59 protein-coding genes and 3 pseudogenes (1 of these 62 cut by a window edge) are annotated in these 53,917 nt (G+C 71.7%); 38 read left to right on the top strand and 24 right to left on the bottom strand.

The annotated features are described in order from the left end of the window. The 3 genes in view from ABZ453_RS38395 to ABZ453_RS38385 are tightly spaced (at most 53 nt apart) and all read left to right on the top strand, a layout consistent with a single transcriptional unit that may run on beyond the window. Positions 1 to 324: the 3' portion of an SRPBCC domain-containing protein gene (locus ABZ453_RS38395; protein WP_359022643.1), read on the top strand. The gene continues 141 nt to the left of window position 1, outside the view; only the last 324 of its 465 coding nucleotides appear in the window; its start codon lies beyond the left edge, outside the window; the stop codon is at positions 322 to 324. Further along, on the top strand, positions 321 to 662 hold the full coding sequence (locus ABZ453_RS38390) for a metalloregulator ArsR/SmtB family transcription factor (RefSeq protein WP_359022641.1): 342 nt from the start codon (positions 321 to 323) through the stop codon (positions 660 to 662). Before ABZ453_RS38395 ends, ABZ453_RS38390 begins: the two co-directional genes overlap by 4 nt. Before the next feature lie 53 nt (positions 663 to 715). Further along, positions 716 to 1,156: an SRPBCC domain-containing protein gene (locus ABZ453_RS38385; protein ID WP_359022639.1), complete on the top strand. Its 441-nt coding sequence runs from the start codon at positions 716 to 718 to the stop codon at positions 1,154 to 1,156. A gap of 55 nt (positions 1,157 to 1,211) precedes the next feature. Here ABZ453_RS38385 and ABZ453_RS38380 read toward each other — a convergent pair whose 3' ends face one another. Then, the gene (locus ABZ453_RS38380) at positions 1,212 to 1,406 is read right to left on the bottom strand and encodes a hypothetical protein (RefSeq protein WP_359022637.1); all 195 of its coding nucleotides are present in this window, start codon (positions 1,404 to 1,406) and stop codon (positions 1,212 to 1,214) included. A 254-nt stretch (positions 1,407 to 1,660) separates the two neighbouring features. Between ABZ453_RS38380 and ABZ453_RS38375 the strand changes: the two genes are divergently transcribed. The 3 genes from ABZ453_RS38375 to ABZ453_RS38365 all read left to right on the top strand — a co-directional run bounded on the left by ABZ453_RS38375 (position 1,661) and on the right by ABZ453_RS38365 (position 3,609). Further along, positions 1,661 to 2,656 carry a LacI family DNA-binding transcriptional regulator gene (locus ABZ453_RS38375; RefSeq protein WP_359022696.1) on the top strand — a complete coding sequence of 332 codons (996 nt, stop codon included), beginning with the start codon at positions 1,661 to 1,663 and terminating at the stop codon, positions 2,654 to 2,656. A 67-nt stretch (positions 2,657 to 2,723) separates the two neighbouring features. Then, the gene (locus ABZ453_RS38370) at positions 2,724 to 3,347 is read left to right on the top strand and encodes a DUF6629 family protein (protein WP_359022635.1); all 624 of its coding nucleotides are present in this window, start codon (positions 2,724 to 2,726) and stop codon (positions 3,345 to 3,347) included. A gap of 85 nt (positions 3,348 to 3,432) precedes the next feature. After that, the gene (locus ABZ453_RS38365) at positions 3,433 to 3,609 is read left to right on the top strand and encodes a hypothetical protein (protein WP_359022633.1); all 177 of its coding nucleotides are present in this window, start codon (positions 3,433 to 3,435) and stop codon (positions 3,607 to 3,609) included. A gap of 55 nt (positions 3,610 to 3,664) precedes the next feature. Here the strand turns inward: ABZ453_RS38365 and ABZ453_RS38360 are convergent, their stop codons facing one another. Genes ABZ453_RS38360 through ribA form a run of 3 tightly spaced genes read right to left on the bottom strand, consistent with a single transcriptional unit; the run spans position 3,665 to position 5,561 of the window. Beyond that, positions 3,665 to 4,612, bottom strand: a complete 948-nt coding sequence (locus ABZ453_RS38360; RefSeq protein ID WP_359022631.1) for an NADP-dependent oxidoreductase — start codon at positions 4,610 to 4,612, stop codon at positions 3,665 to 3,667. Continuing rightward, positions 4,609 to 4,896, bottom strand: a complete 288-nt coding sequence (locus ABZ453_RS38355) for a DUF2218 domain-containing protein (protein WP_359022629.1) — start codon at positions 4,894 to 4,896, stop codon at positions 4,609 to 4,611. The genes ABZ453_RS38360 and ABZ453_RS38355 overlap by 4 nt, the downstream gene beginning before the upstream one ends. A gap of 23 nt (positions 4,897 to 4,919) precedes the next feature. Next, positions 4,920 to 5,561, bottom strand: a complete 642-nt coding sequence (gene ribA, locus ABZ453_RS38350; RefSeq protein ID WP_359022627.1) for a GTP cyclohydrolase II — start codon at positions 5,559 to 5,561, stop codon at positions 4,920 to 4,922. 174 nt (positions 5,562 to 5,735) lie between these two features. Between ribA and ABZ453_RS38345 the strand changes: the two genes are divergently transcribed. Further along, the gene (locus tag ABZ453_RS38345; RefSeq protein WP_359022625.1) at positions 5,736 to 6,191 is read left to right on the top strand and encodes a DUF4442 domain-containing protein; all 456 of its coding nucleotides are present in this window, start codon (positions 5,736 to 5,738) and stop codon (positions 6,189 to 6,191) included. Between the two features lie 52 nt (positions 6,192 to 6,243). Continuing rightward, entirely contained in the window at positions 6,244 to 7,503 is a 1,260-nt protein-coding gene (locus ABZ453_RS38340) for a PP2C family protein-serine/threonine phosphatase (RefSeq protein ID WP_359022624.1), read from the top strand. 15 nt (positions 7,504 to 7,518) lie between these two features. On the opposite strand, the gene ABZ453_RS38335 is transcribed toward ABZ453_RS38340, so the two are convergent. Then, positions 7,519 to 8,307 (bottom strand): SGNH/GDSL hydrolase family protein, encoded by a 789-nt coding sequence (locus ABZ453_RS38335; protein WP_359022622.1) that lies wholly within the window; start codon positions 8,305 to 8,307, stop codon positions 7,519 to 7,521. A gap of 88 nt (positions 8,308 to 8,395) precedes the next feature. Between ABZ453_RS38335 and ABZ453_RS38330 the strand changes: the two genes are divergently transcribed. The 6 genes from ABZ453_RS38330 (at position 8,396) to ABZ453_RS38305 (ending at position 15,150) form a co-directional block, all read left to right on the top strand. Then, complete coding sequence (locus tag ABZ453_RS38330; RefSeq protein ID WP_359022620.1) at positions 8,396 to 9,106, top strand: ThuA domain-containing protein; 711 nt, start codon at positions 8,396 to 8,398, stop codon at positions 9,104 to 9,106. Next, positions 9,076 to 10,197 carry a Gfo/Idh/MocA family oxidoreductase gene (locus ABZ453_RS38325; RefSeq protein ID WP_359022618.1) on the top strand — a complete coding sequence of 374 codons (1,122 nt, stop codon included), beginning with the start codon at positions 9,076 to 9,078 and terminating at the stop codon, positions 10,195 to 10,197. The genes ABZ453_RS38330 and ABZ453_RS38325 overlap by 31 nt, the downstream gene beginning before the upstream one ends. A 74-nt stretch (positions 10,198 to 10,271) precedes the next feature. Further along, on the top strand, positions 10,272 to 11,033 hold the full coding sequence (locus tag ABZ453_RS38320) for a sulfite exporter TauE/SafE family protein (RefSeq protein WP_359022616.1): 762 nt from the start codon (positions 10,272 to 10,274) through the stop codon (positions 11,031 to 11,033). Between the two features lie 145 nt (positions 11,034 to 11,178). Further along, positions 11,179 to 12,516, top strand: coding sequence for a gluconate:H+ symporter (locus ABZ453_RS38315; protein WP_359022614.1), 1,338 nt, complete (start codon positions 11,179 to 11,181; stop codon positions 12,514 to 12,516). 41 nt (positions 12,517 to 12,557) lie between these two features. Then, positions 12,558 to 13,886 (top strand): enolase C-terminal domain-like protein, encoded by a 1,329-nt coding sequence (locus ABZ453_RS38310; RefSeq protein WP_359022612.1) that lies wholly within the window; start codon positions 12,558 to 12,560, stop codon positions 13,884 to 13,886. Positions 13,887 to 14,043: 157 nt separating this feature from the next. Continuing rightward, positions 14,044 to 15,150: an FAD-dependent oxidoreductase gene (locus ABZ453_RS38305; RefSeq protein ID WP_359022610.1), complete on the top strand. Its 1,107-nt coding sequence runs from the start codon at positions 14,044 to 14,046 to the stop codon at positions 15,148 to 15,150. A 9-nt stretch (positions 15,151 to 15,159) separates the two neighbouring features. Here ABZ453_RS38305 and ABZ453_RS38300 read toward each other — a convergent pair whose 3' ends face one another. The 4 genes and pseudogenes from ABZ453_RS38300 to ABZ453_RS38285 all read right to left on the bottom strand — a co-directional run bounded on the left by ABZ453_RS38300 (position 15,160) and on the right by ABZ453_RS38285 (position 19,886). Continuing rightward, the gene (locus tag ABZ453_RS38300) at positions 15,160 to 15,576 is read right to left on the bottom strand and encodes a VOC family protein (RefSeq protein ID WP_359022608.1); all 417 of its coding nucleotides are present in this window, start codon (positions 15,574 to 15,576) and stop codon (positions 15,160 to 15,162) included. Positions 15,577 to 15,796: 220 nt separating this feature from the next. Beyond that, entirely contained in the window at positions 15,797 to 16,648 is an 852-nt protein-coding gene (locus ABZ453_RS38295; protein ID WP_359022694.1) for a helix-turn-helix domain-containing protein, read from the bottom strand. A gap of 126 nt (positions 16,649 to 16,774) precedes the next feature. Further along, positions 16,775 to 16,942, bottom strand: a pseudogene (locus tag ABZ453_RS38290) (alpha/beta fold hydrolase); the annotation flags it as partial. A 37-nt stretch (positions 16,943 to 16,979) separates the two neighbouring features. Then, entirely contained in the window at positions 16,980 to 19,886 is a 2,907-nt protein-coding gene (locus tag ABZ453_RS38285) for a SpoIIE family protein phosphatase (RefSeq protein ID WP_359022606.1), read from the bottom strand. A gap of 170 nt (positions 19,887 to 20,056) precedes the next feature. Between ABZ453_RS38285 and rutA the strand changes: the two genes are divergently transcribed. Next, positions 20,057 to 21,142 carry a pyrimidine utilization protein A gene (gene rutA / locus ABZ453_RS38280; protein ID WP_359022604.1) on the top strand — a complete coding sequence of 362 codons (1,086 nt, stop codon included), beginning with the start codon at positions 20,057 to 20,059 and terminating at the stop codon, positions 21,140 to 21,142. A gap of 1 nt (position 21,143) precedes the next feature. Here rutA and ABZ453_RS38275 read toward each other — a convergent pair whose 3' ends face one another. Both ABZ453_RS38275 and ABZ453_RS38270 read right to left on the bottom strand, forming a co-directional pair. Next, positions 21,144 to 22,517 carry a Tat pathway signal sequence domain protein gene (locus tag ABZ453_RS38275; RefSeq protein ID WP_359022602.1) on the bottom strand — a complete coding sequence of 458 codons (1,374 nt, stop codon included), beginning with the start codon at positions 22,515 to 22,517 and terminating at the stop codon, positions 21,144 to 21,146. Positions 22,518 to 22,639: 122 nt separating this feature from the next. Beyond that, a complete protein-coding gene (locus ABZ453_RS38270) occupies positions 22,640 to 23,236 on the bottom strand; it encodes a TetR/AcrR family transcriptional regulator (RefSeq protein ID WP_359022600.1) in 597 nt (198 codons plus the stop codon). 110 nt (positions 23,237 to 23,346) lie between these two features. Here ABZ453_RS38270 and ABZ453_RS38265 point away from each other — a divergent pair, with 110 nt between their 5' ends. From ABZ453_RS38265 to ABZ453_RS38250, 4 genes are all read left to right on the top strand, one after another. Beyond that, positions 23,347 to 24,240, top strand: coding sequence for an NAD(P)-dependent oxidoreductase (locus tag ABZ453_RS38265; RefSeq protein ID WP_359022598.1), 894 nt, complete (start codon positions 23,347 to 23,349; stop codon positions 24,238 to 24,240). A gap of 58 nt (positions 24,241 to 24,298) precedes the next feature. After that, positions 24,299 to 25,093, top strand: coding sequence for an SGNH/GDSL hydrolase family protein (locus ABZ453_RS38260; RefSeq protein WP_359022692.1), 795 nt, complete (start codon positions 24,299 to 24,301; stop codon positions 25,091 to 25,093). A gap of 155 nt (positions 25,094 to 25,248) precedes the next feature. After that, positions 25,249 to 25,812, top strand: coding sequence for a PadR family transcriptional regulator (locus ABZ453_RS38255; protein ID WP_359022596.1), 564 nt, complete (start codon positions 25,249 to 25,251; stop codon positions 25,810 to 25,812). A 129-nt stretch (positions 25,813 to 25,941) separates the two neighbouring features. Then, entirely contained in the window at positions 25,942 to 26,643 is a 702-nt protein-coding gene (locus ABZ453_RS38250; protein ID WP_359022594.1) for an SDR family oxidoreductase, read from the top strand. A 6-nt stretch (positions 26,644 to 26,649) separates the two neighbouring features. On the opposite strand, the gene ABZ453_RS38245 is transcribed toward ABZ453_RS38250, so the two are convergent. Beyond that, on the bottom strand, positions 26,650 to 27,054 hold the full coding sequence (locus ABZ453_RS38245; protein ID WP_359022592.1) for an ATP-binding protein: 405 nt from the start codon (positions 27,052 to 27,054) through the stop codon (positions 26,650 to 26,652). 398 nt (positions 27,055 to 27,452) lie between these two features. On the opposite strand from ABZ453_RS38245, the gene ABZ453_RS38240 reads away from it, so the two are divergent. Further along, on the top strand, positions 27,453 to 28,781 hold the full coding sequence (locus tag ABZ453_RS38240) for an acyltransferase (protein WP_359022590.1): 1,329 nt from the start codon (positions 27,453 to 27,455) through the stop codon (positions 28,779 to 28,781). A gap of 23 nt (positions 28,782 to 28,804) precedes the next feature. After that, positions 28,805 to 29,308, top strand: a complete 504-nt coding sequence (locus ABZ453_RS38235; protein ID WP_359022588.1) for a MarR family winged helix-turn-helix transcriptional regulator — start codon at positions 28,805 to 28,807, stop codon at positions 29,306 to 29,308. Between the two features lie 10 nt (positions 29,309 to 29,318). Here ABZ453_RS38235 and ABZ453_RS38230 read toward each other — a convergent pair. After that, a pseudogene (locus tag ABZ453_RS38230) lies at positions 29,319 to 29,683 on the bottom strand (hypothetical protein); the annotation flags it as partial. A 141-nt stretch (positions 29,684 to 29,824) separates the two neighbouring features. Here ABZ453_RS38230 and ABZ453_RS38225 point away from each other — a divergent pair. Next, a complete protein-coding gene (locus tag ABZ453_RS38225) occupies positions 29,825 to 30,250 on the top strand; it encodes a CBS domain-containing protein (RefSeq protein ID WP_359022586.1) in 426 nt (141 codons plus the stop codon). Between the two features lie 75 nt (positions 30,251 to 30,325). Next, positions 30,326 to 31,090, top strand: coding sequence for a hypothetical protein (locus tag ABZ453_RS38220; protein WP_359022584.1), 765 nt, complete (start codon positions 30,326 to 30,328; stop codon positions 31,088 to 31,090). A 19-nt stretch (positions 31,091 to 31,109) separates the two neighbouring features. On the opposite strand, the gene ABZ453_RS38215 is transcribed toward ABZ453_RS38220, so the two are convergent. Beyond that, entirely contained in the window at positions 31,110 to 31,412 is a 303-nt protein-coding gene (locus tag ABZ453_RS38215; RefSeq protein WP_356765727.1) for a hypothetical protein, read from the bottom strand. 160 nt (positions 31,413 to 31,572) lie between these two features. Between ABZ453_RS38215 and ABZ453_RS38210 the strand changes: the two genes are divergently transcribed. Then, on the top strand, positions 31,573 to 32,223 hold the full coding sequence (locus tag ABZ453_RS38210) for a phosphoribosyltransferase family protein (protein ID WP_359022581.1): 651 nt from the start codon (positions 31,573 to 31,575) through the stop codon (positions 32,221 to 32,223). Between the two features lie 39 nt (positions 32,224 to 32,262). On the opposite strand, the gene ABZ453_RS38205 is transcribed toward ABZ453_RS38210, so the two are convergent. After that, positions 32,263 to 32,613 (bottom strand): helix-turn-helix domain-containing protein, encoded by a 351-nt coding sequence (locus ABZ453_RS38205; protein ID WP_359022579.1) that lies wholly within the window; start codon positions 32,611 to 32,613, stop codon positions 32,263 to 32,265. A 132-nt stretch (positions 32,614 to 32,745) separates the two neighbouring features. Between ABZ453_RS38205 and ABZ453_RS38200 the strand changes: the two genes are divergently transcribed. From ABZ453_RS38200 to ABZ453_RS38170, 7 genes are all read left to right on the top strand, one after another. After that, positions 32,746 to 33,483 carry an ANTAR domain-containing protein gene (locus ABZ453_RS38200; protein ID WP_359022577.1) on the top strand — a complete coding sequence of 246 codons (738 nt, stop codon included), beginning with the start codon at positions 32,746 to 32,748 and terminating at the stop codon, positions 33,481 to 33,483. A gap of 61 nt (positions 33,484 to 33,544) precedes the next feature. Then, positions 33,545 to 34,420, top strand: coding sequence for a fructosamine kinase family protein (locus ABZ453_RS38195; RefSeq protein ID WP_359022575.1), 876 nt, complete (start codon positions 33,545 to 33,547; stop codon positions 34,418 to 34,420). 207 nt (positions 34,421 to 34,627) lie between these two features. Beyond that, entirely contained in the window at positions 34,628 to 35,695 is a 1,068-nt protein-coding gene (locus ABZ453_RS38190; RefSeq protein WP_359022573.1) for a LacI family DNA-binding transcriptional regulator, read from the top strand. 162 nt (positions 35,696 to 35,857) lie between these two features. Continuing rightward, positions 35,858 to 37,909, top strand: a complete 2,052-nt coding sequence (locus ABZ453_RS38185; protein WP_359022571.1) for a beta-galactosidase — start codon at positions 35,858 to 35,860, stop codon at positions 37,907 to 37,909. Positions 37,910 to 37,992: 83 nt separating this feature from the next. Then, positions 37,993 to 38,622: a DUF3887 domain-containing protein gene (locus tag ABZ453_RS38180; RefSeq protein WP_359022569.1), complete on the top strand. Its 630-nt coding sequence runs from the start codon at positions 37,993 to 37,995 to the stop codon at positions 38,620 to 38,622. Between the two features lie 12 nt (positions 38,623 to 38,634). Beyond that, positions 38,635 to 38,850 carry a PLD nuclease N-terminal domain-containing protein gene (locus ABZ453_RS38175; RefSeq protein WP_359022567.1) on the top strand — a complete coding sequence of 72 codons (216 nt, stop codon included), beginning with the start codon at positions 38,635 to 38,637 and terminating at the stop codon, positions 38,848 to 38,850. A gap of 153 nt (positions 38,851 to 39,003) precedes the next feature. After that, entirely contained in the window at positions 39,004 to 39,420 is a 417-nt protein-coding gene (locus tag ABZ453_RS38170; RefSeq protein ID WP_359022565.1) for a hypothetical protein, read from the top strand. On the opposite strand, the gene ABZ453_RS38165 is transcribed toward ABZ453_RS38170, so the two are convergent. The 5 genes from ABZ453_RS38165 to ABZ453_RS38145 all read right to left on the bottom strand — a co-directional run bounded on the left by ABZ453_RS38165 (position 39,407) and on the right by ABZ453_RS38145 (position 46,213). Continuing rightward, complete coding sequence (locus ABZ453_RS38165; protein WP_359022563.1) at positions 39,407 to 41,155, bottom strand: RICIN domain-containing protein; 1,749 nt, start codon at positions 41,153 to 41,155, stop codon at positions 39,407 to 39,409. The genes ABZ453_RS38170 and ABZ453_RS38165 overlap by 14 nt on opposite strands. Positions 41,156 to 41,205: 50 nt before the next feature. Next, a complete protein-coding gene (locus tag ABZ453_RS38160) occupies positions 41,206 to 42,027 on the bottom strand; it encodes a carbohydrate ABC transporter permease (protein ID WP_359022561.1) in 822 nt (273 codons plus the stop codon). Further along, positions 42,024 to 42,911: a sugar ABC transporter permease gene (locus ABZ453_RS38155; protein ID WP_359022559.1), complete on the bottom strand. Its 888-nt coding sequence runs from the start codon at positions 42,909 to 42,911 to the stop codon at positions 42,024 to 42,026. Before ABZ453_RS38155 ends, ABZ453_RS38160 begins: the two co-directional genes overlap by 4 nt. A 111-nt stretch (positions 42,912 to 43,022) precedes the next feature. Continuing rightward, a complete protein-coding gene (locus ABZ453_RS38150) occupies positions 43,023 to 44,267 on the bottom strand; it encodes an extracellular solute-binding protein (protein WP_359022557.1) in 1,245 nt (414 codons plus the stop codon). 29 nt (positions 44,268 to 44,296) lie between these two features. Then, a complete protein-coding gene (locus ABZ453_RS38145; protein ID WP_359022555.1) occupies positions 44,297 to 46,213 on the bottom strand; it encodes a beta-L-arabinofuranosidase domain-containing protein in 1,917 nt (638 codons plus the stop codon). A gap of 219 nt (positions 46,214 to 46,432) precedes the next feature. On the opposite strand from ABZ453_RS38145, the gene ABZ453_RS38140 reads away from it, so the two are divergent. Then, positions 46,433 to 47,455 carry a LacI family DNA-binding transcriptional regulator gene (locus ABZ453_RS38140; protein ID WP_359022553.1) on the top strand — a complete coding sequence of 341 codons (1,023 nt, stop codon included), beginning with the start codon at positions 46,433 to 46,435 and terminating at the stop codon, positions 47,453 to 47,455. A gap of 210 nt (positions 47,456 to 47,665) precedes the next feature. Beyond that, on the top strand, positions 47,666 to 49,120 hold the full coding sequence (gene argG / locus ABZ453_RS38135; protein WP_133049085.1) for an argininosuccinate synthase: 1,455 nt from the start codon (positions 47,666 to 47,668) through the stop codon (positions 49,118 to 49,120). A gap of 58 nt (positions 49,121 to 49,178) precedes the next feature. Here the strand turns inward: argG and ABZ453_RS38130 are convergent, their stop codons facing one another. Both ABZ453_RS38130 and ABZ453_RS38125 read right to left on the bottom strand, forming a co-directional pair. Further along, positions 49,179 to 49,598: an SDR family NAD(P)-dependent oxidoreductase gene (locus tag ABZ453_RS38130; RefSeq protein WP_359022550.1), complete on the bottom strand. Its 420-nt coding sequence runs from the start codon at positions 49,596 to 49,598 to the stop codon at positions 49,179 to 49,181. A 379-nt stretch (positions 49,599 to 49,977) separates the two neighbouring features. After that, a complete protein-coding gene (locus tag ABZ453_RS38125) occupies positions 49,978 to 50,661 on the bottom strand; it encodes a TetR/AcrR family transcriptional regulator (protein ID WP_359022548.1) in 684 nt (227 codons plus the stop codon). Between the two features lie 126 nt (positions 50,662 to 50,787). On the opposite strand from ABZ453_RS38125, the gene ABZ453_RS38120 reads away from it, so the two are divergent. From ABZ453_RS38120 to ABZ453_RS38105, 4 genes and pseudogenes are all read left to right on the top strand, one after another. Then, the gene (locus ABZ453_RS38120; RefSeq protein ID WP_359022546.1) at positions 50,788 to 50,919 is read left to right on the top strand and encodes a hypothetical protein; all 132 of its coding nucleotides are present in this window, start codon (positions 50,788 to 50,790) and stop codon (positions 50,917 to 50,919) included. 265 nt (positions 50,920 to 51,184) lie between these two features. Then, on the top strand, positions 51,185 to 51,370 hold the full coding sequence (locus ABZ453_RS38115; RefSeq protein ID WP_359022544.1) for a hypothetical protein: 186 nt from the start codon (positions 51,185 to 51,187) through the stop codon (positions 51,368 to 51,370). After that, positions 51,346 to 51,429, top strand: a pseudogene (locus tag ABZ453_RS38110) (hypothetical protein); the annotation flags it as partial. The gene ABZ453_RS38115 and the pseudogene ABZ453_RS38110, both read left to right, overlap by 25 nt. Before the next feature lie 187 nt (positions 51,430 to 51,616). After that, entirely contained in the window at positions 51,617 to 51,880 is a 264-nt protein-coding gene (locus ABZ453_RS38105) for a hypothetical protein (RefSeq protein WP_359022698.1), read from the top strand. Here ABZ453_RS38105 and ABZ453_RS38100 read toward each other — a convergent pair. Then, positions 51,877 to 52,722 carry a helix-turn-helix transcriptional regulator gene (locus ABZ453_RS38100; protein WP_359022542.1) on the bottom strand — a complete coding sequence of 282 codons (846 nt, stop codon included), beginning with the start codon at positions 52,720 to 52,722 and terminating at the stop codon, positions 51,877 to 51,879. The two genes, ABZ453_RS38105 and ABZ453_RS38100, sit on opposite strands and share 4 nt — an antisense overlap. Positions 52,723 to 52,825: 103 nt before the next feature. On the opposite strand from ABZ453_RS38100, the gene ABZ453_RS38095 reads away from it, so the two are divergent. Continuing rightward, positions 52,826 to 53,533 carry an SDR family NAD(P)-dependent oxidoreductase gene (locus ABZ453_RS38095; protein ID WP_359022540.1) on the top strand — a complete coding sequence of 236 codons (708 nt, stop codon included), beginning with the start codon at positions 52,826 to 52,828 and terminating at the stop codon, positions 53,531 to 53,533. Between the two features lies 1 nt (position 53,534). Here the strand turns inward: ABZ453_RS38095 and ABZ453_RS38090 are convergent, their stop codons facing one another. After that, positions 53,535 to 53,696 (bottom strand): hypothetical protein, encoded by a 162-nt coding sequence (locus ABZ453_RS38090; protein ID WP_359022538.1) that lies wholly within the window; start codon positions 53,694 to 53,696, stop codon positions 53,535 to 53,537. Positions 53,697 to 53,917: the final 221 nt, after the last annotated feature.

Here is a 53,917-nt window from a genome sequence, read left to right as displayed (position 1 = left end):
GTCGTCGTGTTCGGCGACAGAACGACCCCGGAGGCGAACGTCGTACCGCTCACCGTGCTGGAGGCCGACCCGCCCCGGCGCTTCTCCTTCAGGTGGGCGTACGAGGAGGGCGAGGTCGCGTCGGTCGACAACTCGCTGCTGGTCACCTTCGACCTGGTCCCCTCCGGCACGGGCACCATGTTGCGGTTCTGCGAGGGCGGCTTCCGGGAGAACGGCTGGGAGGCCGCGGTGCTCGAAGAGCGCTACCGGCAGAACGCCGCCGGCTGGGACCACTTCCTGCCGCGGCTCGTCACCTACCTCGACCGGCTGGTGTCGACGCCGTGAGCGCCGCCATCGACGACGAGCTCTGGTCGGCGGTGGGCGACCCCGTACGCCGGCGGATGCTCGATCTGCTGCTGGCCGACGGCAGCGGTACGGCGACCACGCTCAGCGAGCGACTGCCGGTCACCCGGCAGGCCGTGGCCAAGCACCTCGTCGTGCTCGGCCGGGTCGGACTGGTCCATGTCACCCCGTCCGGACGTGAGCGTCTCTACCGGGTCGACGAGGCCCAGCTCGCCCGGGCCGTCGCCCAGTTGTCAGCGGTCGGCGCCGCCTGGGACGCCCGGCTCCAACGCATCAAGCGGATCGCTGAGGCGATCCAGCGCCGTAACCAGGAGCGCTGACCGCGCGCGAGCGCGGCGGGCGCCCGAGAAACATCGGAGAAGGAGATATCGACATGGTGGACATCCTGCACAGGATCGGCGTCACCTCGTCTCCCGACGAGGTCTACGCGGCCCTGACCACGGTCGACGGGCTGGCGAACTGGTGGACCCAGGACACCGACGGCGACCCCGAGACCGGGGGAGTGGTCCGGTTCCGCTTCGAGCCCGGCGGGTTCGACATCAAGGTGTTGGAAGCCCGGCCCCGCGAGCTGGTGCGCTGGGAGGTGGTCGACGGTCCCGAGGAATGGATCGGCACCCACATCCGCTTCGGCCTGAAGCAGGAGGACGGCTTCACGATCGTCCTCTTCCGGCACGAAGGCTGGCGGGAGCCGGTGGAGTTCATGTACCACTGCAGCACCAAGTGGGCGACCTTCCTGATGAGCCTCAAGAAGCTCGTCGAGACCGGAAAGGGCGACCCGGCACCTCGGGACGTCAGGATCAGCAACTGGCACTAGGTGTATCGACCTCACCGTCCTGACAGGTGATGAATCCTCGGTCGACGCGGGCGTCTCACAGGCCGAGGTCCGCTGCCAGGCAGGAGAAGGACATCCAGGCGCCCTCGGGGCTGTAGGCCTCCCGCGCCGGATCGTGCGGTGTGGCCGCCTTCTCCTCGGTCATGTCCTCGTAGCGGATACGCTCGGGCAATGTGCCGAACCGTGCGTGGCGCGCGGCCGCAGCGCCGTCCGGGGTGCTCTGGATCTCCACGGTCAACCTCCGCTGTTCGCTTGGCGGATCGAGTTCTGCGGTCCGTCGTGGGACTCAGACTTGCACGAGGTGCGTCACCGGTCAAGATGGTGACGCACCTTCGTTGCGCGGGTAGCGGTCCGACGCTTCACTCGCGCGCTCTATTGGTGCGCGCTAGCCGGGTACGATGTCCCCAGCCCCAAGGTCATGCCAATAAGGTGGGCGGCGTCGGAGGGTGGTCACAGGTGGATGCATCGGGCAAGCAGCGGCCCACGATGGCGGACGTCGCCGAGAAGGCCGGCGTCTCGCGGGCGCTCGTCTCGATCGTGTTCCGCAACCAGCCGGGCGCGAGCGAGGAGACCCGGGAGCGGGTGCTGCGGGTCGCCGACGAGATCGGCTACCGGCCCGACAGCGCGGCCAGGCTGCTGGCGCGTGGCCGGAGCCGCACGCTCGGCGTCATGTTCACCGTCCAGCAGACCTTCCACACCAACCTGATCGAGGGCATCTACCCCGAGGCCGAACGTCTCGGCTACGAGGTCCTGCTCTCCGGCGCCACCCGGGGCCGCAGCGAGGAGAAGGCCGTCGAGGCGCTGCTCAGTCACCGCTGCGAGGCGGTGATCCTGCTCGGCTCCTTCGCCGAGCCCGCCTTCCTGGACGAGTTGGGCCGCCGCACGGTCGCCGTCTCCGTCAGCCGCCGGGTCCCGCACGCCCATGTGGACTTCGTCCACTCCGCCGAGGGCAAGGGCGTCCGGCAGGCCATGGACCATCTGGTCGAACTGGGCCACCGTCGGATCCTGCACATCGACGGCGGCCGGGGACCGGGGTCGGCCGAGCGGCGGCGGGCCTACCGGGCGGCGATGCGTCGGCACGGGCTGGAGGAGGAGGCGCGGGTCCTGCCCGGCGACCACACAGAGGAGTCCGGCATCGAGACCGGACGTCTGCTGCTTGAGGAGCGCGACCGGGGCCTGCCCCTGCCCACCGCCGTCCTCGCGGGCAACGACCGGTGTGCGATGGGCCTGTTGATGCCCCTGACCCGGGCCGGTGTCGAGGTCCCCCGGGACATGTCCGTCGTGGGGTACGACGACAGCCACCTCTCGCATCTGATGCCGATCGGCCTGACGACCGTACGGCAGGACGCGGTGCTGATGGCCGAACACGCGGTGCGGTTCGCGGTGGAGCGGCTGGAGGAACCCGAACTTGATCCCCGGGAAGCCGTGTTGGACCCGAAGCTGGTGGTACGCGGGACCAGCGGGCCGCCGCCGGCGGACTGAGCACCGGTACGCACACAGGTGTCCCGCCGCCGTGGCGGCGCGGCGCGGTCGAGGTCAGGGTGGAGCCATGTGCTGGAGCGCGACGGCCGATCTCGTCGCCGGCGCCGGGATCGCCGGCGTCGGCGCCGTCTGCGTGGCGCGGGTACGTCGGGTGCGTGAACTGCCGCTGGCCGCACTGCCGTTGCTGCTCGGCGGCCATCAGCTGGTCGAGGCGTGGGTCTGGCATGTCGGCGGCGGTACCGGTCCGGCCACCGTCGCCTGGGCGGTGATCGCCTTTCCGCTGTTGGCGGTGTGGGTGCCGTTCGCGGTGCTGTGCGCGGTTCCGCGACAGGCCAGGGTACGGCTCGCCGTTCCCGTGGCGAGCGGGGTCGCGACCGCCGCCGCGCTGTCGTACGCCATCACCACCCGCCCCGTCCGCGCCGAGATCCGGGGCCACACCGTCGGCTACGTGCTCGGGCTGACGCACGGGGGTGTGCTCGTGGCGGGGTATCTGCTGGCCACCGTGGGCGCGCTGCTGCTGGCCACCGACCGATGGGTGCGCGGACTCGGTCTGCTGGCCGGGGTGGGGGCGCTGGTGTGCTGGGCGCTGTGGCGACTGGAGTTCGTCTCGACGTGGTGCGCGTTCGCGGCCCTGTGCTCGGTGGTCGTCTGCGGCTGGGTCGTGCGCCGGGAGCCCGCGTATTCCCGCTGACGGTGGTGGTGTTGCTCCCGGGACCGGTGATCCTGCGTGCGGGAGGGACCTGGTTGCGTCGGCTCCCGCGACGCAGGGTGGGACCATGAACATCAGTGGAACGTCACGGATCCGCAGCCGGGTGACACCGCTGCGCCGCCTGAGCGGAGACGTCTACGTCCCGCGCGGGACCTCGACTCCTGTGCCGCAGCGGCGGCACAGGCGGGATGCCGTCGAGGGGGAGTGCGAGGGCCGCGAGTACGTGGAGCCGGGCCGCGGATGACGGTGCGGCTCAGAGCGGGATGACCGTACGGCTCACAGCGGGATCACCGTACGGCTCAAAGCAGGATGACCGTCTTGCCGCGGGCGTGGCCGGAGCGGGCGCGGGCCACCGCGGCGGGGGCGTCGGCCAGGGAGATCTCCCTGTCGACGGTGACGCGGAGCTTTCCGGCGGCCGCGAGGTCGGCGAGGGCCGCGAGTTCGGCCTGGCTCGGGCTGCTGGAGAGGTTGACGCCGTGGATCTCACGGGCGGCCAGGGCCTCGGGGTCGGTGGCGTGGTTGGTGCTGATCAGCCGGCCGCCGGGCTTGAGCAGGGCGGCGAAGGCGTCGATGTCTCCGCCGGGGTGGGTGATCAGGTCCAGGACCGCGTCGATGCCGTCCGGGTGCGCGGCCAGCACCTGCTCGGCTACGGGTGTCGCGGTGAAGTCGAGCGTCTCGTGGGCGCCGAGGTCGCGGAGGTGACCGGCGATGTCGGGGGCGGCGGTGGCCAGCACCCGTGCGCCCTCGTGGACGGCGAACTGGATCGCCGACTGACCGACGCCGCCGGAGGCGCCGTTGACGAGGATGATCTGCCCCGTGTCCAGCCGGGCCGCCTCGATGGCCTGGTAGGCGGTGGCACTTGCGGTCGGCAGGGCCGCGGCGACACCGAACGGCAGGTCCTCGGGTATGCGGGCGAGTCTGCCGTCTTCCGGGACCAGGACGTACTCCGCGTACGAGCCGTGTCCCCGGGCCACGTTCATGAACTGGCCGTAGACGGTGTCGCCGAGGCGGAAGCGGTTGACGCCCTCACCGATGCGCTCGACCACTCCGGCGCCGTCGGAGCCCAGGACGAGGGGGAAGCGGTGCTCGACCGCGTCCCTGAGGGCGCCGTCGGCCACTTTCCAGTCGAAGGGGTTCAGCGCGGCCGCGTGGAGGCGTACCAGCAGCTCTCCCGGGCCCGGTTGCGGCGCGGGCAGGTCGGTGAGGCGCGGCTCGGCGCCGAAGCCGTCGATCGTGACCGCCTTCATGACTGCTCCCAGACGACCGTCAACTCGTTGCGGCGGCCGAAGCGTTCGAGGTGGCTGGCCACGACGTCCTGGATGGTGGTGAGCGTGGAGGCGTCGGGCGCGGTCACCCGGATCAGCAGGTGGTCCTCCGCGGGCTCCAGCAGGACGTCGGTCTGCTGGAAGGTGAGGCGGTGGCGCCCTTCGGGCAGCTCCTCGGTGGGGATCTTCCGGCCGAAGTGCGAGGCGAGTTGCTTGGCGTAGCGCGGGGCGGCGTCGGTGGTGGCGCGGCCGTGGGAGGTGGGCATGGTGCGACTCCGGGGTGAGGGCGTCAGCCGGCGAGGCCGGCGACCAGGGGCAGGTCGAGGGTGTGGTGGGTGCGGTGGACCTTGGCGTGGAGGTAGCGCAGGTTGCTGGGGGTGGTGTGGACGCCGGTGGGCCGCACGAGGCGGACGTCGACGCCGAGGGCCCGCAACTGGCCCGCCTTGTCGGGGTTGTTGGTGAGCAGGTCGAATCCGGTGATGCCGAGCGCGCCGAGCATCTGGGCGGCGGCGGTGTAGTCGCGTCCGTCCTCGGGCAGGCCCAGGGCGGTGTTGGCCTCGTAGGTGTCCAGGCCCGCGTCCTGAAGGGCGTAGGCGTCGAGCTTGTTGTAGAGGCCGATGCCGCGGCCTTCCTGACGCAGGTAGAGCAGGACGCCGCCGGTTTCGGCGATGCGCTCCACGGCCTCGCGCAACTGGGGTCCGCAGTCGCAGCGGGCGGAGCCGAAGACGTCCCCGGTCAGGCACTCCGAGTGCATCCGTATCAGCGGAGCCGGGGCCGCGGAGGGATCACCGAGGACCAGCGCCACGTGTTCCCTGCCGTCGACGAGCCCGTGGAAGGTGACGGTCTCGGCGGTGACTTCGTAGCCGTCGGGGAAGCGCAGCGGGATGGTGACACGGGTGCGGACGGAGGCGGCGGGGGCGTGGGCGGTCATGGCATCTCCCGAGGGCGATGGCTTGTTCAAATTTGGATGGGATAGCTAGACCATAGCCGCTGTGCTTCAAATTTTGAACATCTGTCGTGGTGTGGCGTCGATCACGTGATGCGGTGACGGGGCTGTTGTCCTCGTGGATACCTTCCGGCCAGTGGCCCGTGCGAGGCTGCGGCCATGGACAGGACCGTGCCGGCCCGCACACTGCTGGAGCCGATACCCGCACATCGCACCGCCGGTATCGAGGTCGTCCGTGCCGCCGACGCCGCGGCCGAGGTGGCGGTGCGGACGCCTCCTGAGCTGGCCAACGTCATCGGCTCACTGCACTCGAGCGGACTCGTCGCGCTGATCGACGCGACCGGCCTGGCGGCGATCATCGCGGCCGCCGGCGACGACGGTGGGATGGAAGGCGTCGTGCCGCTCGGCAGATCCGCCTCCGTGGAGTTCCTCGCCCCGGCGCGCGGACGGCTCCTGGCCTCCTGTCGTCTGACGGACGCGGCCCGCGACGCCCCGCGCCCGCTGTGGACGCGTGAGGCGGACCGGGTCCGGCTCTCCACCGACGTCGAGGTCGCCGACGCGTCGGGGGCGCCGGTGTGCCGGGGGAGCTTCGAATGGAGCGTGCGGCGGCGGTGATGGTGGTGCCGAGTACGGTGCGGGTGGCGCCGCTGTTTGTCACGATTTGAAGGTGTTCGGAGTCGTGCGGCTGATCCGGTCGCTCCGCGCTGCCACGCCGGTGGACGCGTCCCCGGCGGCGGACTCGTGCGGCTCCGTCGGCGAGGCGTTGGAAACGTTGCGGGCCACAGTGGCCGGGATCGGCACGACCCTCGACGAGGAGACGACCTGCGCCGAGCTGACCCGGGCGGTCGCCGACCGCTTCGGCTGCTCGGCCGCGGTCGTCCGGGTCGAGGGCGCGACCGTCTCGGGGTACGGGGCGATCGCCGGCGACGCGGACGCCTTGCCGGACGTCCGGTGGGCCACGGCGATCGCGCGGGGCACGGTGGACTCGTGGGCCGAAGCACAGGCCGGGTTGCCGGGGGATTCCACGGCACCGGGGCGGTCACGTCCCGCGCTGTGCGTGCCCGTGGCCACCGGCGCGTTGCGCTACGGCATCCTCGTCTGCGCCCGGGGGCACGCCCCCTTCACCCCGACCGAGGCCCGTCTGCTCGCCCTTCTCGCGGAGCGGGCCGCCTCCCATCTCCGGCACGCCCGGGACCACGCCGGTGTCAGCCGGACCGCCGGGGACCTGCAGCGCGCCCTGCGCGCCGAACCGGGACGCCCGCACCCCAACCTCGACGTGGCCACCCGCTATCTGCCCGCCGGCCGGCGCGCCCTGGTCGGCGGTGACTGGTGCGAGACGGTACGGCTGAACTTCGGGCGCACGCTGCTGGTGGTCGGCGACGTCATGGGGCACGGCGTGGAGGCCGCCGTCGACATGGCCGCCTACCGTTCCGACCTGCGCTCCCTGGCCGCGGCCGATCTGCCGCCGCAGCGCATCCTGCGCCAGCTCGACGACATCGCCGCAGCCGCACCGGACCGCAGACCCGCCACCTGTCTGATCGCCCGGGTCGACCCGGCCCGGGGCAGGGTGACGCTGGCCGGTGCCGGGCATCTGCCGCCCACGGTGATCGGCGGCCGAGGCGGGACGGCCGCTCTGCCGGTGCCGGTCGGACCGCCGCTCGGCACCGGGCTCGGGGGCTACGAACCCACCACCTACGCCCTGGACGAGACGCAGACGCTGCTGATGTTCACCGACGGGCTCGTCGAGCGGCGGGGCGAGGACATCGACGTGTCCCTGGAACGGCTCGCCCGGATCCGGTTCCGGCCCGGCGCCGGCGTGGAGGACATCCTGAACACCGTCCTCGCCGGCATGGGCGCGCGGCACGCCGAGGACGACGTGGCGGTCCTGGCGGCCCGGCCCCGGCGCGACGGAACCGGGTCCCGCTGAAGCCGGCCGGGCGGTTCAGCCCGCGTGCCGGGGGAGCACCGGGCTCGGTACGGGACGCTTGGCCACGAAACCGTCGCCGGGTACATGGCCGCGCAGGCGCCGCCATGCCCAGGGGCCGACATGGTCCAACGCCCAGCGGACATCGGCTCCCAGGGCGCGGAACACCGACACGGGGGTCAGGGCCGGAAGCGGCTCAGCCCAGTTCTCGTGGCCCGGCAGACCCAGGGTGTGGGCCATGCCGGCGGCGATCCGGGCGTGCCCGACCGGGCTCGCGTGCAGGCGGTCGTCGCTCCACAGACGGGGGTCGGCGGTGAAGGGGTGCGGGAAGACGTCCAGGACCGATACGCCGTACCGTCCCGCGATGTCGCGCACCCGGGCGTTGAGACCGATGATGCGCGGTCGCACCCGGCGCGCGACCGGGGAGACCGTGCCGAGGTCGGGGAAGGTCATCGTGACGACGTGGGCACCCGACGCGGTCAGCCGGGCGAAGGTCTCCTCGATGTTCGCGGCGACCGCCTCGGGGTCGTAGCGCCGCCGTACGACGTCGTTCATGCCCGCCGTCACCGTCACCAGGTCGGGCCGCAGCGCCAGCGCCGGGGACAGCTGGTCGGCCCTGATCTGGGTGCTGGTCTTTCCACGCACGGCCAGATTGGCGTAGGTCAGACCCGGCTGCGTCCGCGCGAGGGTCTCGGCCAGCCGGTCGGCCCAGCCCCGGGGCCCGCCCGTCGGGGCGGGATCACCGACGCCCTCGGTCAGGCTGTCGCCGATCGCGACGTAGCGGGTGAACGGGTGTGGGACGGTCATGCCGCCCGAGTCTATCTTCGGTTCATCCGTGGTTCAGGCTGGGCAGGCCCCATTGCGTCGAAGCCAACAACCGGAGAGGGAGCGGCACGTGGCGCAGAAGAGGGCCCTGGTGGTGCGCGGAGGATGGGAGGGGCACCAGCCGGTCAAGGCGACCGAGCTGTTCATCCCCTTCCTCGAGGACAACGACTATGCCGTGCGCGTCGAGGAGTCGACCGAAGTGTACGGCGACGCCGAGGAGTTGGGGGCCACCGATCTCATCGTGCAATGCGTGACCATGGCGGAGATCACACACGAGCAGGCGGCCGGACTCGGCGCGGCGGTCGCCGCGGGAACCGGCCTCACCGGATGGCACGGCGGGATAGCCGACTCCTTCCGCGCCTCCTCCGACTATCTCCACCTGGTCGGCGGCCAGTTCGCGACCCACCCCGGCAAGGAGCCCTGTCTTCGGCGCGGGAAGGCCGACGACAACTTCCTGCCGCACACCATGCACTTCACGGAGCTCGGCCGCGAACACCCCGTGACCGCGGGGCTGGAGGACTTCGAGCTGGAGACCGAGCAGTACTGGGTGCTCCACGACGACCTCATCGACGTCCTCGCCACCACCACCCATCCGGTACGGCCCTGGCAGCCCTGGCACCGTCCGGTGACCTCGCCGGCGATCTGGACCCGGCGGTGGGGCGAGGGACGCATCGTCGTCACCACGCCGGGACACAGTCTCGACGTACTGGAGCACGCCGCCGTCCGTACCGTCATCGAGAGGGGCATGCTGTGGGCGACGCGCACCGCATCGGCATCGTAGGGCTCGGCGTCATATCGCGGGCGTATCTCGACACGCTCGCTGAGCACCCCGACGTGCGGATCGCCGCGGTCGCCGACCTCGACGCCGCCCGCGCGGCCGAGGTCGCCCAACAGCTGCCGGGCACCGAGGCGTTGAGCGTCGAGGACCTGCTTGCCACCTCCGACCTCCACACCGTCCTCAACCTCACCACCCCGGCCGCGCACGCCGGAATCGCCCTCGACGCGATCGGCCGCGGCAAGCACGTCTACACCGAGAAGCCGCTGGCCAGTGCCTTCGACGACGGCAAAGCGGTCCTCGACGCCGCCGCGGCGGCGGGAGTCGGTGTGGCCTGCGCGCCGGACACCGTCCTGGGCACCGGTACCCAGACGGCCCGCGCGGCCGTCGACGCCGGGCTGATCGGGCGGCCGTTCGCGGCGTCGGCGGTCATGGTCACCCCGGGCCACGAACGCTGGCACCCCAACCCCGACTTCTACTACGCGCCGGGCGGCGGCCCGCTGCTGGACATGGGGCCGTACTACATCTCGGCGCTCGTCCAACTCCTGGGCCCGGTGCGGACGGTGACCGGCGCTTCCAGCCGGCTGCGCGGTGAGCGGGTCATCGGCTCCGGGCCGCGTCAGGGGGAGCGGATCCCGGTCGAGGTGGACAGCCATGTCTCCGGCGTCCTGGAACACACCAGCGGCGCCCTCTCCACCCTCACCACGAGCTTCGACGGTGTCACCACGACCGCCGCCCCGATCGAGGTCCAGGGTGAGAGGGGGACCCTGGCCGTCCCCGATCCCAACCAGTTCGACGGTGAGGTACGGCTCTTCGAGCTGGGCCGCACCGACTGGCGCACCCTCGCTCCGTCGGCGGGTTACGCCGACGCTGCCCGCGGCATCGGCCTGCTCGACTTCCTCAGGGCCGACGACCGGCGCCCGCCCCGCGCCGGCGGGGACGTCGCCCTGCACGTCCTGGAGACGATGACCGCGCTGCTGCGCTCCGCTGCCGAGGGCAGGCGCATCACGCTGACGACCTCCGTGGAGCGACCCGGGCCCGTCCCGCTGACCCCGGCGTGGATGTGGAAGGGACACCAAGGGCGTCTCCCTATGTAGACACCGTCTTACATACGGGACGTCCGCCGGGCAAGATGGGGCCTCCGTGCTCACCGACTGGAGAGGGAGGCCCCGTGTCGGCCGGCTCCGTGTTCCTGCTCGCCGTGGCCGGCGTCGCCTCCGGGCTCGCCGGATCGATCGCGGGACTGGCCTCGCTCTTCAGCTATCCCGCGCTGCTGGCCGCCGGTCTGCCGCCAGTGGCCGCCAATGTCACCAACACGGTCGCACTGTTCACCAACACCCTGGGAACCGCGGCCGGTTCACGCGAGGAACTGCGCGGGCAGCGCCGCCGTCTGGCCCGGCTCGGGCTCCTCTCCGCGGTCGGCGGCTCGGTCGGCGCGGCACTGCTGCTGGGCACGCCGTCGTCGACCTTCGAGCACGTCGTGCCGTGGCTGATCGCCCTGGGCTCGGCCCTGATTCTGGTCCGTGAACCACTGCGCCGGCTCGCCGACCGACGCCCGCCACGGGACGGCCTGCGCGGCCGGCTCCCGCTGATCCTCGCGGTCCTTCTCGTGGGGCTCTACGGCGGCTATTTCGGGGCCGCGGCCGGCGTCCTGATGCTCGCGGTGCTGTCCCTCGCCGCCGACGAGCCGCTCCGGGTGACCAACGCCGTGAAGAACGTCGCCACCGGAGCCGCCAACGTCACCGCGGCGATCGCCTACGCCTTCCTCGCGCCGGTCGACTGGAGGGCGGCGGCGGCGCTCGGCCTCGGCTGCCTGATCGGCAGCCGGGTGGGGCCGGTGGTCGTACGACGGCTGCCCGAGAAACCGCTGCGGATCGCCATCGCGCTGGCGGGGCTCGGCCTGGCCGTATCCCTCTGGTACCGGACCGGCTGACGACGCGTCAGCTCCAGCCGACCGATGCGCACCCATTGACCCGGCCGTGTCGATCAACCTAGCCTCCGTCCTCATATGTAGACGGTGTCCTTATGAGAGGACTTCGTTCAAGGGAATGAACGGCAGTTCAAGGGAGAACTGACAGATGCCGCTCGTGGTGGTCGGGGTCAGCGTGCTGATCCTCCTGTTCCTGATGACGAAGCTCAGGCTGAACGGCTTCGCCGCGCTGCTCCTGGTGGCGGTGGGGGTGGCCGTGGTCCGGGGCATCCCCCTGGAGAAGATCTCGGACGTCCTGTCCGAGGGCATCGGCGGCCAGATCGGCGACACGATGCTCACCATCGGGCTGGGCGCCATGGTCGGCCGGGTGATGGGGGACTCCGGCGCGGCCCAGCGCATCGCCACCAGGATCCTCGACGTCTGCGGCCCGCGCTGGGTCCAGGTCGCCATGGTGCTGACCGCCATGCTCATCGGCGTGACCATGTTCTACGAGGTGGCCTTCGTCATCATCGTGCCGGTCGCCTTCACCCTGGTCCGTGTCACCCGCTCCAACCTGCTGTGGGTGGGCCTGCCGATGTCCATCGCCCTGTCCACCATGCACAGCTTCCTGCCGCCCCACCCGGGCCCGACCGCGGTCGCCGCCACCTTCCACGCCTCTGTCGGACTCACCCTGTTCTACGGCCTGTTCGTCGCCGTCCCGGCCGGTGCCCTCATCGCCCTGGTCTGGCCGCGGCTGCCGTTCGTGCGCGCGATGAACCCGGCCGTCCCCAAGGGGCTGGTCAGCGAGCGCGTCTTCGAGGAGCAGGAACTGCCCGGCATCGGCTGGTCGTTGGCCGTGGCGTTGCTGCCCGTCGTGCTGATCGCGGGCGCCGCGGTGACCGACCTCGCCACCTCCGGATCGAGCCCGTGGCTGCACTTCGTCGCGTTCATCGGCTCCGCGCCGATCGCCCTGCTGCTCACCCTGCTCCTGGCGATCTGGGCGCTCGGCCCGCGCATCGGGCGCAGCCTCGCGGACGTCGCCGCCTCCTGCCGGGAGGCCGCCCAGGCCATGGCGATGATCCTGCTGGTCATCGGCGCGGGAGGGGCCTTCAAGCAGGTGCTCGTGGAGGGCGGCATCTCCGACTACATCAAGGACTCCACCGAGCACTGGTCCATCTCGCCGATCATCCTGGCCTGGCTGATCGCCGCCATCCTCCGCGTCGCCCTCGGTTCCGCGACCGTCGCCGTCGTCACCGCCTCCGGCGTGGCGCTGCCCCTGCTCGCCGGCAGCGGCGTCCACCCCGAGGTCATGGTGCTCGCCGTCTCCTGCGGCTCGATCGCGTTCTCCCATGTGAACGATCCCGGCTTCTGGATGTTCAAGGAGTACTTCAACCTGTCCGTCATCGACGCGATCAAGGCACGGACGACCTACACGACGGTGCTCGCGATACTCGGCCTGGGCGGCGTGCTCGTCCTTGAACAGGTGCTCGACGCCCTCAACGTGTGACCACTCACCGCCAACCTCCCGCACGAGAAGGGCACTTGTCCATGACCCAGCCTGTCGTCACGGCGTTCTCCGTCTACCCGGTCGCCGGCCGGGACTCCATGCTGCTCAACCTCTCCGGCGCCCACGCCCCCTACTTCACCCGCAACGTCGTCGTCATCGAGGACTCCGAAGGGCGCACCGGACTGGGTGAGGTGCCCGGCGGCGAGAGGATCACCCAGACCCTGCGCGACGCCGAACCCCTCGTGCTGGGCGCGCGAACCGGCGACTACAAACGGGTACTCCGGTCCGTGCGGGCCCGGTTCGCCGACCGTGACGCGGGCGGCCGCGGTGCCCAGACCTTCGATCTGCGCACCACCGTGCACGCCGTCACCGCGATCGAGTCGGCCCTCCTCGACCTCCTCGGCCAGCACCTGGAGGTCCCGGTCGCCGCCCTCCTCGGCGACGGCAAGCAGCGCGACGCCGTACGCGTCCTCGGCTACCTCTTCTATGTCGGCGACGCCGACCGCACCGACCTCGACTACCACCGCGCGCCGGACGCCGACGTGGAGTGGTACCGCGTCCGCCACGAGGAGGCGCTGACCCCCGAGGCGATCGTCCGCCAGGCCGAGGCCACCTACGACCACTACGGCTTCCGGGACTTCAAGCTCAAGGGCGGTGTCCTGCCCGGCGCCGAGGAGGTCGAGGCCGTACGGGCGCTGAAGGACCGCTTCCCCGAAGCGCGCGTCACGCTGGACCCGAACGGCGCCTGGTCCCTGCGCGAGGCCGTCGAGCTGTGCCGGCCGCTCGTCGGCACCCTCGCCTACGCCGAGGACCCTTGCGGAGCCGAGGGCGGCTACTCCGGCCGCGAGATCCTCGCGGAGTTCCGCCGGGCCACCGGGCTGCCGACGGCCACCAACATGATCGCCACCGACTGGCGGCAGCTGACCCACGCGCTCGCGCTGCAGTCCGTCTCCATCCCGCTCGCCGACCCGCACTTCTGGACCCTGCAGGGATCGGTGCGCGTGGCCCAGTTGTGCGACGCGATGGGACTGACCTGGGGCTGCCACTCCAACAACCACTTCGACATCTCGCTCGCGATGATGGCGCACTGCGGAGCCGCGGCCCCGGGCGAGTACAACGCGCTGGACACGCATTGGATCTGGCAGGAGGGACAGGAGCGGCTCACCGCCGAGCCGCCGAGGATCGTCGGCGGCGAGGTCGCCGTGCCGGACACCCCCGGCCTCGGCGTCCGCCTCGACCGGGAACGGCTCATGGCGGCCCACGAGTTGTACCGGGCGAAGGCGCTGTCGGGGCGCGACGACGCGATCGGCATGCGCTATCTCATCGACGGCTGGACCTTCGACGCCCAACGCCCCTGTCTCGTACGCTGAGTTCGGCGGCGAGCCCGCCCCATCGCTTCACAGGACGCACACAAACTCCCCCCATTTGCTTAAAAGTTCAAGCGCTAGGCTGCTCGTCAGTTCGAGTGGCCGGGGGAGCCGACGGAGGGCGCCGCTCGCCACCCCCCACTTGCACAGGAGACCCGGCGTGCTGCACGGCGACGTAGTGGTGATAGGCGGTGGCTACGCGGGCGTCCGCGTGGCGAAACGACTCGACGGGACGGCACGGGTGACGCTCGTGGACCGCAAGGAGGTGTTCTTCCACCGGATCGCCTCCCTGCGGGCCGGAGTCCGCCCGGAGTGGTCGGTCACGCCGTTCATCCCCTACGACCGGTTGCTGCAGCAGGGCCGGGTCGTCGTGGGCAAGGTGGTCCGTGTCGACACCGCCGAGCGGCAGGTGGTGCTGGGCACGGGGGAGCGGCTGCCGTACGACGTGGTGGTGATCGCCACCGGCGCCGACTACCCCGAACCGGCCCGTTTCGTCGGCAGCACCGCCGACGAGGCGGTCGAGGCCTTCGCCGGCCACCAGCACAAGGTGGCCGACGCGGAGCACGTCCTGGTCGTCGGCGGCGGGCCCTCCGGGGTCGAACTGAGCGCCGAGATACGCCTGGCCCGCCCGGACGCCCGGGTCACCCTCGCCCACTCCGGCACCGAACTGCTGCACTCGACGGGCATCGCACGCGCCGGCCGGCGCGCCCGTGCCTGGCTGGAGTCGCACGACGTCGAGGTCCGCCTCGACTCGTTCATGTCGCCCGGCAACGACTTCGGCACCTACCGCGACGCCCGGGGCAAGGTCATCGCCGCGGACCTGTCCTTCTGGGCGACGGGCACCACGCCCAACACGCTCTGGCTGCGACTGGGCGGCCACGGCGACTGGCTGAACGAGGCCGGACACATCAAGGTCGACCGGACACTGCGCGTCGGGGGACACCTGGACGTCTTCGCGGTCGGCGACGTCAACGACGCCACCGAGCTCAAGATCACCCCGGCCGCGCTGACCCAGGCCGACCTCGCCGCGTGGAACATCCGCACCTACCTGAACAGCGCCGGACGCCACCGCAGAGACCTGCGCCTGTACCGGCCCTTCCACCGCACCCCGATGATCGTCCCGTTCGGCTCCGCCGACGGCGTCACGGCGGTTCCCATCCCGGGCGGCGAGACCGCCGTCCTGGGAGGCCGCACCTCGGTGCTGGCCAAGGCGAAGACCCTGATGACGCCGTACATGCGACGCCAGCTCGGCTACACCGCGACCTGAGACCGGCACTCAGCGCGGCTCGCCCCGGTAGGTGCCGAAGTACCAGCGGTTGCCCTCGGGATCGCGGGCGGCGAAGTCGCGGGAGCCGTAGTCGGTGACGTGGAGGCCGGTGGTGATGTCGGCGCCGGCCGCCTTGGCGCGGGCGTGCACGGCGTCCGGGTCGTCGGTGACCACGTAGGCGCTGAAGGCGCCGGGCGGGGTGGGGCCCTCGCCGGGCTCGTGGTTCTCGCGTACCGAGCCCAGCATCACCCCGCCGCCCTCGGGCCAGCTGAGCTGGGCGTGCTCGACGAGATCGCCGTCGCCGTGGACGACGGTCTCCTCGAAGCCGAAGGCGTCGACCAGGAAGCGGATCAGCGCCCGGGCGTCGCGGGCGCGCAGGGTGGGCCAGACCTGCGGGGCGGGTGGCTGCGCGGCGGTGTCGGTCATGACGGCGGGCCTTTCGGTGCGGGGAGCCTGCGGGTCCTTTCACCATGAGCGTCCGATCAGGTGGCGTGGTCTGGTGCCGTGCATCGCAAGGCGCCGGAGCGCCCTCCCTCGTGGCGGAGCCACGTGGGCGTTTCGGCAGCGCGGCGAGGCGTGGTGCCAGGCCGCGCGACCCGGACGGGCCTGGTGAAAGGACCCCTGATTCGGCCGTACCCCTTCAGCGTCACGCGGGCGGATGGTGCCCGGATTGGATGTTTCGGAACTCCTGCGCCAGCCAGGCGCTCGGCGTGCAGGAGGCCAGCGCCGCGAACTCGCGGTCGAGGTGGGACTGGTCCGCGTAACCGCAGTCGGCGGCCAGAGCGGCGAGATCGGGCCGGCCGGGCCGCCGCGCGAGGCGGCGCCGGGTCAGGTCGAAGCGGACGACCCGGGCGGCCGCCTTGGGGGTGAGGCCGATCTCCGCGCGGAAGCGGTTGCGGAGATGGCGGTCGCTGCAGCAGGTCACGGCGGCGAGCTCCTCGACGCGCACCCGGCCGCCGGTGGCCAGCAGCCGCCGCCAGGCCTCCGTGAGGGGCGCGGCGGCCGTGCGACCGCCGTCGTGGCGTGTCAGCCGGGTCAGCAGCCAGTCGTCGAGGACACGGAAGCGGACGGGCCAGTCGGGTGCCTCGCGCAGTCTGTCGTGCACCTCGCGCACGTCGGGTCCCAGGGCGTCGTCGGCGTGGACGTCGATCCCGGCCAGCTCGCCCGCGGGCAGCCCCAGCAGGACGCGGGCGCCGAGCGGGCTTATCGCCAGCTGGATGCCGGACTGACGGCCGGGGATCCGGATGAGGGCGGGCGAGGTGTGCAAACCGCCGAGCAGGGTCGGGTAGTCGCCGGGCGCGGCGCCCGGGTCGGGGTGGGCGGCTACGCTCAGCGGCTCGTCCAGGGTCAGGATCAGCGTCAGCCACGGCGACGGCAGCCCGCGGTGCGTGGCGGCGGGGACGCCGCGCTGCCGGTAGCCGGAGTACCAGCCGACCAGTCCCCTGAGCGGCGGCGCCGGTAGCACCCGTACCGCCTCGTCCACGACCTCGGCGACCATACGGCCATTGTGCCGCGCCGGCCCGGAACGGTCTCGTGGACGGCCGGTTTCCACCGCCCACGAGTGGCCCTGCTCCTCCCGGCGTTCGGTGAGGACGTCGATCAGGGCCGCGTCGACGGCCGGCGCCGGCCGTGTGCCCCGGAGCGGCGGCGGCACGCGCGGGCCGGCCACGCCGCGCACCACGTCGGGCCGCAGCAGCGCCGTGTGTCAGGCCACCGGCGCGCCCCAGTCGTGCCCGACGACGTACGCCCTTCCCTCGCCCAGCGCCCGCACCAGACAGACGACGTCAGCGACATCCGGTGCTCGGATCGGCCGGATCCCGCACGGGAGTTCACAGCAGCGCGTCCCAGTCCGCCTCGAGGTCACCCCCGCCGAGGAACATCAGCTCCATCGCGTCGGCCGGCTCCTCGTCCGAGCCGTCCGGCAGCGGAAGTTCGGCCCAGATGCACTTGCCCGTCGGTGTGTAGCGCGCTCCCCAGCGCGCCGACAGGGCCGCGATCAGCTGCAACCCCCGCCCGCCCTCGTCCGTCTCCGTGGCCCGCCGGATCCGCGGCATGGTCTGACTGCCGTCGAAGACCTCGCAGAGCAGGCCCGCCCGGTACAGCAGCCGCAGCCGCACCGGGCCCTTGGCGTGACGCACCACGTTGCCGACGAGTTCGCTGGCCAGCAGCTCGGTGGTGGCGGTCAGGCCGTCCAGGTCCCAGGCGGTCAGTTGCTCACGCACATGGCGGCGCGCCTGGCCCGCCGCCTTCGGGTCATGGGGCAACGACCAGGACGCCATCCGGTCCGCGGGCAGCGCGTGCAGCCGCGCGACCAGGAACGCGGCGTCGTCGGCGGCCTGCTGGCCGGCGGGCAGCAGGCCGGCCGTCAGCGTGTCGCACAGCCGCTCGAGATCCCGTGCCGTGCCGTCCGCGTGGGCCGTGCCCAGCAGCCGTGCCAGCTCCGCCGTCCCTTCGTCGATCTCCCGCTTCGCCGACTCGACCAGACCGTCCGTGTACAGCACCAGCAGACTGCCCTCCGGCACCTCCAACTCCACGGTGTCGAAAGGCGGTTCAGCGGCGCCGAGCGGCGGATCGGCCTCGTGGTCGGAGAAGTGCACGGTGCCGTCGGGGCGGACCAGGGCGGGCGGCGGATGCCCGGCGCGGGCGATGGAACAGACCCGTGTGGTGGCGTCGTACACCGCGAACAGGCAGGTGACGTACGAGGTCTCGCCCATGCCGTCGACGATGTCGTTGAGGTGGCCCATGATCTCGTCGGGCGGCAGTTCCAGGTCGGCCAGCGTGTGCACGGCGGTGCGCAGCCGGCCCATGGTGGCCGCCTCCGGCAGACCGTGCCCCATGACGTCGCCGACGACGAGGGCGACCCGTCCGCCGGACAGCGGGATGATGTCGTACCAGTCGCCGCCCACGTCCGTGCCCGGCCCGGCCGGAAGATAGCGGGCGGCGGCCGTGCACTCCGGCAGATCGGGCAGGGCCTGGGGGAGCAGACTGCGCTGGAGCTCGCGGGACCGGGTGTGCTCGGCGTCGTAGAGACGGGCCCGTTCCAGCGACTGGGCGACCAGGGCGCTGATGGTGGTCAGCAGGTCGCGCTCCTGGTAGGTGAGCAGCCGAGGCCGGTCGAAGGCGACCACGCAGACACCGAAGGTGTGCCCGGACGCCGTCAGCGGCAGAAAGGCCCAGGACCGCTTGCCGCCGACGGCCGCGAGGTGCGCCGTCTCGGGGTAGCGCGCGGCGAACTCCGACGACGAGGACAGGAACAGTGGTGTCCCGGCGGTGATCGTGTCCCACGCCGGGTCGCCGCGTCCCGGCCGGGGGCGGGTGTCGAGCCTGTCGACGAAGCCGTCGGGAAAACCGACCGCCCCGACGTGGTGCAGCCGGTCTCCCTCGATGACCTGGACCAGCAGACCCGCGGCGGCGAACGCCGGCAGCACCCGCCGGGCGACCACGTCCACCACGTCCTGGGAGGTCGTCGCCTTGGCCAGTTCCGCGGTCAGCTCCGCCAGCCGGGCCGAGCGTTCGGCCGCGTCGCGTTCGGCCGCCTGCTGTTCCTCCGCCAGTCGCCGCTTCTCGGTGACGTCCTGGAAGTAGAGGGTGCGTCCGTCGGGTCCGGGCACCAGCCGCAGATGCAGCCGCCGCCCGCAGTCGTCGACGAGGACGTCGAAGCCGGCGGGCCGCTCCTCGGCCGACGCCTCCAGACATCCGCTGCGCAGCCCCGGAATGTCCCGGGCGGCCGGCAGGTCCCACAGCAGCCGGCCGAACAACTCCTCCTCGGAGAAGCCCAGAAAACGTTCCGCCTCCAGATTGGCGAAGGTGATCCGCCACTCGTCGTCCACCGCGATGAAGCCGTCGCTCATGTGCCGAAGTGCCCGGCCGAGCGCGTCACGGGCGGTGCGCGACTCGTTGCTCTCCCAGCCCACGCCGATCATCCGCAGCGGCTCGCCGTTCTCGTCGTACGTGGCCCGGCCGCGCGCCTGGGTCCAGCCCCAGGTGCCGTCCCGTCGCCGGACCCGGTACTCGGCCTCGTAGACGCTGTGGTCGAGGATCGCCCGCTGGGCCGCCGCCAGGGTGGGGGCCAGGTCGTCGGGGTGGACGATCCGCATCCAGTTCTCGATCTTCCCGGTGAAGTCGGCGGGCCGGGTGCCGTAGAGCTCCAGGGCCGCCTCGTCCCAGATGAGCTCGCCGCCCCGGATGTCCCAGTCCCAGGAGCCGACCTGGACCTCCTTGAGGGCGTGCCGCAGGCGCTCGTTGTTCAGCTCGGGCTGCGCGGGTCCGGACGGCGGCGGGGCCTGGGCCATACGGTCCTCGGTCCAGGCGACCACGTCCCGCAGGAAGTCCCAGTGCTGCGGGGTGGGTTCGCCCCGGTCGCCCGCCAGGACCGTCAGCGCGCCGATGCTGCGCCGCCCGCTGAACACCGGCAGGGCGGCGAGCCCCGTGCCGGGCCACACCGGTTCGGGCGGGGTGCCGGGGGCGGAGTGCGGCACCCAGACGCCCTTGCCCTGCTGGAGGGCGCGGGCCGGGGCCAGGGGGCCCTCCTGGTCGATGATCTCCCAGGAGCGGATGAGCGCGGGCGGCAGCCCCACCGAGGACACCAGCCGCAGCGCCGACATCGGTCCGCGCAGGTGCATGGTGCCGCCGAGCCCGCTCAGCTCGCCCACCGCCTGCCCGAGCGCCAGCCTGAAGACCTCGCTCTCCGTCACACCGGGAGACACCGTGCCGAGAAGAGCGAGCCGCGCGTTCATGGTGGGAACTTATCGTTCCTGTTTCCGATCGAAACCTTCTTCACGGATTCCGACCGGCCGCCTGCCGCCGCTCTGCCTCCCCAACCGCCAACGGAAAACGGCAAGTTGTTGAAATTTCGGCCGTGTAGCGTGCCCTCGCACGGGCAGGCTTCCGATCATGAGGAGCGGGCATGGACATCGGTGTCTTCATCCCCATCGGCAACAACGGCTGGCTCATATCCAAGAGCTCACCGCAGTACATGCCGACGTTCGAGCTGAACAAGGCGGTCGTGAGCAAGGCCGAGGAACACGGCCTCGACTTCGCCCTGTCGATGATCAAACTCAAGGGCTTCGGCGGCGAGACGGAGTTCTGGGACCACTGTCTCGAATCGTTCACCCTGATGGCGGGCCTGGCCGCCGTGACGGACCGCATCAGGCTCTACGCCTCGACACCGATCCTCGCCCTGCCGCCGGCCATCGTCGCCCGCATGGCCGTGACGGTGGACTCCATCGCCCCCGGCCGCTTCGGCGTCAACATCGTCACCGGCTGGGCGCCCGGCGAGTACGGCCAGATGGGCCTGTGGCCCGGCGACGAGCACTTCGGCAACCGCTACGCCCGGGCAGTCGAGTACGTCACCGTGCTGAAGGAGTTGTGGCGCGAGGGCGTCAGCAACTTCAAGGGCGAGTTCTACGAGATGGACGACTGCGTGCTCTCCCCGCGCCCGGCGGACGGGCACATCGACATCGTCGCCGCCGGGCAGAGCGGCACCGGCATCCGCTTCGCCGCCGAGCACGCCGACTACAACTTCGTCCTGGGCAGCGGCGTCAACACTCCGCTCGCCTTCGCGGACACCACGGCCGCCCTGGCGGAGGCGGCCCGCGACAGCGGCCGGGACGTCGGAGCGCTCTCCCTGTTCATGGTCATCGCGGACGAGACGGACGAGGCGGCCCGGGCCACGTGGCAGGACTACCACGACCACGCCGACCACGCGGCCCTGGCCTACATGGCGGGGGAGTCGGCCACGGACACGACCGCCGACGACTCCTCCACCGCCCGCACCATCGTGGCCCCCGAAGGCGCCGTCAACTTCAACATGGGCACGCTCGTCGGGTCGTACGAGAGCGTCGCCCGGATGCTCGACGAGATCGCCGAAGTCCCCGGCACCAAGGGCATCATGCTCGTCTTCGACGACTTCCTCGAAGGCATCGAGAACTTCGGCACCCGTATCCAGCCGCTGATGGGCTCGCGGTCCGGGCGCACCGTGGCGGCGAACTGACTCAGGCCCGCAGCGGATTGGCGCGTGCGACGGCCAGCAGGTACCAGGCGGTGGCGCCCGTGTGCCGGTACGGGTAGTAGCCGAACCCGAAACCGGTGTCGAGGGGGCTGCTGGCCGAGACGACACCGGACCGCTCGGCCACCGCCGCCGAGCCGAGGGTCTGGCCGCCGCCGAGCAGGTCCTGGGCGCGCTCGACGGATGCGATCAGCCCCCGGGCGCGCGCCTCGTCGCCGGGAGCGCGGCGGTCGCGCAGGGCGAGCGCGAGATGGGCCGTGCCCTCGAACCACACGCCGTTGCGGTCGGGCCTCGGCTGCCCACTGGCGATCGGCGCGTCCTCGTTCGCCACCAGGCCGGCCGAGCTGAAGGTGACGCCCTCATACGACTGTCCTGCCGCAACCGTGCTGTTGGGGCGGTCGGCCGTGTCCAGCACGGCGAGGTGGGTCGCCGCCCAGTCCACGGAGCGCGCGTGGGCGGGGGAGGGGAGGGCGAGGCGGGTCCAGGTCTGGGTGTCCTCGGGGACGGGCGACGTGTTGATCGTCACGCCGTCGTTGGAGCCGGTGTAGAAGAAGCCCCCGGTGGGCTCCCACATCCGCTCGACGAAGGCATTCGCCCAGGCCCGCCGTTCCCGCCACACCCGGTCCCCGGTCAGCCGGGCGAGCCTGCCGAACAGAGCGACCAGGTCGGTGTTGTGCTCGGTGGAGCCGAACGGCTGCTTCTCGTTCGCTCCGTTCACCCCGAACGTGTAGCCGCCCAGCGGCCCGTCGGTGCGGGCGTTGCGCTCGATCCACTCCCCGATCCGCACGGCGCCGGTCAGGAACCGGCGCTCTCCGGTCCGCCCGGCGAGGGCGCCGAGCGCGATGCCGGCCCACGCCATGTCGCCCACCGCGGTGCCGGTGAAGCCGAACTGGGTGCCGACGTTGGCCGTACCGTCCGCCCGGACGAACCCCTCCGGCTGGGCCGAGCCGTCGTAGAAGGTGTACGGGCCGACGTTGTAGGCCTGACGCAGCCTGCCGTCGTCGTAGCCGGGGTCATGGGCCTGCGCGTACAACAGCGCGTCCCCGAGGACCGTGGCGCGGGTACGGCCGTCCGCCGTGCCGGAGGCGAGGTTCGCCAGGATCACCAGGGCGTTGTCGTAGGTGAACGCCGTGCTGAACAGGCCCGCCTGGTCGGTGTAGCTCTGGGCCAGTCGGACGGTGCCGTGGTCCGGGTAGGCGTCCATGGCCGCGGCGAGGAAGGAGAGGGCGCGGCGAGGGGCGGAGGGGCCGCTCGCCGCCTCGGCGGTGCCGGTCCCGGCGGTGAGGAGCACGGCGCCCGCGCCGACTCCGGTCCCGATGAGCGCACGGCGGCTGATTCCGGGGCCTTGGCTGCCGGTCATGGGTCTCCCTGGGCAGGTGACGGTCGCGCCTGAGAGCGCTCTCAGGCGGTGCGGGCCCATTCTGCTGGCGGAAGCGAAGTCCGGTCAACGACTGTGGCGTAAGGGTCAGTTGAGAGCAGCGGTCAACCGGTGGTGTGCGTAGCGGCGTCGAGGAGGGGGCCCAGTTCCCGGGTCACGGTCGTCAGGGCACGGGTGTCCTGTTCGGCCCGGGCGATGAGGATGGCGCCCTCCAGCGCGCTGATCATGAGCGTGGCGAGGGCACCGGCCCGTTCGCCCGGTACGCCCATGTCCGTCAGGGCCTCGGCCACGGGCCCGGTCCAGGTGGCGAACGCGGTGGCCACCGCTTCCCGGGTGGACGTGCTGGACTCGGCGCAGTCCACGGTGGCGGCGGCGACGGGGCAGCCGCCCGCGAAGCCCACGGTCTCGTACTCGTCCGTCCACTGCCGCACCATCTCGGCGAACAGCCCGCTCGGCGTCGGCTCCGCAAGCGTGGCGAGGAAACGGGTGACCCGCTTGCCGGCGTAGCGGCCCGCCCAGCCCACCGCCTCGTTGACCAACTGCTCCTTGCCGCCCGGGAAGTAGTGCTGGAGGGAGCCGCGCGGGGCCTCGGCGTGCGCGGCGACCTCGCGCATCCCGGTGGCTCCGACGCCCTCGCGCCGGATGAGCTGGGCGGCGCTGAAGACCATCCGCTCGCGTGGCCCGCGTCCGGACTCCGCCATGCCCGACCTCCCTCGACGTCCCCGCGGACACTCTATGACCGTGGTCATGGAGACGGCTACTATGACCACGGTCATAGTGGGCAGCTGCGGTTCGGAAACGGCGGTGCATCGTGGACTACGTGGGATTCGTCGGCCTCGGGGTGATGGGCCGCCCGATGGCGCTCAACCTCGCCCGCGCGGGAACACCGCTCCTCGTCTGGAACCGCACGCCGGACCGCTGCGAGCCCCTGCGCGCGGCCGGAGCCGAGGTCGCCGCCGACCCCGACGAGGTCTTCGCCCGGGCGGGCGTCGTCTTCCTCATGCTCGCCGACGAGGCAGCGACCGACGCCGTCCTCGGCCGGGGCACACCGGAGTTCACCGCGCGGGTCGCGGGACGCACCGTCGTCCACATGGGGACGACCGCGCCGGAGTACTCGGGCGGTCTGCGGGACGCCGTGCGGGCAGCGGGCGGGCGCTATGTCGAGGCGCCGGTGTCCGGCTCCCGAGTCCCGGCGGAACAGGGGCAGTTGGTGGCGATGCTGGCCGGCGACAGCGACGCCGTGGCGGAGGTGCGGCCGCTGCTGGCGCCCCTGTGCCGCGAGACGTTCGACTGCGGTGCCGTACCGGACGCCCTGCTGACGAAGCTGTCGGTGAACCTGTTCCTGATCACCCTGGTGACCGGCCTGACGGAGGCCTTCCACTTCGCCGACCGGCACGGCCTTGACCGGCGGCTGTTCCTGGACGTCCTCGACGCGGGCCCGATGGCCAGCGCGGTCTCCCGGATGAAGGCGCCGAAGCTGCTGGCCCGGGACTTCGCGGTCCAGGCGGGCGCCTTGGACGTACTGAAGAACAACCGGCTGATCGCCGAGGCCGCTCGCAGGGCCGGCCTGGCCTCGCCCCTTCTCGACGTCTGCCACACGCTCTTCGGTGAAACCGTCGAGCAGGGGCACGGCGGCGAGGACATGGTGGCCGTGCTGCACGCCCTGGAATCCCGGACCGACGGAGCGGACCGGCCGACGCTATAGTCAACAATGCGAATAGGTGACTAGTCGCATGACTGATGGCGCGTCGACTGGGGGCTTCATGGCCGGCAGCGGGTATCTGCGGTACGTCGCCCTGGGGGACAGCCAGACCGAGGGGGTGGGCGACGGGGACGAACTCGGGGGGTTGCGAGGGTGGGCCGACCGGCTCGCCGAGCGCATCGCCCGGGACAGCCCGGGCCTGCTGTACGCCAACCTCGCCGTCCGCGGCCGGCTCGCCGGGCAGGTGCGGGACGGGCAACTGGCGCCCGCCCTGGCGCTCGAGCCCGACCTCGCCACGGTCGTCGCCGGGGTCAACGACGTGCTGCGGCCCCGGTTCGACGCGGACGAGGTGGCCGGCCATCTGGAGGCGATGTTCGCCGCGCTCACCGCACGGGGTGCCCGCGTGGCCACGCTCACTTTCCCCGACATCGGCCGCATCGCCCCGCTGGCCCGGCCGCTCGCGCCCCGGGTCCTCGCCCTGAACGCCCGCATCCGTGAGGCCGCTCGGCGGCACGGCGTCCTGGTGGCCGACTCCTCGCCCCACCCGGCGGTGACCGATCCGCGGCTGTGGAGCGCCGACCGGCTGAACGCCAGCCCCCAGGGTCACGCGCTGATCGCCGCCGCGGTCGCCCATGCCCTCGCCCTGCCGGACAGCGACGACGGCTGGACCCGGCCCCTGCCGCCCGGCACGGCGCCCCGCTCGGGCCTGCGGGCCGTCGGCGCCGAACTGCGCTGGGCCGGAACCTTCCTCGGACCCTGGATCGTCCGCCGCGCACGCGGCCGCTCCTCCGGCGACGGACGCCGGCCCAAGCGCCCCGCCCTGCTTCCGGTGACCGCGCCGGCCGAGGGCATCTGAGAGCTCCGCCGGGAGTGCCGTCTGCCGTCTGCCGTCTGCGGGCCGTCGTGGCTGGTCGCGCCCCTGCTGCGGGGCCGCATGTCGGTACAGCCCCGCGCCCCTTGGGGGGCCTTGGTCACCTCTTTGATTAATCAACGCGGTGTTAATTTGGGGCAATGGCATTGCGCAACGCGGTGATGGCCGCACTGCTGGAGGGCGAGGCGTCCGGCTACGACCTCGCCAAGGGGTTCGAGGCCTCGGTGGCGAACTTCTGGATGGCCACCCCGCAGCAGCTCTACCGGGAGCTGGAGCGCATGGAGGGCGAGGGGCTGGTCTCGGCGCGGGTCGTGCAGCAGGAGCGCCGCCCCAACAAGCGGCTCTTCTCCCTCACCGAGGCGGGCCTGGAGGTCCTGCGCGACTACATCCTGGCGACCCCGGCCAAGCCGCTGGCCATCCGGGACGAGCTGATGGTCAAGGTGCAGTGCGTCGACATCGGCGACCTCGACGCCGTACGGGCCGCGGTCGCCGAGCGGGTCGAGCGGGCCACCGCCAAGCTCGCCCGCTACGAGCGGCTGAGGGAGCGGCTGTTGGACGGCCGCAGCGAGGACGAGTACTTCACCCATGCCGAGCGCATCGGCCCCTACCTCACCCTGCTGGGCGGCCTGGCGCTGGAGCGGGCGAACGTGCAGTGGGGCGAGGCGGCCCTGAGGCGGCTCGACCAGCGCGCGGCCGCGCACTGACCCAGGGGGTTCGTTTTCCAAACTCGATAGACGGCCGGCCTTGAGTCCGGAAACCGATCGGTTTACAGTGAGATGAAACCGATCGGTTTCCGTATCTGTTCTGCGCATCCTCGTTCTCAAGGAGTGGTCATGACCGCGATCAAAGACGCCGTCGTCCTCGTCACCGGCGGCAGCCGTGGGATCGGCAAGGCCCTGGTGGAAGAGCTGTACGCGCGTGGCGCCAGCAAGGTGTACGCCACCGCCCGCGACCCGCGCACGGTGACGCACCCGGATGCGGTACCGCTGGCTCTGGAGGTCACCGACCCCGACTCGGTGGCGGCAGCGGCGGCGCGGGCGCAGGACGTCACCGTCCTGATCAACAACGCGGGCGTCTCCGTCGGCGGCCCCTTCCTCGACACCCCGGTCGACGACGTGCGCCGCGAGTTCGAGATCAACTTCTACGGACCGCTGCTGGTGACCCGCGCCTTCGTGCCCGTCCTCGAGCGCAACGGCGGCGGACACATCCTCAACGTCCACTCCGTGCTGTCCTGGCTGGGCAACGCCGGCTCCTACAGCGCCTCCAAGGCGGCCCTGTGGCAGCAGACCAACTCCCTGCGCCTCGAACTGCAGCCCCGGGGCATCGCGGTCACGGGCCTGCACGTCGGATACGTGGACACCGACCTGACCGCGCGCGTCGACGCCCCCAAGTCCGCCGCCCGCGATGTCGCCGCGCTCGCGCTCGACGGCATGGAGTCCGGGGCGCACGAGGTACTGGCCGACGACATCTCACGGCAGGTCAAGGCGGGACTGGCCGGCGAACTGTCGGCGCTCTACCCGCAGTTGGCTGTGTAGCGGGGGCTATCCGGACGCGCCGACCAGGGCCCACACGGTCTTGCCGTTGCGTCCCCGGTCCCGTACCCCCCAGGTCCGGGCCAGCTGGTCCACCAGATGCAGTCCGCGGCCGCGCTCGTCGTCCGGGCTCGGCGCGTCCCGCAGCACGGGCGGGGCCGGGCTCTGGTCGGACACCGCTATGAAGCAGGAGCCGTCGGCCCGCGCGGTCACCGATATCTCGAACTCCCGCTCGAGGATCGGTCCGTGGCGGACGACGTTGGCCGCCAGCTCGGAGGCCAGCAGTACGACGTTCTCCGTGATCGCGTCATCCTTGCCATGTCCCCACGTGGCCAGATGACGTCGTACCCGATGCCGGGCGAAGCCCACGGAAGCCGGGTGCCGGGGCACCCGGAAGGCCTCTCGTCTCAGCACAAAGCATCCCTCCCCTGTCAACACCGAAAGCCTCCCCACTGGAGAGCGCACAGTGACAGGTCAATGTCACCGCCGACCCGACACCCGACTGATTCCGGCCACCTCGGGACCACCGGTAACGCGGGGGGTGCCAGGCGGGCGTTGAGGCGCCACACGGTTCCCGACGGCCGCCGTATGAGACGAAAACAGCAGTTCGGGCGGTATGTCGGGCGATGGACGCATACCCGTTCGGCAGGCGGGGGGCGGTACGCCGGCGTCCTGCCGAACTGTCTGGCATATGCCCGCACGCGGCCAGAATGGCCGAACACGGCGTTCCCGATCTCGTCGTGGGCACGGATTGGTTGCGGCCGGGGATTCGCGGAGCGGCTTCGCCGGGGGCTCCGGCAGCATGACGAGGCATGGGGAGAGATCGGTACGTCGACTTTCTGCGGGCGTGGGCGATCGTTCTGGTGGTGCTCGGCCACTGGTTGATCACGGCCCTGGTGCACGGGCCGGACGGTGCGCTGGGCGCGCCGGAGTTGCTGGCCGCGGTGCCCTGGACCCAATGGCTGACCCTGCTGTTCCAGATCATGCCGCTCTTCTTCCTGGCCGGCGGACACGCGGCGGCCGGATCCTGGGCGCGGACGCGTACGGCGGGCGGTTCGACCACGGGATGGGTGGGGCGGCGGGCCGTACGACTGCTGCTGCCGACCGGGCTCTACAGCGGGCTGGTGCTGCTCGCCGTCGGGATCTGCGAAGCCGTCGGCGTGGATCGGGGCACCCTCGCGCTGGTCGGCTGGGCCATGGCGATGCAGTTCTGGTTCCTGCCGGTGTATCTGCTGGTCAGCGCGCTGACGCCGGTGCTGCACGCCGCCCACCGGCGCTGGGGGCGAGCCGTCCCCGTGGTCCTGGGCGCGGTCGCGGTGGTCGCCGACACGCTCGTGCTCGCCGTCCACGCGCCCTTCGTGGGCCTGCTCAACTACGTCCTCGTCTGGGGCGTCGCCTACCAGCTGGGCTTCTGCTGGCATGACGGACTGCTGACCGGGCGCCTGCTGCCCGCCGCGATGGCCGTCGGCGGCGGGCTGGTCTTCGCGGCGCTGGTCTGCCTCGGCCCCTTCCCGGTCAGCCTGATCCTGGTGACCGGACAGACCCCGAGCAACACCAATCCGCCGTCGGTGGCGATGCTGGCCTGGGCGGTGGCCCAGGTGGGCGCCTGTCTGCTCGCCGCACCCGCCCTCCGGCGCCTCCTCGAACGCGAGCGGGTGTGGCGGGTCGTGCGCCCGCTGGGCGGTGTCAGCATGACCCTGTATCTGTGGCACATGCTGCCGGTGCTGATCGCCGCGGCCGCCTTCTACCTGACCGGCCTCGCCCCCGAACCCGCCCTGAACTCCGCGTCCTGGTGGGCCCTGCGCCTGCCCTGGCTGCTGGTGCTCGGCGCGCTCCTCACTTTCCTCGTGTCGGCGCTGCGCCCTTCGGAGGGTGCCCTGGTGGCACGGTACGAGCACATCCGCCCGGACACCGGCCCGTATCGCGCCTGGCTCCTGTGGCCCGGTCTCGCCGCGACCGTCCTCGCCCTGATCCGCTTCGCCACCCGGGGCTTCGCCGAGGACGGACGCGTCCCCGTCCCGGCCGCCGTGGGTCTCGTCCTGGGCGCGGCCCTGGTCCTGCTCCACCGGGCCCCGGGCGGACAGGGTTCCGTACCGCGACGGCCCGCCGAGACCCCGGGCGCCTTGGAGGAGGCGGCCTGACGGCGAGTCCGTAGGGTGTGCCCATGTCCACGACGCCACGCTGGCTCAACGCCGAGGAGCGACGGGCCTGGCTGGCCTACATCGACTTCTCCACCCTGCTCGCCGACCATCTGAACCGGCAGCTGCGGCGGGACGCCGGCATGACGCACGCCGACTACAGCCTGCTCGCCCACCTCTCCTCAGCGCCCGACGGCGTCCTCGGTATGTCCGAACTGGCCCAGCGGCTGAAGATCACCCGCAGCCGGCTCACCCACGCGGTGAACCGGCTGTGCGAGGCGGGCCTCGTGGACCGGCGCGAGGATCCCGCCGACGGCCGCGGCCAGCTCGCCGTCCTCACCGATGAGGGCCACGCCTTGCTGGAACGAGCGGCCCCGGGCCATGTGGAGGCCGTCCGCCACGCGGTCTTCGACGCCCTCACACCCGAGCAGGTACGGCAGTTCGCGGAGATCGGCGAGGCGATCAGCGAGGCCCTGCACCGCGTGGACGGGGCGGACGACCCGACGGTGCTGCCGTGGCGGCGCAGGTGAGCGCCTGCGGTTACCACCGCTGACTCGGCGCTCGTCTCCGCGAGGCACCCTGCGCATGACACCGTTGACCGATGTGACGGCCCAGGCCCGTGCGCGCCGGTTCCGGTCGGTGGACTGCGCGGGGGCGATAGCCGAGCTCGTCGGAGCGGCCCAGCAGGTCGGCGAGGTACCAGACGATGGCGAGCCACATCTCCGTACCCTGCAGGCCCGGTTCGGGCCCGGGCCGCCCGCGCCGAAGCCCTTGCCGTCCTGCCGGCGGGAGAGGGCGGCCGTCAGCTGCCGCTCGGCCCAGGCCCTGATGTCGGCCGTGCGGTAGCCGTCGCCGCGCGTGCCGATCTGGCGCGTGCACAGCCACAAGGGGTGGGCGACGTCCATGGGGCGAAGGCTGGGCAGGCGGGCGCGCGGCCGGGAAGTGTGCCGGGTGGATCTTGCCGGGGAGGCGCGGTTTACCCGGGCCGGTGCGGGCTACGCGGCTGGCATGCCACCTGTGCTCCCTCCGGCACCCGGGAGGTCCTCATGACCCGGAAGATACGAGACGTGATGTCGCCCGGCGCGGCAGCCCTCGAACCCATGACCACCCTGGCACGCGCCGCCCGCGTGATGCGGGAGCGCGACGTGGGCGACGTGCTCGTCGCCTACGACTGCGACCTGTTCGGCGTGCTCACGGACCGCGACATCGTGATCCGGGCCCTGGCCGCGGGACTCGACCCGGAGCACACCACCGTCGGGTCCGTCTGCACCCCGCCACCGGTGGCGACCCTGTCGCCGGACGACACCACCGACCGCGCCATCGAGCTGATGGGCCGGTACGCCGTCCGTCGCCTGCCGGTCGTCGAGCGCGGCGGCTGCCCGGTCGGCATGGTCAGCATCGGCGATCTCGCCACCACCGAGGATCCCTGTGCGGCTCTCGCGGACATCAGCAGGGCCGCTCCGAACCATTGAGCGCACCCCGCGTGAGGGCGTGCCCGCACGGGTAGGCGCACGGTCAGGGACCGCATCGTCCGGCGGGAGACTCCCATGAGCGTCACACTCGTTCATCCGCGCCCCAAGTTCGCCCGGGCACGGCTCACCGAACCGCCGCCGACCGGCTATCTGCATCTCGCCGCCGCCGTGGAGCCGCCCCCGGGCGGAGTCGGCAGGCCGGGACACAGCCGGGGCAAGTCCCACCTGCTCGACCTGCTGCGGGCCGAGGCGGAGGACCTGGCCAGCCTGACCGAGGTGAAGCGGGCGAGTGTGTACCGGGCCGCGGCCCTCGCGCCAGCCGTGGGCTGGGACCCGCCCGAGGGACTGCACCGCGCCCGCTACGACGTCGTCCTGCTCGTGGAGACCCGGACACCACGCGACATCGCCCCGGTACGGGACAGCGTCGCCTATCGCCGTCTGCGCCGTCGGCTGGAACACGCGGCCCGGGACGTCCACGAGATGAGCGCCCGCTGCGCCAAGTGCCTGGCGGACGTGGACCGCGGACACCAGGGCCTGTTCCAGTTCACCTACTTCGTGGCGGAGGACGCGCGGCGCACCGCCGAACTCTGGGAGCACCTCGCCGGCTGGTACGCAGCCGAGACGGGCCTGGACAACTCCGTGCTGCTCCAGCCGCTGGACGAGAGCGCGTCGGACTACAGCTTCGTCGCCCACGCCCGCTGGGACGCGGGCCTGGCCGCCGTCGCCCTGCGCCAGTTCACCAAGCCCAGCTTCTACCGCTTCCTCGGGCCCACCCTGCGGGAGAACCGCACGGCCGCGATGCCGGTGCTCCACCACCTCGTACAACTGCGGGACCGGTGAGAGGGACTGCCGTGCCGCGTCAGGCGCGGGTGTCCGGGCCCATCATCTCGTCGAGGTGACTGTTCGCGCCCGTGTCGTACGACCGCGGGGTGCGGTGGCGGCGGTGCGCGCCCCCGCTCACCATGGCCAGACCCAGGCAGAACAGGAGCGCCAGCGCGAGGCCGGAGCTGAAGATCGCCAGCGTGTTCATGGTGGCGATGTGGTGGTCCAGCACCGACACCGAGTACTCGGGGCCGCCGGACAGGTTGCCGGCGATCGCCAGGGCGGTGAAGGCGCCCGTCGCGCCGAGGAGGAGCAGTCCGAGGAACAGCATCCGAGTCATCTCCTCAACATCCTCACACGAGGTCGTTCACCAGCACGGGTACCCCCGCCCCGGCGGCCCATGACCCGCACGCCCGACCGGGAGCGGTGCATCGGCCGGGGCGCGCGGGGTAGGCGGGCAACAGAGCGTGGACGTCGTGCGGGAAGGGGTGACGACCGCGATGCAGTTCCATGACCGCGGGCACGCCGGGCGGGAACTGGCCGGCCGGCTGCGGATCGAGCAGGAGAAGGGCGTGCTGCCCCACCCCCTGGTCCTGGCCCTGCCGAGAGGCGGTGTCGCCGTCGCTCGTGAGGTGGCGCGGGCCCTGGACGCCCCGCTCGACGTGCTGGTCGTACGGAAGATCGGCGCCCCCTTCCAGGAGGAGCTCGGCGTGGGCGCGATCGCCGGGGACGACGAGCCGCTCTTCGACGACGACACCCTGGACCAGCTGGGCCTGACCGAGGCCGAACTGGCACCCGTCGTCGAGCGGGAACGCGAGGAGCTCCGGCGCCGCCTGCGCCGCTACCGGCAGGACCGCCCCGCCCCCGACCTGGCGGACCGCACCGTGATCGTGGTGGACGACGGGCTCGCCACCGGCGTCACGGCTCGCGCCGCCCTGCGCTCCGTACGCCGACAGGCACCCGAGCGGGTCGTGCTGGCCGCCCCGGTCTGCTCGCCGCAGGCAGCGGACCTGTTGCGCGCGGAGGCGGACGCGGTGATCTGTCTGCAGCGGCCGGACGACTTCATGGCGGTCGGCCTGTGCTACGAGGAGTTCGAGCAGCTGACGGACGAGGACGTCCTGACGGCCCTCGGCGAGACCGCCGACCACTGACCCGCGCGGCCACCCGGGCCGGTCGCGACCGCCGTTCGCTCAGGCCGAGGCGCGCGGGCGGGAGTCCGGCTGAGCGGTGGTCGTGCGGTCCGCCTCGGCCTGGATGAGCAGCGAGAGCAGCGACGCCACCGTGAGGCCGGCCTCGGCCGGGTGCCGTAGCACCTTGCTGGGGTCGATCCGGTACGTGTTGGAGCGTCCCTCCCTGGTGTGGGAGAGGTATCCGGCCTGCTCCAGGTCGGCGATGATCTTCTGGACGGCGCGTTCGGTGAGGCGGCAGTGGGCGGCGATGTCGCGGATTCGGGCGCTGGGGTTGTCCGCGATGGCGGCCAGCACCCGCGCGTGATTCGTGATGAACGTCCATCCGGTGTGTGGCTCGGGCACTCCATCCATGCCCCCACTCTAGCGACCCGGTGTTCACGCATTCAAAAACACGTACTGCGTTTCCGGTATTGGTTGACGTATGTGGGCCGAAGCGGGGAACCTTGGAGTCGAAGGCGGGCGAGCACGGGAGGGAGAGACGCCATGGCGGAGCCTGCGCACGCGGCGCGGCCCCGTACGACGCGGGACGCCGACGACATGGCGGTCGGCGTCGCCACGTCGTCCGTGCCGCCGTGCCTCGCGACGATCCATGTGCTGCCGGTCGGCGAGCGCACGGACATCCGGATCGACGGCGAGCTCGACTTCGGCAGCCGGCAGCTGTGGGACCGTCTGGAGGAGGCGCTCGACGACTCGGCCGGAGGCGTCGACCTGGACCTGGGTGAGGTCGGGTTCTGCGACTGCGCAGGGCTCAATCTGCTGCTCGATCTGCGGCGGCGGGCCATGGACCACGGCAAGACGGTGACCCTGCGCGTGAGCTGTCCCTCGGTCGACCGGCTTCTGGAACTGACCGGCGCCCGGGAGCTGTTCCCGCAGGCCGGGCCCGCCTCTCAGAGCGCCGGGGCCGCCCCGGACGAGCGGTTTCCGCGCGTGGACGTCGACGGCGAACTGCGCAGGGAGGTCACCGAGTTACGGCGTGCGATGCGGACCCGGCCCGGCATCGATCTGGCCCGGGGCATCCTGATGGCCACGTTCAACCTGAGTCCGGAGGCCGCATGGACCGTGCTCGTCACGGCGTCGCAGAACACCAACACCAAGCTGCACGTGCTGGCGCAGGACCTGGTGGGCACGGTACGGGGGATGCCGCTGCCCGAGGAGGTCCGGCAGCAGGTGGCGGCCGCGGTCACGCAGGCCCGCCGGGTGATGGAGGCTCCGCCCGCATGAGTCGGCCCGGGTCCTCGACGGTGAGCCCCGCGGCTCCGGTGACCGTCCGGCGGCGCACCGCATGAGCGGACGGGCGCCGGCCGGTGACGGGCCCGCTGCGGCGGCTGCGCGGCTGACCGGACGTGCGGTGCGCGGTGAGCGCCCGCTGTCCGGTGCGGTCACCGAAGTCGCCCTCGACGGCGGTGGAACGGTGCTGGTGAAGCGGGCCGACGAGCCCGACGCCGTACGGGCCGAGGCGGCGGGACTGCGCTGGCTGGCGGACGCGGGCACGGTTCGCGTTCCGAACGTCCTCGGGTGCGAGGGGAGTTGGCTGGTCACCGACCTCGTACCGCAGGGCCAGGCGACGGCACGGACGGCGGAGGAGTTCGGGCGCGATGTGGCCGCACTGCACGCGGCCGGCGCACCCGCGTTCGGGGCGCCGCCGCCCGAGGGACCCGTCGACGCGTACATCGGGCTCGCTCCGATGCGGAACGTCCCCGGCGCCGACTGGCCTCGCTGGTACGCCGAGCACCGGGTGCTGCCGTATCTGCGTGCCGCGGTCGACGGGGGCGTGATCCGCCGCGCCGAGACGTCCGCCGTCGAGCGCCTCTGCGAGCGGCTGCCCGGCCTGGCGGGTCCCGCCGAGCCCCCCGCCCGGCTGCACGGCGACCTGTGGAACGGCAATGTGCTCTGGGGTGCCGACGGCCACGCCTGGCTGATCGACCCGGCAGCGCACGGCGGCCACCGGGAGACCGACCTCGCGATGCTCCACCTCTTCGGCTGTCCGCACCTGGACCATGTCCTGGACGGCTACCGGCAGGCCGCGCCGCTGGCGGACGGCTGGCGGGACCGCGTCGGGCTGCACCAGCTCTTTCCCCTGCTGGTCCACGCCGTGCTGTTCGGCCGCTCCTACGCCGAGCAGGCCCTCGCGGTGACCCGGGCGGCGCTCGCGCGATGACCCGCAACCGACGTCGGCGGCTTCGTCTCCGTACAGACCCGTTGTCCGTACAGACCCGTTGTCCGTACAGACCCGTTGGCCGTACAGACCCATTGACGCGGCCATCGTTCTTCCCGACACTGGCCTGACTACGTAGTCAAAGCGGCCGACCCCACGGCCGGGCTCGATTGACTACGTAGTCACGACAGGGAATCCGCGGGAGAGCGCATGGCCACGAGCAGAACCGCGGGGACCCCGGACGGTTCCGGGCGTCGCCGTCGCGGCCCCGGCATGACCGAGGTCGCCCGCGCGGCCGGCGTCTCACAGAAGACCGTGTCGCGGGTGGTCAACGGGGAACCGCACGTCAGCCCCGAGGTGCGCGACCGCGTGCTGAGGGTCATCGAGGAGCTGGACTACCGCCCGAACAACGCGGCGCGCGCCCTGCTCCTGGGCCGCTACCGGCGCATCGGCGTCGTCTCCCTGGGCACCGCCCTGTACGGCCCCTCGACCCTGCTCATCGCGCTGGAACGGGCGATGCAGCGGGCGGGCTACTCCTTCGCCGTGGCCAGCACCCTGGAAGGACAGCGCGTCCCGGTCGCCGTGGAGGCGCTGCTGGAACAGGGCGTCGACGGCATCATCCTGTCCGAGCCCATCGACGACGGCACCCCGCTCAGAATCAGCGCGGACGTACCCGTCGTCAGCCTCGCCGAGGGGCTGGAACAGACCGGCGGCGTCAGCGCGGTGGTCGGCGCCGACGGCGCCCTCGCCGCCCGGATCGCCACCGAGCACCTGCTCTCCCTGGGCCACCGCACCGTCTGGCACATCCCCGGTCCGCAGGACTGGTGGGCCGCCCGTGACCGTGTGCGGGGCTGGCGCGAGGCCCTCGCCGCCGCCGGCGCACCCGAACCGCCCCTGCCGGAGGCCGGCGACTGGACCCCGGCCTCCGGCTACGCCACAGGACGACGGCTCGCCCAACTCCCGGACATCACCGCCGTGTTCGCCGCCAACGACGACATGGCCATCGGTGCGCTGCGGGCGTTCGCCGACGCGCGAGTGTCCGTCCCGGACGGCGTGAGCGTCGTCGGCTTCGACGACATCCCCGCCGCCGCCTACCTCTCACCGCCCCTGACCACCGTCCGCCAGGACTTCACCGTCATCGCCGAGCGAGCGATCGACGTGCTCGTCGCCATGATCGAAGGACGGCCCACTCCCACCGAACCCATCGCCCCCGCCGTCGAGTTGACCCTACGGGCCTCCACCGGACCGGCCCGCGGACCCGCCCCGCCCCGCCGCTGACCCCCCGGCCGAACGGCCCCGGCACCCCCGCCGCGGGCCCGGACAGCCCTGCCCGCCCGCGCCGCCCGTCGCCCTCTTCGTCGTCCTGCGCAAACAGCTCCTCGAAGGACTGTCCACGGGCCGTTGAGGGCTGACGGTGCGTCAATCACCGTTTGGAGAACGATGTTCCCGCTTCCTCGCCGCGTTCTGTTCGGCGCCGCCTACTACCACGAGTACCAGCCCCACGAGCGGCTGAAGGACGACCTCGACCTGATGGCCGAGGCGCGCTTCACGGTCATCCGGGTCGGCGAATCGGTGTGGTCGACCTGGGAGCCGGAGAGCGGACGGTTCGACCTGGACTGGCTCCAGCCGGTGCTCGACGGCGCGCACGAGCGGGGCATCTCGGTGATACTGGGCACGCCGACGTACGCCGTGCCGCCGTGGCTGGCCCGCCAGTACCCGGAGATCACCGGGGAGGCCCGCACGGGTGAGCGCATCGGCTGGGGTGCCCGCCAGGAGGTCGACATCACCCACCCGGCGTTCCGCTTCCACGCCGAGCGGATCATCCGCAAGGTCGTCGCTCGGTACGCCGACCACCCGGCCGTGATCGGCTTCCAGATCGACAACGAACCGGGCCTGCATCTCCTGCACAACCATGGCGTGTTCCAGCGCTTCACCGATGAACTCCGCGCGCGGTACGGCGATGTGGAGACCCTCAACAGGGAGTGGGGGCTGGTCTACTGGTCGCACCGGCTGTCCACCTGGGCCGACCTGTGGCGGCCGGACGGCAACGCCCAGCCGCAGTACGACCTCGCCTGGCGCCGCTTCCAGGCCCGTCTGGTCACGGAGTTCATCGCCTGGCAGGCCGACATCGTGCGCGAGTACGCCGGCCCCGGCCAGTTCGTCACCACCTGCATCTCCTACGACCGTCCGGGCGTGGAGGACGACCGGCTCACCGAGCGCCTCGACGTCACGGCGGGCAACCCCTACTACACGATGCAGGACGCCCTCGCCCTGCCCGACCGGGGCAGCTCCGGCCAGGACTGGACGACCAACGGCACCTGGGCCCTGTACCGCAGCGCCGACCGCATGTACTCCTCCCGTCAGGAGCCGTTCCTGGTGACGGAGACCAACGCGCAGGCGATCGGTTTCTCCTGGAACAACCGCCCTGCCTACGACGGCCAGTGGCGCCAGGCCGCCTGGGCGCTGATCTCGCGCGGTGCCTCGATGATCGAGTACTGGCACTGGCACACCCTGCACTTCGGCGCCGAGACCTACTGGGGCGGCATCCTCCCGCACAACGGCCGGCCCGGTCGCGTCTACCGCGAACTAGCCGCTCTCGGGGCCGAGTTGGAGAAGGCCGGGGAGCTGGCGGCCCAGCTGACCCCGGACGCCGACGTGGCGTTCCTCTACGACGGCCCCAGCAAGTGGGCGTTGCAGGGGCAGCCGCCCCTCGCCGACGCGGACGGCGGCCCGGACGCGCGCTCGTACGAGAGGATCTTCGACGCCTTCTACCGGGGCGCCTTCGACGCGGGCCTGCAGTCCCGCATCCTGCACCCGGGCCAACTCGCCGACGCCGACCTGCCACCCGTCCTGGTGGTCCCCGCCTACTACGCGGCCGACGACGCGGTCCTCGACCGGCTCAAGGCCTACGCCGAGCGGGGCGGCCACCTCGTCCTCGGTCCGCGTACCGCCTACGCCGATCACGAGGCCCGGGCCCGCACCGACGCCCAGCCCGCGCGTCTGGCGGAGGCGGCCGGGGTGACGTACGACGAGTTCAGCAACCTCGACGGACCCCTGCCGGTCAGCGGCACCGCCACCCTCGCCCTCCCGCCGGAGGCCCGCGCCCTGTACTGGGCGGACGGTCTGCGCCCGCAGGGTGCCGAGGAACTGGCCGGGTACGTCCACCCGCACTTCGGCCGGTGGCCCGCGGTCACCACGCACCCGCACGGCAAGGGCCGTGTCACCCACGTCGGCACGGTCCCTGACCCGGACTTCGCCCAGGCCCTGTTCGACTGGACCGCCCCGGCCGACTCCTGGCGCCCCGCCCATCCGAGCGTCACCTCGACCACGGCCACCGCCGCGGACGGCCGCCGGGTCCGCTTCCTGCACAACTGGTCGTGGGAGCCGGTGTCCGTGCCCGTACCCGGGTCCCTGCGGGACGTGGTGACGGACACCGTGTACGACGACGGTGTGCCACTGGGGCCCTGGGACGTGAAGGTGCTCGAGGAGTGAGCGCGGTACCGGTCCGAGTCAGTCGTCCGGCTGCTGTAAAGGATTCCTTGACAAGCGATGGGCTGTAAAGGAATCCTTTACACGTGGCCGATTCCTCCCTGCGTCTCACCGACCTGAGCGCTCTGCTGGCCGAGCAGTCGGCCGTTCTCGCCAAGGCGGTGGGCAGCCCGCTGACGGCGCCGGACTACCTAGAAATGGTCCGGCGCTCCCAGGGCGTCGACGAACTCGCGCAACAGGTGCTCCAGTTGTGCGTCCGGCAGGCGCGGGACGCCGGCCACACCTGGCAGGAGATCGGGGACCTGCTCGGTGTCACCCGCCAGGCCGCCTTCCAGCGGTTCGGCAAGCCCATCGATCCCCGGACGGGAGAACCCATGGACAAGACGGTGACCATGACGGACGCCGCGGAGCGTGCCCGCGGCATCGTCGAGGACGTCCTGGAGGGCCGGATGGACGCGGCCCGACGCTCGTTCAACGACCAGGTGCTGGCGGCCTTCACCGACGAGGTGCGGGGCGACGGCCTCGCCACCGTCGCCGGTCTGGTCGGCGCGTTCGAGGGCTTCGGGGAGGACGATCCCTTCGTCCGGCGCATCGGCGACCACACGGTCGTCGACATCCCGCTGCGCTACGAGGCCGGCGACATGAAGGCCCGGGTCGCGTTCGACACGGACGAGAAGGCCGCCGGAATCTTCATCCTCGCGCCCGAGACCCCGTAGCCGAGGCCCGCCATGCCGACCGACCTCCTCGCGTCCTCGCAGCCCCCGCCCTGGGTCGCGATCGGGCCGCTGATCGCGCTCGTCCCCGCGATCCTCTGCATGATCGACGTCGCCCGGCACCCGAACACCCGGAACCTGACCCCTCAGGCCTGGCTCGCCATCTGCGCGTTCGGCAACCTCTTCGGGCTCATCGCCTATCTGCGGTTCGGCCGGAACGAGAACCGATAGGCGCCGCAGCGCCCGCTACACGCCCCGCTCGGCCGCTTGGAACCCGGGCCCAGTGTCCGCAGCGCCTCGTCGAGGGATCCGACAAGTCCGAACCGGTCCTGGACGAGATCAGGCAGGACCCCGAGCTGCGTTCGAGGACCATCGCCCACGGCCGTGACATCGTCCTGGGCATGGTCCGCTGCCGCGCCCCCGTGGTCACCGCCGTCAACGGCCCGGCCGTGGGCCTCGGGTGCAGCCTCGTGGCCCTCAGCGACATCGACCTGGCCCCTGCACACCAGCCTGCTGCCGGCCAAGGAGTACGCCCTCACCGACGCCCGTATCCCGGCCGAGAAGGCCGTCGCCCTGGGGCCGGCCAACCATGTGGCGGCCGACCCGCTGGCCGAGGCGACGGCCTGCGCGAAACGGATCGCCGGGCTGCCGAGGCAGGCGGCGGAGAGCACCAAACGCGTCCTCAACACGCATCTGGAACGCGCTGTGCTCGCCACCCTCGACTACGCCACGAGCGCCGAGGAACAGTCCTTCCAGACCGACGACTTCCGCGACACGCCGGCCCGGCTCACCGGGAAGTGAGCTTCCACAGATGGTCCGCCGTGCCGTTGTCGTCCCACTGCAGGACCTGGGCGCCGGAGGACGTGCTCATGTTGTTCACGCCGAGCAGCAGTCCGCTGTTGTAGTTGGCGATCTTGTAGTAGCCGCCGCCGTCCGGGATGAGCTGCCAGAGGTGGTCGGCGGTTCCGTTGTCGCCCCAGATCAGGGCGGTGCCGCCGTCGCTGGTGCTCATGGCGTTGATGCCGAGCAGCAGCCCGCTCGCCTGCTGCTGGATCTTGTACAGGCCCCTCCCGGCGGCCACGAGCGTCCAGTTCTGGTCGGTGCCCGTGGTGGACGTGGCCTGGACGGCCGAGGTGCCCTGGGCGGTGCCCGCGCCGCTGGTGTCGAGGGCGAGGCCGCTGTTCTTGTTGGTGATCTGGTAGCGCCCGGCCAGTGAGGTGCTGGTGCCGCTGGGGGTGATGACCAGGTGGTAGCCGTCGGAGGCGTTCATCGTGACGGGCACGGTGATGGAGCCGTTGCTGACCGGGTAGTCGGTGTCCGAGACGGTGACCGGCCCGGAGACCGCCGTCGTACGGCCCTTGGAGGGGGTGTACTCCAGCTTGACGTGCACCGTGCTGCCGAAGGCCGACAGCGAGGACAGGCCGGTGACGCTGACGGCGCAGGAGCCGGTGCAGCCGCCGGCGACGACGCTGATCTGGTTGCCGGCCCCGTTCCGGGCGGCGAAGCCGTCGATGCCGGTCTGCGCCGGAGGAGTGGTGACGACCATGTTCCCGGACATGTCGCCGTACCACTTGTAGAGCCAGTACGCGCCGTTCGGTGAGCCGCCGGTGTCGGTCAGGGTGTCGCCGAGGGTGCCGTAGTGGTTCCAGAACGCCAGCTCGGCGTCGTGCACACCGGTCCGCTCGAACTTGGCGACATAGCCGACGAGCGGTCCTGGCACGCCGACCTCGCTCGTGGTGCCGTACTCCTCGATGGCGATGGGGCGCGGGCTGATGCCCAGGCTGCTCTCCAGCGCGCGATACGCGGAGACATGCGCGGCGATGTTCTGCGAACCCTGCAGCTCGTGCCAGGAGATGATGTCCGGCACGGTGCCGCTGGCCTTGGCGTCGGTGAGGAACGTGCTCATCCAGGACTGGTTCCAGGCCGAGTAACTCGGGCCCTGGACCGGCGTCCTGGTGTCCCTCGCCCGGACCTCCTGGTAGGTGCGCGCCCACCCCGCGTCGAAGCCGCCCGCGTGGGTGGTGTCCCAGGTCCAGTCGGGCTCGTTCCACAGTTCGTACGCGGCGATGTTCGTGGCGCCGGAGGACTGCACGGACGCGACCTGCTTGTCCACGGCCGACAACCAGTCGCTCCAGCTCACCCACTTGTACGGGAAGTTCGGGTACCAGTCCGGCATGCGTACGACGACCTTGGCGCCGGCGTTCGCCGCCTTGGCGGCCACCACCAGGGCGTCACCCGCCGGCCTGGGCTCTCCGTTGGGCAGCTGGGAGCCGCCCGGGGCCATCTGGACGAAGGTGCTCGGCTTGAGCGGGGTGACCAGGCTGTCGGCCGGGGTGCTCGCGTCGGCGAGGCCGTAGAGGCTGCCGGTCGCCACATGGGTGACGGAGCGCAGGGTCTGGTCGGCGTTGACGACCAGGGTGGTCGAGGACGTGGGGGCGGCCTGGGCCGGTGCGGCGTTGGCGAGGGCGGCCGCGATGAGGGCGGCGCCGAGGACGGCCGCCAGGCGCGCGGGAACGGGGGGTCTTGTGCGGCTCATGACAGAGGTCTCCTCAGGGAGGAAGGGAGAGAGGGGAATCGCGGGTGGTGTCAGTCCTTCACGGCGCCCGCGGTGACACCCGCGGCCACATAGCGCTGGGCGAGGACCAGCAGGACCGCTGCGGGGACGGACGCGACGACGGCGGTGGCCATGATCGCGTTCCACTCCTGGTTGTTGTTGCCGATGTACTTGTAGATGCCGAGGGTGATCGGCCTCAGATCGCCGCCGCCGTCCAGGGTGTTGGCGAAGACGAAGTCGGACCAGGCCCACAGGAAGGTGAACAGCGAGACGGTGACCAGGGCGTTGCGGCTCACCGGCAGCACCACCGACCAGAAGGTGCGGAAGGTGCCGGCACCGTCGATCCGGGAGGCGGCGATGAGCTCGCCGGGGATGCCGGACATGAACGCGGTGAAGATCATGACGCCGAACGGCACGGCGATGGTGGAGTCCGCGATGATCAGTCCCCACCAGGAGTTGAGCAGACCGAGGTCGAGGAAGATGCCGTAGAAGCCCATCGCCATGACGATCCCGGGGATCATCTGCGCGACCAGCAGAACGAGTCCGAGCGCGCCGCCCCCGCGCGGGCGGAGCTTCGCCAGCGAGTAGCCGGCGGGGGCGGCGAGCAGCAGCGTCAGCGCGACGGTGCCGAGACCGATGACCAGGCTGGTGCCGAGGTAGGGCAACTGGTCGTCCAGGACGGCCCGGTAGCCCTCGAAGGTGGGGTGCAGCGGGAACAGGTCGGGCGGGTCCTTGCGCATGTCCTGCTGCGGGGTGAGCGACACGTTGAGCATCCAGTACACCGGAAACAGCATCAACGCGGTGAGGACGAGACCGACGACGGTGTGACGGCGGCCCCTGGAGCGGGACTTCACGCTTCCTGCCTCCTCTGGACGCGGATGTACAGCAGCCCGAAGACGAGCGCGATGAGGATGAGGATGTTGCCGACAGCGGCACCGGGGCCGAACTTGGGCAGCAGCGTGCCGAAGCCCAGCTGGTACGACCAGGTCGCCAGGGTCGAGGAGGAATCACCCGGACCGCCCTTGGTCATGATCCAGATCAGGTCGAACACCTTGAGGGTGTAGACGAGACCGAGGAGCAGGGTGATCGCGGACACCGGCCGCAGCAGCGGGAAGGTGATCCGCCGGAACTGCTGCCAGGCGCACGCCCCGTCCAGGGCCGCCGCCTCGTACAGCTCGGCCGGGATGTTCTGCAGACCGCTGTAGAGGATCACCAGGTTGAACGGGATGCCGATCCAGATGTTGGCGACGATCACCGACGTCAGCGCCCAGTCCGGCGAGGTCAGCCAGCCGACCGGGCCGACCCCGAGGAAGTGCAGGAAGTAGTTCACCACTCCCGACTCGCTGTTGAACATCCACGACCAGGTCGACGCCGACACGATCAGCGGCAGCAGCCACGGGATGAGGAACAGGGCACGCAGGGTGGGCGCGAGACGGAAGTGCCGGTTGAAGAAGACCGCGAGGGCGAGCCCGATGACGTACTGGAAGGCGATGGACACGAAGGTGAAGACCATCGTGTGCCGAATCGCCGGGCCGAACGTCGGATCGTCCAGCACCTTCCGGAAGTTGGCCCAGCCGGAGAACGGTGCGTCCCCGGCCACGAAGGAACGGACGGTGTAGTCGCGCAGGCTCAGATCGAGGTTGCGGTAGAGCGGATAGAGGTAGAAGGCGCCGAGGTAGGCGAGCAGGGGAAGGACGTAGGCGAACGCGGTCAGCCGACGCCGAAGGGCAGGGGACATACGGGCCCTGCGCTGTGCGGCGCCCCCAACGGGGCGCCGCGCCGGGCCGATGCGCGGCTTGGTCGCGGGGCGCGGCGGGCCCCCACGGACCCGCAGACTCACGGCCACCGGTCAGCCCTTCCCCGCCGCGGCCTGCGCGGCCTCCAGCGCGTCCTTGGGGCTCTTGCTGCCCGACAGCGCCGCCTGGACCGCGGTCCACATCGGCTGCGAGATGGTCGGGTACTTCGTGCCCAGACCGCCGCTGGTGCGGCCACGGGCGGCCGCGACCGCGTCCACCCACGGCTTGAGCTTCGGGTTCTGCTTGACCTGTGCCGCCTGGACCGAGGCCGTGGGGGCGACGTACATCAGTGTGGTGTCGGTGGGCAACAGGTTCGCGTCGCTGGTCAGACACGTGACGATCTTCTTGCTGGCGGCGTAGCGCCCGGTGTCCTTCTGCACGGGCACCGTCACGAACTCGCCGCCCGTCGGCACGGGCGCCGAACCGCCGTTCTGCGCGGGGATGTTGATGATGCCGTAGTCGAAGCCGGCCTTGTCCGCGTTGCCCAGCTGCCAGGTGCCGTTCTCGCTGAACGCGTAGTCGCCGGTGGCGAACTCCTGCCAGCTGGTGGTCTGGGTGTTCTGCAGGACGTCCTTGGGCGCGTAGCCGGCGTCCACCCACTGCTTCCACAGCGTGAGGGCGGCAACACCCTTGTCGGAGTCGAGCTTTGTCAGATCGCCGCCCGCGCCCCAGAACCAGGGCAGGAACTGGAAGCTGCCCTCCTCCGTGTTGATCGCGGAGAAGGTGATGCCCTTCTTCCCGGCCGCCTTGACCTTCGTCAGCGCGGCGGTGAGGGAGTTCCAGTCCTTGACGGACGCCGGATCGACGCCGGCCGCGGTGAGGATCTTCTTGTTGTAGTAGAGGGCGAGGGTGTTGGCGCCGATCGGCACCCCGTAGGAGGCGCCGTCGATGGTGCCCGCGCCGATGATGTTCTTCTGGATGGACGACGTGTTCAGGCCCAGGTCGCTCGTCTTGTTGAGGATCCCCGCCTCCACCAGCGTGGAGACGACCGGGTTGTCGACGAGCATGACGTCGGGTGCGTTGCCCTGCTGCGCGGCCAGCAGCGCCTTGTTGCCCAGGTCCGTGGTGTCGTACGCGGTCCGCTTGAGCTTCACCCCGGCCTTGGTGCCGCACGAGGTCACGAGCCTGCCCCAGGCCGAGGAGGCGTCGAACTGCGGGTAGGGGTCCCAGAAGGTGTACGTCCCGCCGGTCGAGCCGGAGGAGCCGGAGGAACCGGAGTTTCCTCCGCAGGCGGTGAGGGAGACGAGCGTGCCGACGGCGGCGACGGCGGCCAGGACAGTGCGGCGGGTGGATATCACGGGTGACCTCGTTGTCGTGGAGAAGGGGCTCAGGAGGTGGGCAGCCAGACGCGCATCGCGCCGTCCTGGCGGTTGGCCCAGGCGTAGTAGGGGATCGCGGTGAGCTCGACGGGGTCGCCGTCCTGCCGCGCGGGTTCGTCGGCGGTGGTGTACGGCCACCAGCCGGCGTCCGGGATGTGCCGGCGCCGGCCGGCCGCCACGACCGTGGTGACGCCGCCCAGCAGGTCGGGGCGGTGTTTCACGGCGAGCGGGCGTGTGGTGTCGATGACGATGTCGTCCAGGCCGCCCCCGGGGTGGTCGACCTGTTCCAGGCAGTGGACGAGCGGCCCGCGTTCGATGGCCACGCAGCCGCGCACGGCGTCCACGCGCGGATCGGCCGTGGTGAGCCGGGGTTCCATGACCAGCTCAAGGACGACCCGGTCCCCGGGCGCCCAGGTCCGCTCCAGCCGCAGCCAGCCGTCCCGCGCGGGGGAGTCGTACGTCTCCTCCCCGCATCGCACCCGGACGTCGCGGCACCACCGCGGGATGCGCAGGGACAGCGTCCAGGGCCGGTCGGCCGGGGTGTCCTCGACGGTGAGGGCGATCGTGCCGTGCCAGGGGTAGTCGGTCTCGGCGCGTACGGCGATCGGGCCGGCGGTGTAGCGGCCGGTGACGTACTGGTGGATCTGCAGGCCGTCGTCGTCGCTCGTGGCGAGGCAGTGCTCCAGGGCGGCCAGCAGCCGCATCGCGTTCGGCGGGCAGCAGGCGCAGCGGAACCAGCGGGTGCGGCGCGCCGACTGGTCGCCGCCGGGGTCGGTGTGGCCGTCGCGGACCTGGAGCGGGTTGACGTACAGCCAGGACTCGCCGTCGAGGGAGACGCCGGCCAGGAAGCCGTTGAACAGGGTGCGTTCGATCAGGTCGGAGTAGCGGGCCTCGCCGGTGAGCAGGGCCATGCGCCAGCTCCACTGCACGGAGGCGATGGCGGCGCAGGTCTCGCAGTAGGCGCGCTCGTTGGGCAGTTCGTACGGGTCGCCGAAGTCCTCCCACTCGTGGTGAGCGCCGAGCCCGCCGGTGAGATGGGTCTTGGTGGTGGTCATGGCCTGCCACAACCTCTCCGCGGCGGACCGGAGTTCGGCCTCCCCGGTCTCGGTGGCCAGGTCGGCGACCGCGGCCAGCAGATACAACTGCCGTACGGCGTGGCCCTCGACGTTCGTCGCCTCGCGCACCGGCACCCGGTCCTGGCAGTAGGCCTCCCCGCCGAGCAGGCCGTGGCCGTGCCGGTCGACGAAGTAGCCGGCGAGGTCGAGGTAGCGGCGCTCCCCGGTCTCCCGGTACAGCTCCACCAGGGCGGTCTCCACCTCGGGGTGGCCGTCGATGCCGTCGATCTCCTTGCCGCTGCCGGGCGGACCGAAGACCGTGTCGAGGTGGTCGGCGAATTTGCGTGCCACATCGAGGAGTTCGGTGCGGCCGGTGGCCCGGTGGTGGGCCACGGCGGCCTGGATGAGATGGCCGGCGCAGTACAACTCGTGGCCCCAGCGCAGGTCCTGGTAGCGCTCGCCGCCCTTGACCAGCTGGAACCAGGTGTTCAGGTACCCGTCGGACTGCTGGGCGGCGGCGACGAGTGCGACGATCCGGTCGACGTCCGACTCCAGTTGTGCCGACGGTCCCTGGGCCAACTGCCAGGCGGCGGCCTCCAGCCACTTGTAGACGTCCGTGTCCACGAACGGGTAGGCGCCCTGGAACTCGCCGTCGGCCGCGCCGGCCGCCAGCCGGAGGTTGTGCAGGTTGCCCGCGGACTCCAGCAGGCCGGGGCCCTGGGGGATCGAGGTGCGGGCGTTGACCTCGCGGCGGGCGTGCCAGAAGCCGTCGGTCACGTCGACCGCGACGGGGCGCAGGGCCGAATGGGAGCCGGGGCCGAGACGGACCGGGCCGGTGGGGGAGGGCTGGGCGGAGTTGGTGCGGGGCATGGCTCTCCGAGAGGTCGAAGGCGGGGGAGCGACCGGGACTGGGTAACGGTGTGCGCAACCGTTTTCCTCGCCGATGAGTAGAGGGCAGTCGGGGGATCGCGGTCAAGAGGTCTGCGCCGTGTTTCTCCGGTTGCTCAAGGGTTGGCACTCCAGTGGGCCGCCTGACACCATGGACGGCGCCGGACCCGAGAGGGACGACGATTGAGAAAAGGATTGCTCGTGACCGAAGCCGCTCCGCGTTCCCCCTCTGCCGGACGGGCCAAGCTCGCCGACGTCGCCGCGCTCGCCGGCGTCAGCGTCGGCACGGCCTCCAAGGCGCTCAGCGGCAGCGGCCGGATGCGCCCGGAGACCCGGCAGCGGGTGCTCGACGCCGTGGAGGAGCTCGGCTTCCGGCCCAACCAGCACGCTCAGAGCCTGCACACCGGGCGCAGCTGGACGGTCGGCCTGATGACGACGGACGGCATCGGGCGCTTCAGCACGCCCGTGCTGCTGGGTGCCGAGGACGCGCTCGGCGCCGGGAAGATCTCCGTGCTGCTGTGCGACACCCGAGGCGACAGCATCCGGGAACAGCACCATCTGCGCAATCTCATGGACCGGCGGGTGGACGGCATCATCGTCACCGGCCGCCGCACCGACCCGCGGCCGTCCCTGCGGGGCGTCGACGGCATCCCGATCGTCTACGCGCTCTCCCCGTCCACCGACCCTGCCGACACCTCCGTCGCCTCCGACGACCGGGGCGGCGCCCGTCTCGCCGTCGAGCACCTGACAGCCACCGGGCGCACCCGTATCGCCCATGTCACCGGCCCGGAGCACCATGCCGCCGCCCGCGACCGCGCCCGTCACGCCCTCGACCTGCTCGCCCACTCCTCGCTGGAGCTCGCCGGCGGACGTGTCCACTTCGGCGAGTGGAGCGAGGCGTGGGGGCGCCGCGCCGCCGACGCGGTCCTGCGTACGGCACCGGACACCGACGCCTTCTTCTGCGGCAACGACCAGATCGCGCGCGGGGTGGCGGACGCGCTGCGCGAGCGCGGCATCGAGGTGCCCGGGCGGATCGCCGTCGTCGGCTACGACAACTGGGACACCATGGCGCTGGCCTGCCGCCCGCCGCTCTCCACGATCGACATGAACCTCACGGAGATCGGCCGGATCGCCGCGCTGAAGCTGCTGGAGGCCATCGACTCGGGGCCGGTGCCGGGCGTGCACACGGTGCCGTGCCGGCTGGTCGTGCGGGAGTCCACGTGAGGCTCCCGCGGGACTTCGCGTGAGGTCTCGGCGGGGGTGATGGGACTTCTGCGGGAGGTGGCGCGCGGTTTCTGCGGGTGCTGACGTGCTGGCTATGCCGCACCGCCGGCCCCCGGACAGGTATTACGTCTGCACCCCCAGAAACCGCACTTCGGTGAGGTCGGGGACGCGGGCTTTGCATGACCATGCGAGTTGATGCATACTCTTGCTATGTCCAAGGTCCTCACCTCCCTTCCCGCCGGCGAGCGCGTCGGCATCGCCTTCTCCGGCGGCCTCGACACCTCGGTCGCGGTCGCGTGGATGCGCGACAAGGGCGCCGTCCCCTGCACCTACACCGCCGACATCGGTCAGTACGACGAACCCGACATCGCCTCGGTGCCCGGGCGTGCGAAGACCTACGGTGCCGAGATCGCGCGCCTGGTCGACTGCCGCGCCGCGCTGGTCGAGGAGGGCCTGGCCGCGCTGACCTGCGGCGCGTTCCACATCCGCTCCGGCGGGCGCGCCTACTTCAACACCACGCCGCTCGGCCGCGCCGTCACCGGCACGCTGCTGGTGCGGGCGATGCTCGAGGACAACGTCCAGATCTGGGGCGACGGCTCGACCTACAAGGGCAACGACATCGAGCGGTTCTACCGCTACGGCCTGCTCGCCAACCCGAACCTGCGGATCTACAAGCCATGGCTCGACGCGGACTTCGTGACCGAGCTCGGCGGCCGCAAGGAGATGTCGGAGTGGCTGCTCGCCCATGAGCTGCCCTACCGGGCGAGCACCGAGAAGGCCTACTCCACCGACGCCAACATCTGGGGCGCCACCCACGAGGCCAAGACCCTGGAGCACCTGGACACCGGCGTCGAGACCGTCGAGCCCATCATGGGCGTCCGGTTCTGGGACCCCGCCGTCGAGATCGCCACCGAGGACGTGACGATCGGCTTCGACCAGGGCCGTCCGGTGACGATCAACGGCAAGGAGTTCGCCACCGCCGTCGACCTGGTGATGGAGGCCAACGCCATCGGCGGCCGCCACGGCCTGGGCATGTCCGACCAGATCGAGAACCGCATCATCGAGGCCAAGAGCCGCGGCATCTACGAGGCCCCCGGCATGGCCCTGCTGCACGCCGCCTATGAGCGCCTGGTCAACGCCATCCACAACGAGGACACCCTCGCCCAGTACCACAACGAGGGCCGTCGCCTCGGCCGGCTGATGTACGAGGGCCGCTGGCTGGACCCGCAGGCGCTGATGATCCGTGAGTCGCTGCAGCGCTGGGTCGGCTCGGCGATCACCGGCGAGGTCACCCTGCGGCTGCGGCGCGGCGAGGACTACTCGATCCTCGACACCACGGGCCCGGCGTTCAGCTACCACCCCGACAAGCTGTCGATGGAGCGCACCGAGGACTCCGCGTTCGGCCCGGTCGACCGGATCGGCCAGCTGACCATGCGCAACCTCGACATCGCCGACTCGCGCGCCAAGCTGGAGCAGTACGTCGGCCTCGGCCTGATCGGCACCGGCAGCCCCACCATCGGCGCCTCCCAGGCCGCCGCGACCGGGCTCATCGGCACCATGCCCGAGCTGCCCGAGGGCGGCGCCGAGGCCATCGCCTCCCGCGGTGCGGTCTCGGAGGAGGACGCGCTGCTGGACCGCGCGGCCATGGAGTCCGGCACGGACTGAGCCGGGAAGCAGGGGAGGCCGGGTCGTCACCGACCCGGCCTCCGCCTTTTCCGGGGACTCACTTGGGCGGGAACCGCAGCGCCCCGTCCAGGCGGATCACCTCGCCGTTGAGACAGTCGTTCTCGCAGATGTGCTGGACCAGCGCCGCGTACCCGGGGGAGCGGCCCATCCGCCGGGGATGCGGTACCCGCGGCCCCCAGTACGCCTCCAGCTGGTCGCCCGCCGTCCCGTAGGCGGGGGTCAGGAAGGTGCCGGGCGCGATGGTGACGACCCGGATGCCGAGCGGCGACAGGTCGCGCGCGGCCACCAGGGGCATGCCGACGACCCCGCCCTTCGCGGCGGCGTGGGGAAGCTGACCGATCTGGCCCTCGTACGCGGCGATGGACGCGGTGTTGACGATCACACCCCGGCCGCCGTCCCCGTCCTCCGGTTCCTGCCGGGCCATCGCCGCGGCCGTCAGCCGCATCACGTTGAACACGCCGGTCAGATAGATATCGATCGTCCGCCGGAACCCGGCGAGGTCCGGCTGCTCACCGTCCCGGCCGACCAGCCGGCCCCGCTCGCCGGACCGCCGTGGGTGTCCACGGAGATCCTCAGCGGTCCCTCGTGACCACGCGAGGCGGGTCCCACCATCCCGGGAGCATGGATGCCGTCGTCCGCAAACGGGCGGAGGCCGCCTGCGAAGGCGGGGGCTTCGATCCGCAGCACCGGCACCGGTCAGGGAGTGGGAGTCCACCCGCCGCGCGATCGACGTCAGGACCAGCGGCAAGATCGAGGCAGCCTAGCTGGTCGTCCCAGAGGTCACTTGAGGCAAGCGGCAGCCTTAAGCAATGTTTTCGGTTATGAGAATGCAATTCTCAAGAAGAGTACGTGTCCGTCGTGAAACCGTTCGCGCAGTAGTCCCAGATCTCCTCCGCGGTGATCGGGTGCGCGCCCTCCTGGTCGCTGGACCGGGCGTTGAACATGACCGTCTGCATGGTCAGCGCCGCGACCCGCCTCGCCGTGAAGCCCGGGCGCAGCAGGTCCGCCTCCTCCAGTTCCTCCATCAGCTCGGTGAACAGCGTGAGCAGCGGTGCGTTGGCGACCCGCATCTCGGCCGGGTGCGTGACGAGCAGGCGCATGGCGAAGGCGCTGAACAGCGGCCGCTGCCGGGCGGAGGGGTCGGGGCGGGAGACCTCGAACAACTCCTGTACGACGACCCGGACCCGGTCCAGCGGATCGGACTGCTGGGCCGCGAGCGCCCGCAGCTCGTCGGCCGACTTGCTCATCGCGTCCTCGAACAGTGCGAGCAGCAGCTCGTGCTTGCCGTCGAAGTGCTGGTAGAAGCTGCGCAGCGACTGCTTCGAGCGGTCCACGACCTCCTGGACCGTGAAGTCGGTGGTGCCCTTCTCGGCCATGATCGCCTGGGCCGCGTCGAGGAATCGCTCCACGCGCTGCTCGGCCCGACGTTTCGCCGCCTGCGTGGAACGCTCGACCGCGCGCTGCTTCCAGGCCGGTTCCTCGGTCGGGGGGCTCACGGGCCGGTCCGCCTTGGGTGCCATGGCGAGAACATTACTGCAGTTTCCCGACAAGCATCCTGCGGCCAGGCGGGACAGCTCGGATGACCTGAGGGAGACTGCTGATTCCAATATCGGGAAATGTAATTCTCATCGCTCGGGGGGGTCCCGATGCTGTTCGAGTTCGGCGCCGAGCAGCGGCTGTGGCAGGACACCGTGCACAAAGCGGTCCTCATGGAGTGCCCGCCGATGCTGGTGCGCGCCGACGACGGCGCCGACCCGGACCCGCTGTGGCGCAGGTAGGAGCCTGGGTTGGACGGAGTGACGGATCCGGCCGACGCGGTCGAATTGGCCATCGTCCTGGAGGAGCTGGGCCGGGCCACCGACTCGCCCCCGTACCTGGCGCCCCTGACCCAGTTCGCCCCGCTCGCACCGGAGTTGGCCGCCCCCCGGACGGTCCGGCGCCGCTGTCCCTTCCGGCGTCACCGCGCACCCCGTCGACGGCGGCCGGCTCTTCGAGGGCACCGCCCGCCACGTCCTGGACGGGGACCGTGCCGACCACCGGGCCGTGGTCATTGACGCCGCCATGTTCGTCGTACCCGCCACCGAGGTGAGCACCGTACGCACCCCCGGCTTCGACCCCCTGCTGCACATCGCCGAGGTCACCTCCCCGAGGTCCGGGTCACCGAGAGCGACCACGGCCGGGCCGATCCGGAGGCCGCCCGGCGCATCGCCCTCACCGGCCTCGCCCTGACCGTCGTCGGCGCCTGCCGATGCGCCCTCGACCTGGTCCTCGACCACGTCCGCGGCGGCCACCAGTTCGACGCGCCGATCGGCTCCTTCCAGGCGGTCCAGCACAAGGCGGCTGACATGTCGAACACGCCCGCGCCCTCTTGTTGGGGCCCCGCAAGGCCAAGGAGATCGTGTTCACCGGGCGCCCCCTCACCGCCGAGGAGGCCGAGAAGGTCGGCATGGTCAACCGGGTCGTCCCCGCGAGGAGTTGGACGGCGCGGCCCGCGAACTCGCCGGGCAGATCGCCCGGATGCCCGCCTTCGGACTGCGCCAGGCCAAGCGCGCCGTCAATCAGACCCAGGACGTGCAGGGCTTCCACGCCGCCGTCCAGTCCGTCTTCGACATCCACCAGACCGGACACGGCAACGCCCTCAGCGTCAGCGGCTACCCGATCCTGGCCAAGCTGGACGAGATGAAGGAGAAGCTGCGCCAGGCATCGACGTCCGGGCGTCCTCGCGCCGCCGGAGGCTAGTGCCTCTCGACCAGGTTCTGGGTGCCGAGGACCGAGATCAGGCGCAGCTTCTCGGCCGCCTCGGTGCCCGGTTCGGCCGAGTAGACGAGGATGTGGAGGTCGTTCGCCTCCACCCTGAGCAGATCGCAGTCCAGGGTCAGCAGACCCACCTCAGGATGGTCGATCGTCTTGTGGGAGGCGTCCAGCCGACCCACCACCCCCGCGTCCCACAGCTCGGCGAACCGCTCGCTCCGGCCACGCAACTCGGCGATCATCTGCCGCAGTTGACGGTCTGCCGGGTAACGCGCGGAGGTCGCGCGCAACTCGGCGACCAAGCCGGCCTCGAACGCGCGGTGTTCTTCCGGGGTGTGCCGCACCCGGGTCGGCATCCCGGTGAAGGTGCGCCACACGCCGTTGCGTTCGAAGCCGCGCAGGGCGGACTGATCGCCCATCAGTGCCGCGTACACCGGGTTGGCCACCAGCAGGTTCATCGCCGCGTCGGAGACACCGACGGGGGTGTCCCCCAGCCGGTCCAGCAGACGTTGCACGCTCGGGGTGAGGAACGCCGGCACCATCTCAGGACCCGGCGGCACCAGCTCCGCCAGCCGGAACAGATACGCCCGCTCGTCCCCCGACAGCCTCAGCGCCCGGGCCAGCGCCTCGACGACCTGCGCGGAGGGGTTGGTCGCACGGCCCTGTTCGAGGCGCGTGATGTAGTCCGCCGAGATCCCGGCCAACAGGGCCAGCTCCTCGCGCCGCAGCCCGGCCGCGCGCCGGTGCCCGCCGGTGGGCAGCCCGGCCGCGTCCGGGGCGACCCGGTCGCGCCAGCGCCTGAGCGCCTGTCCGAGTTCCGTCGCCGTCATGCCACCCAGTGAACACCGTCGGCCGCACATGTGCCTGGTACCGGCAGTCCCAGGAAGGAGGGCCCTCTGGCTGACCTCGCCGGGCCGGCGGAAGGTGGACGGCATGACGACAACACTCATCACCGGAGCGAACAAGGGTCTCGGCTTCGAGACCGCCCGTCGGCTCGTCGCCGCGGGCCACACCGTGTACGTCGGCGCCCGCGACCCCGAGCGAGGTCGTCGGGCCGCCGAGCGGCTCGGCGCCCGGTTCGTCCGGCTCGACGTCACCGACGACGCCTCCGTGGACGCCGCCGCCAAGACGATCGAGGCCGACGGCGGACTCGACGTGCTGATCAACAACGCCGGGATGGAGACCCGGACCGAGGACAACAGCGTGCCGGTCGCGTCGACCGTCACCGCCGACCACATGCGCACCACGTTCGAGACCAACGTCTTCGGCGTGGTCCGCGTCCTGCACGCCTTCCTGCCACTGCTGGAACGCTCGGCCGCGCCGGTCGTGGTCAACGTCAGCAGCGGACTGGCGTCGCTGACCTATCTCTCCGACCCGGAACACCCCGCCCACTTCTACCCCGGCATCGCCTATCCGACCTCCAAGACCGCGGTCAACATGCTCACCGTGCAGTTCGCGAAGGCATACCCGACGATGCGGATCAACTCCGTGGAACCGGGCTTCACCAAGACGGACCTGAACGGCAACACGGGCACGCAGACCGTCGAGGAGGGCGCCGAGATCATCGTGCGGATGGCGCAGATCGGCCCCGACGGCCCGACCGGCGGCTACTACGACGTCAACGGGCGCCTGCCCTGGTGACTCACAGCTGAACCAGCCGGGGTGCCGCCCGCCTCGCGCGCACATGCGCCCCGGCCTCTCGGGTCAACTCCCGTGCGCTGCCGAAGAGTCCGTCCGGGACGACGGCCCGGCGCACATGCCGGTGCAGTGGGTGCTCCGCGGTGAAGCCGATGCCGCCCAGCACCTGCTGGCAGTGCCGGGCCGCCGTGAGGGCCGCCTGTCCGCGAGCCGGTGCCGTACGGCTTGGAGGGCGGCCAGCGGACGCCCGAACTGCACGCGGTCCAGGGCGTGCGCACGGGCCCAGCATCACTCAGCCCTTGCGGGTGTTGATCTCCTCGGTGAGCTGGGGGACGACGTCGAAGAGGTCGCCGACCACGCCGTAGTCGACCAGGTCGAAGATCGGGG

Origin of the sequence: Streptomyces sp. NPDC005799, assembly GCF_040630525.1 — a bacterium.
Taxonomy (GTDB): domain Bacteria; phylum Actinomycetota; class Actinomycetes; order Streptomycetales; family Streptomycetaceae; genus Streptomyces; species Streptomyces griseorubiginosus_B.
This window is presented reverse-complemented; position numbering and strand designations above follow the sequence as displayed.

What these genes read in the sequence shown, in the direction of transcription:
- ABZ453_RS38385 (WP_359022639.1), top strand. Translation starts at nt 716, where the DNA reads ATGGTGGACATCCTGCACAGGATCGGCGTCACCTCGTCTCCCGACGAG.
- ABZ453_RS38375 (WP_359022696.1), top strand. Translation starts at nt 1,661, where the DNA reads ATGGCGGACGTCGCCGAGAAGGCCGGCGTCTCGCGGGCGCTCGTCTCG.
- ABZ453_RS38370 (WP_359022635.1), top strand. Translation starts at nt 2,724, where the DNA reads ATGTGCTGGAGCGCGACGGCCGATCTCGTCGCCGGCGCCGGGATCGCC.
- ABZ453_RS38365 (WP_359022633.1), top strand. Translation starts at nt 3,433, where the DNA reads ATGAACATCAGTGGAACGTCACGGATCCGCAGCCGGGTGACACCGCTG.
- ABZ453_RS38360 (WP_359022631.1), bottom strand. Translation starts at nt 4,612, where the DNA reads ATGAAGGCGGTCACGATCGACGGCTTCGGCGCCGAGCCGCGCCTCACC.
- ABZ453_RS38355 (WP_359022629.1), bottom strand. Translation starts at nt 4,896, where the DNA reads ATGCCCACCTCCCACGGCCGCGCCACCACCGACGCCGCCCCGCGCTAC.
- ribA (WP_359022627.1), bottom strand. Translation starts at nt 5,561, where the DNA reads ATGACCGCCCACGCCCCCGCCGCCTCCGTCCGCACCCGTGTCACCATC.
- ABZ453_RS38345 (WP_359022625.1), top strand. Translation starts at nt 5,736, where the DNA reads ATGGACAGGACCGTGCCGGCCCGCACACTGCTGGAGCCGATACCCGCA.
- ABZ453_RS38335 (WP_359022622.1), bottom strand. Translation starts at nt 8,307, where the DNA reads ATGACCGTCCCACACCCGTTCACCCGCTACGTCGCGATCGGCGACAGC.
- ABZ453_RS38315 (WP_359022614.1), top strand. Translation starts at nt 11,179, where the DNA reads ATGCCGCTCGTGGTGGTCGGGGTCAGCGTGCTGATCCTCCTGTTCCTG.
- ABZ453_RS38310 (WP_359022612.1), top strand. Translation starts at nt 12,558, where the DNA reads ATGACCCAGCCTGTCGTCACGGCGTTCTCCGTCTACCCGGTCGCCGGC.
- ABZ453_RS38300 (WP_359022608.1), bottom strand. Translation starts at nt 15,576, where the DNA reads ATGACCGACACCGCCGCGCAGCCACCCGCCCCGCAGGTCTGGCCCACC.
- ABZ453_RS38295 (WP_359022694.1), bottom strand. Translation starts at nt 16,648, where the DNA reads ATGGTCGCCGAGGTCGTGGACGAGGCGGTACGGGTGCTACCGGCGCCG.
- ABZ453_RS38285 (WP_359022606.1), bottom strand. Translation starts at nt 19,886, where the DNA reads ATGAACGCGCGGCTCGCTCTTCTCGGCACGGTGTCTCCCGGTGTGACG.
- rutA (WP_359022604.1), top strand. Translation starts at nt 20,057, where the DNA reads ATGGACATCGGTGTCTTCATCCCCATCGGCAACAACGGCTGGCTCATA.
- ABZ453_RS38275 (WP_359022602.1), bottom strand. Translation starts at nt 22,517, where the DNA reads ATGACCGGCAGCCAAGGCCCCGGAATCAGCCGCCGTGCGCTCATCGGG.
- ABZ453_RS38270 (WP_359022600.1), bottom strand. Translation starts at nt 23,236, where the DNA reads ATGGCGGAGTCCGGACGCGGGCCACGCGAGCGGATGGTCTTCAGCGCC.
- ABZ453_RS38260 (WP_359022692.1), top strand. Translation starts at nt 24,299, where the DNA reads ATGGCCGGCAGCGGGTATCTGCGGTACGTCGCCCTGGGGGACAGCCAG.
- ABZ453_RS38255 (WP_359022596.1), top strand. Translation starts at nt 25,249, where the DNA reads ATGGCATTGCGCAACGCGGTGATGGCCGCACTGCTGGAGGGCGAGGCG.
- ABZ453_RS38250 (WP_359022594.1), top strand. Translation starts at nt 25,942, where the DNA reads ATGACCGCGATCAAAGACGCCGTCGTCCTCGTCACCGGCGGCAGCCGT.
- ABZ453_RS38240 (WP_359022590.1), top strand. Translation starts at nt 27,453, where the DNA reads ATGGGGAGAGATCGGTACGTCGACTTTCTGCGGGCGTGGGCGATCGTT.
- ABZ453_RS38235 (WP_359022588.1), top strand. Translation starts at nt 28,805, where the DNA reads ATGTCCACGACGCCACGCTGGCTCAACGCCGAGGAGCGACGGGCCTGG.
- ABZ453_RS38225 (WP_359022586.1), top strand. Translation starts at nt 29,825, where the DNA reads ATGACCCGGAAGATACGAGACGTGATGTCGCCCGGCGCGGCAGCCCTC.
- ABZ453_RS38220 (WP_359022584.1), top strand. Translation starts at nt 30,326, where the DNA reads ATGAGCGTCACACTCGTTCATCCGCGCCCCAAGTTCGCCCGGGCACGG.
- ABZ453_RS38215 (WP_356765727.1), bottom strand. Translation starts at nt 31,412, where the DNA reads ATGACTCGGATGCTGTTCCTCGGACTGCTCCTCCTCGGCGCGACGGGC.
- ABZ453_RS38210 (WP_359022581.1), top strand. Translation starts at nt 31,573, where the DNA reads ATGCAGTTCCATGACCGCGGGCACGCCGGGCGGGAACTGGCCGGCCGG.
- ABZ453_RS38205 (WP_359022579.1), bottom strand. Translation starts at nt 32,613, where the DNA reads ATGGATGGAGTGCCCGAGCCACACACCGGATGGACGTTCATCACGAAT.
- ABZ453_RS38200 (WP_359022577.1), top strand. Translation starts at nt 32,746, where the DNA reads ATGGCGGAGCCTGCGCACGCGGCGCGGCCCCGTACGACGCGGGACGCC.
- ABZ453_RS38195 (WP_359022575.1), top strand. Translation starts at nt 33,545, where the DNA reads ATGAGCGGACGGGCGCCGGCCGGTGACGGGCCCGCTGCGGCGGCTGCG.
- ABZ453_RS38190 (WP_359022573.1), top strand. Translation starts at nt 34,628, where the DNA reads ATGGCCACGAGCAGAACCGCGGGGACCCCGGACGGTTCCGGGCGTCGC.
- ABZ453_RS38185 (WP_359022571.1), top strand. Translation starts at nt 35,858, where the DNA reads ATGTTCCCGCTTCCTCGCCGCGTTCTGTTCGGCGCCGCCTACTACCAC.
- ABZ453_RS38175 (WP_359022567.1), top strand. Translation starts at nt 38,635, where the DNA reads ATGCCGACCGACCTCCTCGCGTCCTCGCAGCCCCCGCCCTGGGTCGCG.
- ABZ453_RS38165 (WP_359022563.1), bottom strand. Translation starts at nt 41,155, where the DNA reads ATGAGCCGCACAAGACCCCCCGTTCCCGCGCGCCTGGCGGCCGTCCTC.
- ABZ453_RS38155 (WP_359022559.1), bottom strand. Translation starts at nt 42,911, where the DNA reads ATGTCCCCTGCCCTTCGGCGTCGGCTGACCGCGTTCGCCTACGTCCTT.
- ABZ453_RS38145 (WP_359022555.1), bottom strand. Translation starts at nt 46,213, where the DNA reads ATGCCCCGCACCAACTCCGCCCAGCCCTCCCCCACCGGCCCGGTCCGT.
- argG (WP_133049085.1), top strand. Translation starts at nt 47,666, where the DNA reads ATGTCCAAGGTCCTCACCTCCCTTCCCGCCGGCGAGCGCGTCGGCATC.
- ABZ453_RS38125 (WP_359022548.1), bottom strand. Translation starts at nt 50,661, where the DNA reads ATGGCACCCAAGGCGGACCGGCCCGTGAGCCCCCCGACCGAGGAACCG.
- ABZ453_RS38120 (WP_359022546.1), top strand. Translation starts at nt 50,788, where the DNA reads ATGCTGTTCGAGTTCGGCGCCGAGCAGCGGCTGTGGCAGGACACCGTG.
- ABZ453_RS38100 (WP_359022542.1), bottom strand. Translation starts at nt 52,722, where the DNA reads ATGACGGCGACGGAACTCGGACAGGCGCTCAGGCGCTGGCGCGACCGG.
- ABZ453_RS38095 (WP_359022540.1), top strand. Translation starts at nt 52,826, where the DNA reads ATGACGACAACACTCATCACCGGAGCGAACAAGGGTCTCGGCTTCGAG.